General features: G+C 73.9%; 48 protein-coding genes and 1 riboswitch (2 of these 49 running past the window's edge). Of the genes, 23 read left to right on the forward strand and 25 right to left on the reverse strand.

Annotated features, from left to right (window positions below; translation table 11 throughout):
• The 8 genes from ACFZBD_RS20090 to ACFZBD_RS20125 form a co-directional block, all read right to left on the reverse strand.
• Positions 1–41, reverse strand: the start of a protein-coding gene (locus tag ACFZBD_RS20090) for a 3-oxoacyl-ACP reductase (RefSeq protein ID WP_391140972.1). The gene continues 901 nt to the left of window position 1, outside the view; 41 of the gene's 942 nt are visible here — the first part of the coding sequence; it begins with the start codon at positions 39–41; its stop codon lies off the left edge, out of view.
• A 15-nt stretch (positions 42–56) separates the two neighbouring features.
• Positions 57–1,133 carry an alcohol dehydrogenase catalytic domain-containing protein gene (locus tag ACFZBD_RS20095; protein ID WP_391140973.1) on the reverse strand — a complete coding sequence of 359 codons (1,077 nt, stop codon included), beginning with the start codon at positions 1,131–1,133 and terminating at the stop codon, positions 57–59.
• Positions 1,134–1,157: 24 nt separating this feature from the next.
• Complete coding sequence (locus ACFZBD_RS20100; protein WP_391140975.1) at positions 1,158–2,012, reverse strand: MaoC/PaaZ C-terminal domain-containing protein; 855 nt, start codon at positions 2,010–2,012, stop codon at positions 1,158–1,160.
• Positions 2,013–2,289: 277 nt separating this feature from the next.
• Complete coding sequence (locus ACFZBD_RS20105; protein WP_391140976.1) at positions 2,290–3,750, reverse strand: DHA2 family efflux MFS transporter permease subunit; 1,461 nt, start codon at positions 3,748–3,750, stop codon at positions 2,290–2,292.
• Positions 3,751–3,908: 158 nt separating this feature from the next.
• On the reverse strand, positions 3,909–5,105 hold the full coding sequence (locus ACFZBD_RS20110; RefSeq protein ID WP_391140977.1) for a beta-ketoacyl synthase N-terminal-like domain-containing protein: 1,197 nt from the start codon (positions 5,103–5,105) through the stop codon (positions 3,909–3,911).
• Between the two features lie 19 nt (positions 5,106–5,124).
• On the reverse strand, positions 5,125–7,389 hold the full coding sequence (locus tag ACFZBD_RS20115) for an acyl-CoA dehydrogenase family protein (protein WP_391140979.1): 2,265 nt from the start codon (positions 7,387–7,389) through the stop codon (positions 5,125–5,127).
• Between the two features lie 102 nt (positions 7,390–7,491).
• Complete coding sequence (locus ACFZBD_RS20120; protein WP_391140981.1) at positions 7,492–9,789, reverse strand: DPP IV N-terminal domain-containing protein; 2,298 nt, start codon at positions 9,787–9,789, stop codon at positions 7,492–7,494.
• Between the two features lie 185 nt (positions 9,790–9,974).
• Positions 9,975–10,646, reverse strand: coding sequence for a DUF4097 family beta strand repeat-containing protein (locus ACFZBD_RS20125; protein ID WP_391140983.1), 672 nt, complete (start codon positions 10,644–10,646; stop codon positions 9,975–9,977).
• Positions 10,647–10,900: 254 nt separating this feature from the next.
• On the opposite strand from ACFZBD_RS20125, the gene ACFZBD_RS20130 reads away from it, so the two are divergent.
• Complete coding sequence (locus tag ACFZBD_RS20130; protein ID WP_391140985.1) at positions 10,901–11,635, forward strand: helix-turn-helix domain-containing protein; 735 nt, start codon at positions 10,901–10,903, stop codon at positions 11,633–11,635.
• 79 nt (positions 11,636–11,714) lie between these two features.
• Here ACFZBD_RS20130 and ACFZBD_RS20135 read toward each other — a convergent pair whose 3' ends face one another.
• Positions 11,715–13,034 (reverse strand): phytase, encoded by a 1,320-nt coding sequence (locus ACFZBD_RS20135; protein WP_391140987.1) that lies wholly within the window; start codon positions 13,032–13,034, stop codon positions 11,715–11,717.
• 311 nt (positions 13,035–13,345) lie between these two features.
• Between ACFZBD_RS20135 and ACFZBD_RS20140 the strand changes: the two genes are divergently transcribed.
• Positions 13,346–13,987 carry a class I SAM-dependent methyltransferase gene (locus ACFZBD_RS20140; RefSeq protein ID WP_391140988.1) on the forward strand — a complete coding sequence of 214 codons (642 nt, stop codon included), beginning with the start codon at positions 13,346–13,348 and terminating at the stop codon, positions 13,985–13,987.
• 27 nt (positions 13,988–14,014) lie between these two features.
• On the opposite strand, the gene ACFZBD_RS20145 is transcribed toward ACFZBD_RS20140, so the two are convergent.
• Positions 14,015–15,610, reverse strand: a complete 1,596-nt coding sequence (locus ACFZBD_RS20145) for a hypothetical protein (protein WP_391140990.1) — start codon at positions 15,608–15,610, stop codon at positions 14,015–14,017.
• Between the two features lie 537 nt (positions 15,611–16,147).
• Between ACFZBD_RS20145 and ACFZBD_RS20150 the strand changes: the two genes are divergently transcribed.
• From ACFZBD_RS20150 to ACFZBD_RS20160, 3 genes are all read left to right on the forward strand, one after another.
• Entirely contained in the window at positions 16,148–17,029 is an 882-nt protein-coding gene (locus ACFZBD_RS20150) for an N-acetylmuramoyl-L-alanine amidase (protein ID WP_391140991.1), read from the forward strand.
• Positions 17,030–17,119: 90 nt separating this feature from the next.
• Positions 17,120–18,016, forward strand: coding sequence for a DUF5336 domain-containing protein (locus tag ACFZBD_RS20155; protein ID WP_391140993.1), 897 nt, complete (start codon positions 17,120–17,122; stop codon positions 18,014–18,016).
• A 141-nt stretch (positions 18,017–18,157) separates the two neighbouring features.
• The gene (locus tag ACFZBD_RS20160; protein ID WP_391140995.1) at positions 18,158–19,168 is read left to right on the forward strand and encodes an LLM class F420-dependent oxidoreductase; all 1,011 of its coding nucleotides are present in this window, start codon (positions 18,158–18,160) and stop codon (positions 19,166–19,168) included.
• Between the two features lie 18 nt (positions 19,169–19,186).
• Here ACFZBD_RS20160 and ACFZBD_RS20165 read toward each other — a convergent pair whose 3' ends face one another.
• Positions 19,187–19,735: a hypothetical protein gene (locus ACFZBD_RS20165; RefSeq protein WP_391140997.1), complete on the reverse strand. Its 549-nt coding sequence runs from the start codon at positions 19,733–19,735 to the stop codon at positions 19,187–19,189.
• Between the two features lie 429 nt (positions 19,736–20,164).
• On the opposite strand from ACFZBD_RS20165, the gene ACFZBD_RS20170 reads away from it, so the two are divergent.
• On the forward strand, positions 20,165–21,385 hold the full coding sequence (locus ACFZBD_RS20170) for a transposase (RefSeq protein ID WP_391140998.1): 1,221 nt from the start codon (positions 20,165–20,167) through the stop codon (positions 21,383–21,385).
• A 182-nt stretch (positions 21,386–21,567) separates the two neighbouring features.
• Here the strand turns inward: ACFZBD_RS20170 and ACFZBD_RS20175 are convergent, their stop codons facing one another.
• Positions 21,568–23,499: a helix-turn-helix domain-containing protein gene (locus ACFZBD_RS20175; RefSeq protein WP_391141000.1), complete on the reverse strand. Its 1,932-nt coding sequence runs from the start codon at positions 23,497–23,499 to the stop codon at positions 21,568–21,570.
• A gap of 208 nt (positions 23,500–23,707) precedes the next feature.
• Between ACFZBD_RS20175 and ACFZBD_RS20180 the strand changes: the two genes are divergently transcribed.
• Together ACFZBD_RS20180 and ACFZBD_RS20185 are read left to right on the forward strand one after the other, a co-directional pair.
• The gene (locus ACFZBD_RS20180; RefSeq protein ID WP_391141002.1) at positions 23,708–24,463 is read left to right on the forward strand and encodes a methyltransferase domain-containing protein; all 756 of its coding nucleotides are present in this window, start codon (positions 23,708–23,710) and stop codon (positions 24,461–24,463) included.
• A gap of 114 nt (positions 24,464–24,577) precedes the next feature.
• Positions 24,578–26,137 carry an AMP-binding protein gene (locus ACFZBD_RS20185; protein WP_391141005.1) on the forward strand — a complete coding sequence of 520 codons (1,560 nt, stop codon included), beginning with the start codon at positions 24,578–24,580 and terminating at the stop codon, positions 26,135–26,137.
• 69 nt (positions 26,138–26,206) lie between these two features.
• Here the strand turns inward: ACFZBD_RS20185 and ACFZBD_RS20190 are convergent, their stop codons facing one another.
• The 7 genes from ACFZBD_RS20190 to ACFZBD_RS20220 all read right to left on the reverse strand — a co-directional run bounded on the left by ACFZBD_RS20190 (position 26,207) and on the right by ACFZBD_RS20220 (position 33,266).
• Positions 26,207–27,415: a thiamine pyrophosphate-binding protein gene (locus ACFZBD_RS20190; protein WP_391141006.1), complete on the reverse strand. Its 1,209-nt coding sequence runs from the start codon at positions 27,413–27,415 to the stop codon at positions 26,207–26,209.
• A gap of 14 nt (positions 27,416–27,429) precedes the next feature.
• Entirely contained in the window at positions 27,430–28,638 is a 1,209-nt protein-coding gene (locus tag ACFZBD_RS20195; RefSeq protein WP_391141009.1) for an MFS transporter, read from the reverse strand.
• A 94-nt stretch (positions 28,639–28,732) separates the two neighbouring features.
• Complete coding sequence (locus ACFZBD_RS20200) at positions 28,733–29,215, reverse strand: Rrf2 family transcriptional regulator (RefSeq protein ID WP_391141011.1); 483 nt, start codon at positions 29,213–29,215, stop codon at positions 28,733–28,735.
• A gap of 14 nt (positions 29,216–29,229) precedes the next feature.
• Entirely contained in the window at positions 29,230–29,796 is a 567-nt protein-coding gene (locus ACFZBD_RS20205; RefSeq protein WP_391141013.1) for an SRPBCC family protein, read from the reverse strand.
• 122 nt (positions 29,797–29,918) lie between these two features.
• The gene (locus tag ACFZBD_RS20210) at positions 29,919–30,995 is read right to left on the reverse strand and encodes a prenyltransferase (RefSeq protein WP_391141015.1); all 1,077 of its coding nucleotides are present in this window, start codon (positions 30,993–30,995) and stop codon (positions 29,919–29,921) included.
• Positions 30,992–31,747 (reverse strand): methyltransferase domain-containing protein, encoded by a 756-nt coding sequence (locus ACFZBD_RS20215; protein ID WP_391141018.1) that lies wholly within the window; start codon positions 31,745–31,747, stop codon positions 30,992–30,994. The genes ACFZBD_RS20210 and ACFZBD_RS20215 overlap by 4 nt, the downstream gene beginning before the upstream one ends.
• Before the next feature lie 190 nt (positions 31,748–31,937).
• Positions 31,938–33,266 (reverse strand): glycosyltransferase, encoded by a 1,329-nt coding sequence (locus ACFZBD_RS20220; protein WP_391141021.1) that lies wholly within the window; start codon positions 33,264–33,266, stop codon positions 31,938–31,940.
• A 207-nt stretch (positions 33,267–33,473) separates the two neighbouring features.
• Between ACFZBD_RS20220 and ACFZBD_RS20225 the strand changes: the two genes are divergently transcribed.
• Complete coding sequence (locus ACFZBD_RS20225; protein ID WP_391141023.1) at positions 33,474–34,130, forward strand: TetR family transcriptional regulator; 657 nt, start codon at positions 33,474–33,476, stop codon at positions 34,128–34,130.
• Between the two features lie 90 nt (positions 34,131–34,220).
• Here the strand turns inward: ACFZBD_RS20225 and ACFZBD_RS20230 are convergent, their stop codons facing one another.
• Positions 34,221–34,454 (reverse strand): 4Fe-4S domain-containing protein, encoded by a 234-nt coding sequence (locus ACFZBD_RS20230; RefSeq protein ID WP_391141227.1) that lies wholly within the window; start codon positions 34,452–34,454, stop codon positions 34,221–34,223.
• Positions 34,454–35,923, reverse strand: coding sequence for an aldehyde dehydrogenase family protein (locus tag ACFZBD_RS20235; RefSeq protein ID WP_391141025.1), 1,470 nt, complete (start codon positions 35,921–35,923; stop codon positions 34,454–34,456). Before ACFZBD_RS20235 ends, ACFZBD_RS20230 begins: the two co-directional genes overlap by 1 nt.
• Before the next feature lie 152 nt (positions 35,924–36,075).
• Between ACFZBD_RS20235 and ACFZBD_RS20240 the strand changes: the two genes are divergently transcribed.
• From ACFZBD_RS20240 to ACFZBD_RS20270, 7 genes are all read left to right on the forward strand, one after another.
• Complete coding sequence (locus ACFZBD_RS20240; RefSeq protein ID WP_391141028.1) at positions 36,076–37,113, forward strand: MBL fold metallo-hydrolase; 1,038 nt, start codon at positions 36,076–36,078, stop codon at positions 37,111–37,113.
• A 192-nt stretch (positions 37,114–37,305) separates the two neighbouring features.
• A riboswitch (cobalamin riboswitch) is annotated at positions 37,306–37,375 on the forward strand.
• 97 nt (positions 37,376–37,472) lie between these two features.
• The gene (locus tag ACFZBD_RS20245) at positions 37,473–38,735 is read left to right on the forward strand and encodes a prenyltransferase/squalene oxidase repeat-containing protein (protein WP_391141029.1); all 1,263 of its coding nucleotides are present in this window, start codon (positions 37,473–37,475) and stop codon (positions 38,733–38,735) included.
• The gene (locus ACFZBD_RS20250) at positions 38,732–39,457 is read left to right on the forward strand and encodes an SCO2322 family protein (RefSeq protein ID WP_391141032.1); all 726 of its coding nucleotides are present in this window, start codon (positions 38,732–38,734) and stop codon (positions 39,455–39,457) included. Before ACFZBD_RS20245 ends, ACFZBD_RS20250 begins: the two co-directional genes overlap by 4 nt.
• Positions 39,454–40,701 carry an energy-coupling factor transporter transmembrane component T gene (locus ACFZBD_RS20255; protein WP_391141035.1) on the forward strand — a complete coding sequence of 416 codons (1,248 nt, stop codon included), beginning with the start codon at positions 39,454–39,456 and terminating at the stop codon, positions 40,699–40,701. Before ACFZBD_RS20250 ends, ACFZBD_RS20255 begins: the two co-directional genes overlap by 4 nt.
• Positions 40,698–42,476: an ATP-binding cassette domain-containing protein gene (locus ACFZBD_RS20260; RefSeq protein ID WP_391141037.1), complete on the forward strand. Its 1,779-nt coding sequence runs from the start codon at positions 40,698–40,700 to the stop codon at positions 42,474–42,476. The genes ACFZBD_RS20255 and ACFZBD_RS20260 overlap by 4 nt, the downstream gene beginning before the upstream one ends.
• Complete coding sequence (locus ACFZBD_RS20265; protein ID WP_391141040.1) at positions 42,473–43,327, forward strand: ECF transporter S component; 855 nt, start codon at positions 42,473–42,475, stop codon at positions 43,325–43,327. The genes ACFZBD_RS20260 and ACFZBD_RS20265 overlap by 4 nt, the downstream gene beginning before the upstream one ends.
• Before the next feature lie 308 nt (positions 43,328–43,635).
• Positions 43,636–44,037 carry a transglycosylase SLT domain-containing protein gene (locus tag ACFZBD_RS20270; protein ID WP_391141043.1) on the forward strand — a complete coding sequence of 134 codons (402 nt, stop codon included), beginning with the start codon at positions 43,636–43,638 and terminating at the stop codon, positions 44,035–44,037.
• Between the two features lie 189 nt (positions 44,038–44,226).
• On the opposite strand, the gene ACFZBD_RS20275 is transcribed toward ACFZBD_RS20270, so the two are convergent.
• Positions 44,227–45,396: a steroid 3-ketoacyl-CoA thiolase gene (locus tag ACFZBD_RS20275; RefSeq protein WP_391141045.1), complete on the reverse strand. Its 1,170-nt coding sequence runs from the start codon at positions 45,394–45,396 to the stop codon at positions 44,227–44,229.
• A gap of 253 nt (positions 45,397–45,649) precedes the next feature.
• On the opposite strand from ACFZBD_RS20275, the gene ACFZBD_RS20280 reads away from it, so the two are divergent.
• The 3 genes from ACFZBD_RS20280 to ACFZBD_RS20290 all read left to right on the forward strand — a co-directional run bounded on the left by ACFZBD_RS20280 (position 45,650) and on the right by ACFZBD_RS20290 (position 48,829).
• On the forward strand, positions 45,650–46,897 hold the full coding sequence (locus ACFZBD_RS20280; RefSeq protein WP_391141048.1) for a cytochrome P450: 1,248 nt from the start codon (positions 45,650–45,652) through the stop codon (positions 46,895–46,897).
• Between the two features lie 208 nt (positions 46,898–47,105).
• Entirely contained in the window at positions 47,106–48,164 is a 1,059-nt protein-coding gene (locus ACFZBD_RS20285; RefSeq protein WP_391141051.1) for a DUF2330 domain-containing protein, read from the forward strand.
• Positions 48,161–48,829, forward strand: coding sequence for a class I SAM-dependent methyltransferase (locus ACFZBD_RS20290; RefSeq protein WP_391141054.1), 669 nt, complete (start codon positions 48,161–48,163; stop codon positions 48,827–48,829). The genes ACFZBD_RS20285 and ACFZBD_RS20290 overlap by 4 nt, the downstream gene beginning before the upstream one ends.
• Positions 48,830–48,877: 48 nt before the next feature.
• On the opposite strand, the gene ACFZBD_RS20295 is transcribed toward ACFZBD_RS20290, so the two are convergent.
• Positions 48,878–50,113, reverse strand: coding sequence for a serpin family protein (locus tag ACFZBD_RS20295; protein WP_391141055.1), 1,236 nt, complete (start codon positions 50,111–50,113; stop codon positions 48,878–48,880).
• Positions 50,114–50,325: 212 nt separating this feature from the next.
• On the opposite strand from ACFZBD_RS20295, the gene ACFZBD_RS20300 reads away from it, so the two are divergent.
• Entirely contained in the window at positions 50,326–50,664 is a 339-nt protein-coding gene (locus ACFZBD_RS20300) for an antibiotic biosynthesis monooxygenase (RefSeq protein WP_391141059.1), read from the forward strand.
• A gap of 65 nt (positions 50,665–50,729) precedes the next feature.
• Entirely contained in the window at positions 50,730–51,218 is a 489-nt protein-coding gene (locus ACFZBD_RS20305) for a GNAT family N-acetyltransferase (protein WP_391141061.1), read from the forward strand.
• Between the two features lie 120 nt (positions 51,219–51,338).
• Here ACFZBD_RS20305 and ACFZBD_RS20310 read toward each other — a convergent pair whose 3' ends face one another.
• Complete coding sequence (locus tag ACFZBD_RS20310) at positions 51,339–53,393, reverse strand: DHA2 family efflux MFS transporter permease subunit (protein WP_391141062.1); 2,055 nt, start codon at positions 53,391–53,393, stop codon at positions 51,339–51,341.
• Positions 53,394–53,771: 378 nt separating this feature from the next.
• Here ACFZBD_RS20310 and ACFZBD_RS20315 point away from each other — a divergent pair, with 378 nt between their 5' ends.
• Together ACFZBD_RS20315 and ACFZBD_RS20320 are read left to right on the forward strand one after the other, a co-directional pair.
• Positions 53,772–54,581 (forward strand): peptidoglycan-binding protein, encoded by an 810-nt coding sequence (locus tag ACFZBD_RS20315; RefSeq protein WP_391141065.1) that lies wholly within the window; start codon positions 53,772–53,774, stop codon positions 54,579–54,581.
• 135 nt (positions 54,582–54,716) lie between these two features.
• Positions 54,717–55,382, forward strand: a complete 666-nt coding sequence (locus ACFZBD_RS20320; protein ID WP_391141067.1) for an HAD-IA family hydrolase — start codon at positions 54,717–54,719, stop codon at positions 55,380–55,382.
• A gap of 142 nt (positions 55,383–55,524) precedes the next feature.
• On the opposite strand, the gene ACFZBD_RS20325 is transcribed toward ACFZBD_RS20320, so the two are convergent.
• Positions 55,525–56,199: the 3' portion of an ABC transporter permease gene (locus tag ACFZBD_RS20325; RefSeq protein WP_391141068.1), read on the reverse strand. It continues 72 nt past the right edge of the window; 675 of the gene's 747 nt are visible here — the last part of the coding sequence; its start codon lies beyond the right edge, outside the window — the gene reads right to left on this strand; the stop codon is at positions 55,525–55,527.

Here is a 56,199-nt window from a genome sequence, read left to right on the forward strand (position 1 = left end):
CCGGTGACGATCGCGGACAGGCCCTCAAGAGGGAGTGACATCGCGTGGCGGTCCTCTCAGATCTCGATGCAGGTTCGCAGGGCCACACCCGTGCGCATCTGCTCCAGCGCCTCGTTGATCCCGGACAGCGGCACGCGGTGGGTGATCAGCGACTCCAGGTCGATCCGGCCGGCCCGCCAGAGCGCGATGGCCCGTTCGTACGAGCGCAGGACGTCGCCGCCGCCGTACATCGACGGCAGGATCCGCTTCTCGTCGAAGAACAGCTCGAACATGTTGAGCTGCAGGAAGTCGTCGAGGGCGCCCGCGCCGACCACGCACAGGGTGCCGCCGCGGCGGGTGGTGTCGTACGCCGTGCGGGCGGTGGCGGACTTGCCGACGACCTCGAAGACGTAGTCGAAGCCCTCGCCCGCCGTGATCCGCTGCTTCGCGTCGGCGAGGGCGTCGGGGGCGACCGCCTCCGTCGCGCCGAACCGCAGGGCGGCCTCGCGGCGGGACTCCACCGGGTCCACGGCGACGATCTGGGCGGCGCCCTGGAGCCGGGCGCCCTGGATGGCGGAGATGCCGACCCCGCCGCAGCCGATGACCGCGACCGAGGAACCGGCCTCCACCTTCGCGGTGTTGACGGCCGCGCCGAGCCCGGTGGTCACTCCGCAGCCGATGAGGGCGGCGATGTCGAAGGGCACGTCGTCGGGGATCGGGACGGCGCAGCCCGCGTCGACGACGACCTCCTCCGCGAAGGTGCCGGTCCCGGCGAAGCCGAAGACGTCCCCGCCCGGGCGCTTGAAGTTGGGGGTGCCCGCGTTCATGAACCCGGCCAGGCACAGCTGGGTCTGGCCGCGCTTGCAGGCGGGGCAGCTCCCGCAGGCGGGGAGCCAGCAGATCAGCACCCGGTCGCCCGGGGCGAGTCCGGTGACGCCGTCGCCGACGTCGAGGATCTCGCCCGCGCCCTCGTGGCCGGGGACGAAGGGGGCGGGCTGGGGAAGGACGCCGCTCATGGCGGAGACGTCGGAGTGGCACAGGCCGGTGGCCCGGACCCGGATCCGCACCCTGCCGGGGCCGAAGCCCACCGCCTCGACGTCGTCGTGGACCTCGAGCTTGTCCTGGCCGATCTCGTGCAGCACGGCTGCGCGCATGGTGCGGCTCCCTTCGGGATGGGTCTACGAGTGTTCGACGAGCGTGTCGGCGAGGACGGGCGCGTCGTCCCGCTCCACCGCCGTCACCGACACCTGGACGCGGCCGTCCCCGGCCCACATCCGCAGGCGCAGCGTCTCGCCGGGGAAGACGACTCCGGCGAAGCGCGTGCGGTACGAGCGGACCCGGGTGACGTCCCCGTCGAGGAGGGTGTCGACGACCGCCTTGAGGGTCATGCCGTACGAGCAGAGTCCGTGCAGGATCGGCCGGTCGAAGCCGGCCAGCTTGGCGAACTCGGGGTCGGCGTGGAGGGGGTTCCAGTCGCCCGAGAGCCGGTAGAGCAGCGCCTGGTCCTCGCGGACGGCGCGCTCCACGGTCCGGTCGGGCGCCCGGTCGGGGGTGGCGAGGCGCTCGGAGGGGCCGCGGTCGCCGCCCCAGCCGCCCTCCCCGCGGACGAAGATGTGGGCGTCGCTGGTCCACAGCGGGCCGTCGTCGTCGGCCGCCTCGGAGCGCAGGACGAGGACGGCGGCCTTGCCCTTGTCGTGGACGGCGGCGACGCGCGAGGTGCTGACCGCCCGGCCCTTGACGGGGAGCGGGCGGTGGAGGGTGAGGGCCTGTCCGCCGTGCAGGACGGCGGCGAGGTCGACGTCGATGCCGGGGGCGGAGAGGCCGCCGACGACGCCCATGCCCGCGCCGGCGACGGTGGCGAAGCTGGGCAGGACGTGGAGCTTCGACTCGAGGGTGTAGCGGAGCTCGTCGGGGTCGGTCGCCGGGGTGCCGGCTCCCAGGCCCAGGTGGTAAAGCTGGACGTCCTTGTGGTCCCAGGCGATCTCGGCGCTGCGGGGCTCGGCGGCGACGGCCTTGGCGGCGTCAATGGGCATCGGCTTGCTGCTCCTTGGAGATCCGGGCGGGTCCGTGGGGACCGGTGGACAGGAGAAGACCTCGGCACGACCGTCCGCACCGTCGGCCGCACCGAGGCCGTGCGGGGACCGTCCCGTACGCGCCCGCCGTTCTAGAACGCGTTCTAGGTCGGTGATGCACATGTATAGCCGAGCGGGTGGGAGTTGTGAACCCTCCTGACGGCGCGTCAGATGAACCGGTGTGGACCGGCGGCGCACCGGGGTCACGCCCGGGACCGCGGTCCGGGCGAGACACGACCTAGACCTTGGTGCGCTCCGGCCTCGGGAGCCACAGCAGCATCAGGACCGCAGCCGCCACGAGGACGACTCCCGCCGTGCGGAAGGCGAGGGCGTAGCCCGCCGTCAGGGCCTCCGGGGTGTGGCCGCCCGCCGTCCTCGCGGCCGCGACGGTGGAGAGGACCGCGAGGCCCAGCGCGCCGCCCATCGTGCGGGAGGTGTTGACCAGCCCGGAGACGAGACCGGCCTCGCCGGGCTCGGCGCCGGCCGTGGCGAGGGTGGCCAGGGGCGGCATCAGCAGACCCATGCCGGCCATCATCAGGACGCCCGGGCCCAGGATGATCGACAGGAAGGTCCCGTCCGTCGTCATCGTCGACTGCCAGCCGAAGCCCGTCGCGGCGACCAGGGCGCCGATGACGGCGAGGTTCCGCGCGCCGGTCACGGGCATCAGACGGGGCGCCAGCTTGGAGCCGATGATGACGCTGACCGAGCTGGGGACCAGGGCGAGTCCGGCCTGGAGCGGGGTGTAGCCGAGGACGTTCTGGGCGTACACGGTCATGAAGAACCACATGCCGAACGAGGTCGAGGCGCACAGCAGCAGCGCCGCGTTGGCCGAGGTGACGGCGCGCGAGCGGAAGACCCGCAGCGGCATCAGCGGGGCGGCCGTCCGCGCCTCCACCGCGACGAAGGCGCCGAGGAGCGCGAGCCCGCCGAGCAGCGGGGCCAGGGTGACGGGGTCGCCCCAGCCCGCCTCCTCCGTCTGCACGATGCCGTACGCGACGGAGGCGAGGCCGCCGGTGACGAGGACCGCGCCGGGCAGGTCGAGCCGCCGGCCGCCGTGGGCCCGGCTCTCGGTCAGCCACACCAGGGCGCCCATGAGCACCAGGACCCCGACCGGGACGTTGATGAGGAGGACCCAGCGCCAGGAGAGCAGGTCGACCAGGAGCCCGCCGACGAACCCGCCCGCCGCGCCGCCGGCCGCGCCGACCGCCGTCCAGGTCCCGATGGCCCGGGTCCGGGCCGGCCCGGCGGGGACGGCGGCGGTGACGATGGTGAGCGTGGCGGGCGCCAGGACGGCGGCGCCGAGGCCCTGGACGGCACGGGCGGCGACCAGTTGCCAGCCCTCCTGGGCGAGGCCGCCGGCTATGGAGGCGGCGGTGAAGAGACCGAGGCCGAGAAGGAACATCCGCTTCCGGCCGAAGAGATCGGCCGCCCGTCCCCCGAGCAGCATGAAACCGGCGAAGGCGATCGAGTACGCATTGAGGACCCACTGCAGGCCGGTGGCCGACAGTCCGAGGTCGGCCCGCATCGACGGCAGGGCCACGTTCACCACCGACACGTCGAGGACGACGAGGAACTGCCCCGCGCAGGCGGCCAGGACGACGAGCCAGGCGCGGCGGTCGGATCGTAGGGAGGCGGGCTTGGCGGCGGACTGGGGCGCGGACCGTTCGGCGGCCGAGTCGGTGTGAACCATGCATGTCATGGTCGCAGAGCACGAATGGTCCGTACATGCTGCGAGGGATGTACCGGCCCCCGGCCCAGGGTCCTACGACCTCCCCGCCTCACGGCCTCGCGGCTCCCGACCTCCCGGCCTCATGACCTCATGACCTCATGGCCTCATGACCTCATGGCCTCATGGCCTCATGGCCTCCGGAGCATCGTCACCACCGCCGCGCCGCCCAGGCCGATGTTGTGCGCCAGTCCGACCCGCGCGCCCGCCACCTGGCGCGGCCCGGCCTCGCCCCGCAACTGCCAGACCAGTTCGGCGGCCTGGGCGAGGCCGGTGGCGCCCAGCGGGTGGCCCTTCGAGATCAGCCCTCCTGAGGGGTTGACGACCCAGCGGCCGCCGTACGTCGTCGCCCCCGACTCGACGAGCTTGCCGCTCGCACCCTCCTCGCACATGCCGAGGGCCTCGTAGGTGAGCAGTTCGTTGATGGAGAAGCAGTCGTGCAGCTCGACCACGTCCACGTCCTCGATGCCGAGGCCGGAGCGCTCGTAGACCTGCCGGGCCGCCGCCCGGGACATGGGGCGGCCGACCGCGTCGATGCAGGAGCCGGAGGTGAAGGAGTCCTCGGTGTCGGTCGTCATCGCCTGCCCGGCGATCTCCACGGCCTTGTCGTGCAGGCCGTGTTCGACGACGAACCGCTCCGAGACGACCACGGCCGCCGCCGAGCCGTCCGAGGTCGGCGAGCACTGGAGCCGGGTCAGCGGGCGGTGGACGGTCTTAGCGGCGAGGACCTCCTCGACCGAGTACACGTCCCGGAACTGGGCGTAGGGGTTGTCCGCCGAGTGCCGGTGGTTCTTGGCGCCGACGGCGGCGAGCTGCGCCTCGGTGGTCCCGTATCGCTCCATGTGCTCGCGGGCCGCGTTGCCGAAGATCTGCGCGGTGGGCGGGGACGTCTCGAAGCCGTGGGCGGCGGCCATGATGCCGTAGTGCCGGGCCACCGGGGAGGTGCTGAAGTCGGCCGCACCGCCGGAGCCGCCGCCCAGCGAACCGCGCGCCATCTTCTCGAAGCCGAGGGCGAGGACGCAGTCGGAGACGCCGCCCGCCACGAACTGCCGGGCCATCATCAGGGCCGTGGACGCCGTGGCGCAGTTGTTGTTGACGTTGTAGACGGGGACGCCCGTCAGGCCGAGTTCGTAGGCGGCGCGCTGGCCGGCCGTGGAGGTCTGGAAGCAGTAGCCGACGGGCACCTGTTCCACCCGTTCGTAGGGGATCCCCGCGTCGGCGAGGGCGGCCGTCCCCGCCTCCCTGGCCATGTCCCAGTACTGCCAGTCGCGTGTCTCCGGCTTCTCGAACCGCGTCATCCCGACGCCGACGATGTACGCCTTCCCCATGGTCGCGTTCCCCTTCCGTTCAGTCTCGCGGCAGGCCGAGCAGGCGCTCGGCGACGACATTGAGCTGGACCTGTGTGGTGCCTCCGGCGATCGTCAGGCAGCGGGACATCAGCAGGTCGTGGACGGCCCGCTCCCCCGGCCCCTCGCGGACCGCGCCCGCCGGGCCGAGCAGTTCGAGGGTCAGCTCGGCGACCTTCTGCTGGTGGAGGGTCTGGACGAGCTTGCGGACGCTGGCTCCCGCACCCGGTTCGAGCCCGGAGACCTGGAGCATCGTCGTCCGCAGGCCGATGCAGGCGAGGGCGTGCGCCTCGGCGGCGAGCGCCCCGATCCGGACGCGTACGGCGCTGTCGGCGTCGGCGGCCCGGCCGATCAGGGCTTCGAGGCCGCTGTCGAAGGCGACCTGGTCGGCCATGTGGACGCGTTCGTTGCCGAGGGTGTTGCGGGCGACCCGCCAGCCGTCGTTCACCTCGCCCACGACGGCGTCGGCGGGGAGCGGCACGTCGTCGAAGTACACCTCGTTGAAGAGCGCGTCTCCGGTGATCTCCTTCAGGGGCCGGATGTCGATGCCCGGGGTGTTCCTCATGTCGACGACGAAGTAGGTGAGCCCCTGGTGCTTGGGGGCATCGGGGTCGGTGCGGGCGAGGAGGATGCCGAAGTCGGCCCACTGGGCGGCGCTGGTCCACACCTTCTGTCCGTTGATCCGCCAGCCGCCGTCGGCGGCGCGTTCGGCACGGGTGCGCAGGGAGGCGAGGTCGGAGCCCGCGTCGGGCTCGGAGAACAGTTGGCACCAGAGCAGGTCGCCGCGGAGGGTGGGGCCGAGGAAACGGGTCTGCTGCTCGGGGGTGCCGTACGCGAGGAGGGAGGGGACGACCCAGGTGGCGATGCCGAGTCCGGCGACCCGCACCCCCGCGTCGGCGGTCTCCCGCTGGACGGCGAGCTGCTGGAGCGGCCCGGCGCCGAGTCCGTAGGGCGGCGGGAGGTGCGGGGCGGCGTAGCCGGTGGGGGCGAGGAGACGGCGGGCGGCGGCGGGGTCGAGCCCGGCGGCGGGGGCGACGGCCTCCCGGGCGCGCGTGCGGTGCTCGTCCGCCTCCGGGGGGAGTTCGAGGCGGAGTTCGCGGCGGGTGCCGCCGACGGCGAGGCGGACGGCGTGGGCGCGGTGCCGGTCGCCGGGGCCGAGGAGCTGGCGGGCGACGAGGGCGCGGCGCAGGTACAGATGGGCGTCGTGCTCCCAGGTGAAGCCGATGCCGCCGAGGATCTGGACGCAGTCCTTGGCGCAGCCGTACGCGGCGTCGAGGGCGGTGGCGGCGGCGAGCGCGGCGGACAGGGACCGGACGTCGGCGGGCTCGGCGGGTGCGGCCGCCGAGACGCGGGCGGCGTCCCAGGTGAGGGCGCGCGCCTGCTCGACGCGGACGAGCATGTCGGCGCAGAGGTGCTTGACGCCCTGGAACCTGCCGATGGGCCGGCCGAACTGTTCGCGGGTCCTGGCGTGTTCGGTCGCCGTCCGCAGGGCGCGGGCGGCGGTTCCGCAGGCGTCGGCGGCGAAGAGGACGGCGGCGAGGTCCTGGACGAGGGCGGAGTCGATGCCGAGGATCCGGTCGGCGGGGACGCGGGTGCCGGTGGCGGTGACCTCGGCGGTGGGCCGGGTGGGGTCGGCGCTCTCGTGGGGCCGGAGGGCGAGGGTGTCGGCGTCGACGGCGGCCCAGACGGTCCCGCGCGCGGTGGTGGCGGCCAGGACCAGGAGCCCGGCCTGTGCGCCGCAGAGGACGGGCGGGGCGCTGCCGTCGAGGAGGAGCCCGTCGGGGGTCTCGACGGCGGTCAGTTCACCGGGCCCGAGGGCGACGGCGGCGATGCGGCGGCCTTCGGCGATCTCCGCGACGAGCCGGCCGAGGCGCCTCCGCCGGGCTCGGCGGGAGTCCCCCGCCTCCCCCGTCTCCCCCGCGCCTCCCGTCTCCCGCCGTTCACCGGCCGGGGGCCGGGCGGCGCGGGTGAGGAGTTCGGCGGCGAGGACGGTCGGGAGGTACGGCCCCGGCAGCGACGCCTCCGCCGCCTCCTCCAGTACGACCGCGAGGTCGACGAGGTCGCCGCCCCCACCGCCGTACTCCTCGGGGAGGTGCACCCCGAGGAGGCCCTGCTCGGCGAAGGCGTCCCAGTAGACGGGACGGCCGGTGGCGGTGGCGGGGACGTCCAGGTGCTTGCGGACCTCCTCGGCCGGTACGACGCGGGCGAGCCGGCCGCGGACGGATCGGGCCAGCTCCCGCTGTTCCTGCGTGATGGCGATGCCCATGGCACGGCAGACTAGAACACGTTCCAATCTGACGGAAGGTCAGATACGCGCCGAGTAGGAGACGACGGCGGGCCGGGGGTTCCCGGCCCGCCGTTCGCGGTCTCAGGCGAACAGTTCGGCGAGCAGCTCCGGGCCGAGGGGCAGGGGGGCAGGCCGGTAGGCCGGCGGCTCCGTGCCCATCAGTGCGCGTACCAGGAAGTCCCAGGAGCGCTTGCGGACATAGGTCAGGCAATCGATGAAGGTGTGCTCGGCGCCGGGCACGACGAGCAGCTCGAAGTCCTTGTCGGCCGCTATCAGCCGGTCGGCCAGTCGCAGCGTCAGGTCCGGGTGGACCTGGTCGTCCATCTCGCCGTGGACGAGCAGGAGCTTGCCGGCCAGCCGGTCCGCGAGGTCCACGTTGGAGGCGCGCTCCCAGGCCTCGGGCGCGTCCGCGCCGTCGTAGGACTCGGCGAAGCCGGCGTTGAAGTAGCGGAGGTCGTGCGAGCCGGAGAGGGCGGCTCCGGCCTTGTACACCTCGGGGAAGTCCAGCATCGCGCGCACCGCGGCGAAGCCGCCCCCGGAGTGGCCGAACACGCCCACCCGGTCCAGGTCCATCCACGGCCGGGTCTCGGCCAGCTGCCGCAGCGCGGCGACGTGGTCCGCCAGGCCGCCCGCGTCGGCGACACGGCCGTAGGAGGCGTCGTGGAAGGCCTTGCTCCGGCCGGGCGTGCCCCGCCCGTCCAGCGCCACGACCACGAAGCCGAGCGCCGCGAGGGGTTCCGCGTCCATGCCCATGCCGCCGGGGTCGAAGCACGGGGCGACCCGGTTGACCTGCGGGCCGGGGTAGAGGTTGTCCACCACGGGGTAGCGGTGGGCGGGGTCGAACCCGCGCGGCCGGTAGAGCACGCCGTAGATGTCCGTGACCCCGTCGGCCGCCGTGACGCGGAAGCGTTCCGGGGCGGTCCAGCCGGTGGCGGCGAGCGCGCCGACGTCGGCGCGCTCCAGCTCGACCAGCACCCGGCCGGTCCAGTCGCGGACGCGGGTCACGGGCGGGGTGTCGACGGTCGACGCGGAGTCGAGGAAGTACTCCTGCCGGCCCGGCAGGGTGTCCGCGTGGTCCGGCAGGGTGACGACATGGTCCTGGTCGTCGTCCGTGACCCTGGCGAAGCCGGAGCCGTCCAGCCCGACCCGGCAGACGGTGCGGCGGTACGGATCCCCGTCGACCAGCCCGGAGGCGGTGAAGTACACCACCCGCCCGGCCTCGTCGACACGCAGGATCCGCCGCACCGCCCACGGCCCGGAGGTGACCTGCCCGAGCAACTCACCGGTGCGCAGGTCGTAGCGGTACAGATGGCCCCAGCCGTCGCGCTGCGAGTACCACAGCACCTCGTCGGCGAGGACCCGCACGATCGGCTGCTCGTACGCCCACTGGTTGGGCTCCACGCGGGTGTCGCCGGTCTCGCGGATCACCGTGGTGACCGCGCCGGTGTCCGGATCCAGCCGGTGCAGGGTGAGCGTGCGTACGTCGCGCGGCCGGTCGAGGTAGTACACGGCCGAACCGTCCGGGGCCCACCACGCCCAGGAGATCGCGATCGGCGACATCACCGGCATGAGGAGCGGCTCCGTCCGCGCACGGACCACCGCGCCGGTGGCGACGTCCAGGACGACGAGCTCGGCCTTCGGCACGTGCTCGTCACCGGGGTAGGCGTACCGCTGGGTGTGCGTGCGGGGCGCGCCGCCGTCGGCGGGCCGGCTCTCCCGGAGGTGGGTCTGCCGGACGCGGCGCTCGTCGGTCCGGTGGGCGAGGACCTTCGTGGAGTCGGGCGACCAGGCCACCGCGGGCGGCAGGTGGGGCAGGCCGATCTTGCGGAGCAGGGTGGGGTTGGCGGTGGACTCGGGGCCGTAGCCGTAGCCGTGGCCGGGCTCGCCGTCGGTGGTCAGCGGCCACTCCCTCCCGTCGGAGAGCGAGCGCGCCCACAGGTCGTGGCCCCGTCGGGAGACCGCCGTCTTCCCGTCCGGCGAGAGCACCTCCAGCGGGTTGCCGGGCGGCGCGGGCTCGGCCCGCTCGCAGGCGTAGTCGTCCAGGCGGCAGCGCCAGTGCTCGCCGAAGGCGTCGAACTCGACGGCGTCCTCGGCCGGTTCGACGGCCGCGAACGGCAGGGCCTCGGCGTCGACCGGCCTGCCGGAGGCGGCGGCCAGCGCGGCGGCGAGCCGGCCGTGGTCGAAGGCCGGGAGGCGGGTGCCGGCCGCCGGGTCGACCCGCACGAACCGCCGGCCGGGCCCGTCCTCGACCGCGTACCAGAAGCGGGCCCCGCCGTCGGTCCACTGGGGCCTGACCTTGGCGCCGACGACCAGCTCGCCGGGCCGGAGCGGGCGGCGCAGGAGTCGTTCCGCGGCCTGGTAGTTCTCAAGGGTGCTCATCGGGTGGGGCCTTCCTCGGGTGTCGGTCATGGCAGCGGGTCGGTTCCGTGGGCCGCGAGCCCCGTGTCCGTCGGGGGGGGGCTCGCGGCTCTGGCGGCGGGAGCCCGGCCTCCGCGCGGGGGCTCGCGGCTCTGGGGGCCGGTCTCCGTTCCGGGATCCGGACCGGGATCCGGACCGGGATCCGCTCAGAGGCTTCGGGCGGTGATGTCGCCGTAGCCCGTGGTGGCCTGGATGGTGAGGCCGGCGGCGGCGCCGTCGGCGTTCTTGAGGGAGTTGCGGATGCGGCCAAGCGAGGTGCCGGCGTCCAGGGTGGCGGAGACCCCGCGGGCGACGTCGACCGACACCTCGCCCGACGCGGCGCGCAGGACGACCGCGCCGCGCACGGCCTCGGCGACGCGGATGTCGCCCTTCTGGACGCTGATCTCCGCGGGGCCGCCGAGGCGGCCGACCGAGATGTCGCCGGCGAGGAGGGTGATGCGGGCACTCGCGACCTCGTCGATCTTGACCGGGCCCTGCGCGCTGTCGAGGACGACCTCGCCGAGGCGTCCGACGCCGCGGAACTCGACGCCCGCGCCCTTCGCCTCGACGTGGGAGCCGGCGGGCAGCTGGACCGTCACCTCGACGGAACCGGAGTTGCAGAGGACCGCGCTCTTCGGCCGTGCGGCCGCGATCCGCAGGACCCCGTCGCCGTACGTGACGCCGGTCTGCTCGGCCGCCTTCACGTCGCGGCTCTTGGCGGCGTCCGCGGGGAGGATCTCGACCGTGGTGTCCGCCCGGTCGGCGGCGATGAACCGGACGCGGCCGGCGGGGATGTCGAGGACGACGGAGACGGGGGCGGTGGTGGCGAACTTCTGCATGACGCTCTCCTTCTGCTTCAGCGTCCGCTCTCTGCGGCCGCTGTTTCCGATGAAGGAAAAGCTACGTTGCGTTCACCAAACCGACAATGGCGTTGTCGAGCATCGACGCCATAACTGCTGGTCAAACAAGGGAAATTGTTGCACTGATGCTGCAGCTTAATGCAACGATGCCACCATGGCGCGTTGCAATGGAATGGAAGCGAACGCTACTCTGGCCGTGCGAAGGAACCAGGGACCACGAAGGAGACCCCGACATGCCCGGAGGCAGGCTCACCCAGCAGGAACGCCAGCAGATCGCGCTGGGAGTGGCCGACGGCCTCGCGTACGCCGAGATCGCCCGGCGTCTCGACCGGCCCACCTCCACGGTCACGCGCGAGGTGATGCGCAACGGCGGCCCCACCGCCTACCGCGCCGATCTGGCCCATCGCTCCACCGAGCACCGCGCCAGGCGGCGCGGACAGACCCCGCCCCGGGAGGCGCAGGCCCCGCCGCAGGCCCACGGGCGCGACGCCGAGGCGGTGCGGGCGTACGAGGAGGTCTTCGGCGCCGTCCTCATGCAGGCGGGCACGCCCAGGATGATGGCCCGGGTGATGGCCTGTCTCTACCTCACCGACGAAGGCAGCCTGACCGCCTCCGCACTCGTCCAGCGGCTCCAGGTCAGCCCGGCGTCCGTCTCCAAGGCCGTCGCGTTCCTCGAGAGCCAGGGCCTGGTCCGCCGGGAACGCGACGAACGCCGCCGCGAGCGCTATGTCGTCGACGACGACGTCTGGTACCAGGCGATGATGGCCAGTGTGCGGTCCAACGCCCTGATCATCGAGACCGCGCGGGAGGGCGTCGGGGTCCTCGGCTCCGGCACTCCGGCCGCGACCCGGCTGGAGAACATCGCCCGCTTCCTCGACTTCGTCTCCGAGGGCATCACGCGCGCGGCGGAGCAGTCCCGCGCGATCCTCCACACGAAGGCCGACACGGCCCCGGACGCTTCCGTCTGAGGCCGTGTCGGCTCCCGCGTACGCGGTTCGGCCCGCCCGACCGGTGGGCCGGGGCGGGGCGGGCCGAACCGGGTGCCCGTCAGTCCGTGTCGCGCGGGTCGAACGACCGGGTGTCGACCGTGAGCGGCTTCGGGAAGGCGTGGGCCACCGCGTCCCACGGCGTCAGCTTGAAGTTGGTGCCCTCGCGGTCCCCGTCGGCCGGGGTCGCCTCGCCGTCGTGGGTGACCAGCAGCCCCTTCGGGAAGGCGCCGCCGAGGGGGACGTTGACCACGGTGGAGCCGTCGGAGTGCTGCACCCCGTCGACGGAGGGTCCGTCGGCGAGGGTGAAGGAGCCGAGGTGGTCGTTGTCGCCCTTCCGCCCGTAGACCGCGAAGACGTTGTCACCCTGGCTGGAGGCGAGCACGTAACCGGCGCCGTTCGCCGCGTGGTAGACGGTGACGCCCTCGGCGTCGGCGCTCAGGTGCTCACCGCCGAAGCCGGGGTCGGCGGCGGTGTCGAGGACGCACTCCTCCTCGACCGGGTCGTACGTCCACGGCGTGCCGTACTCACGGACCCGGTCGATCATCTCGGGCCGCTCGAACTCCTCGTCGTCGAGGTCGATGCGCCACAGCCCCACGGCCTCCTGGGCCGCGTAGAGGACGTGCTCCTCCTGGTCGACGGCCATGCCCTCGACCTGCGGGCGCTCCCCGGGGTCGGCGCACGGCTTCCACGCGGTCCCGTCGGGCAGGGTGAAGCCGCCGGGCAGGTCGAGGGTGTCCTTGGTCCGGTACCCCACCTTCCCGCCCCGGTCGACCAGTTCGAGGAGCCGCAGACGGGTCTCCGCCCGCTGCGACACCACGACGTACGTGTCGTCGTCGTCGCGGAACGCGGCGAGTCCGTACGCCGTGCGCTGCTCGTCGACCTCGGCCTCGTCGGCGGCGAAGACCGGCCGCACGTCGGCCGCCGTCACGTCCCTCAGGGGCGGCTTGCCGGCCGCGACGGCGGCGGGGTCGATCGCGTAGGCGCGGACCCGGTCGCGGCCCCGGTCGCTCACGAGCGCCAGGTCCGTCTTCCTGCCGCGCAGGGTGAAGCCGTAGACGACGTCGACGTTGTTGAACCGGCCCGGTGCGGCGTCCTCGCCGGGCGCCGCGGGCGCGGCTATGTGCTGCAGGCGCCGCCCGTCGAGACCGTAGACGTCGAGGCCGGCCTCCTTCAGCGTGCCGATCACGATGCTGCGCCCCGGTCGCTTCGGGTCGACCCAGACCGCGGGGTCGTCGGCGTCGGCGTTGCCGCCCGCCTCGTCGTCGTAAACGGCGGGTGTCTCGACGGGCGCGGTCAAGTACACCGGGGCGGGGTGCGCGGGGGCTCCGGAAACCAGCAGGAACGCGGCGGCCAGGGCCGACACAGCGGAAGCGCTCACGATACTCCTCGGTAAGGAAGCGGACGGGCGAGAGGCTAGGGGGTGTCTGACGATTCCCCGGCGACGCCGCGGGGAATTGTCAGACACCCCCTAGGGCCGCCGGGTGAGCGGGGGCGGTCGTCGCCGTGAACATCCGATGACCCGTCAGCTCCGGCCCCACACGGCTGGGGAGAGGCGGCCGGCGAGGACGGTCCGGCGCCCGGCGGGGCGGCCGGTCCGGCGCGGGCCCACCCGGACGGTGTGGTTGGGACGGGGCGGGTAGGGCACGATGGCGCTCGCACGAACGTACCCGCCAGTAGGAGGACCCGCCCATGCCCGCCGAGCCCGCCCCCGAGATCCTTGCCGCCTTCGAGGCCGCCAAGGGCTTCATGCCCGCCGAGGAAGGGCTCGCGCTGTACGGGGCCGCCGCCGAGGCCGCCGGTCTCGGCCTGCCGCTCCTGGAGGTCGGGACGTACTGCGGCCGGTCGACGATCCTGCTCGCGGACGCGGCCCGGGCGGCCGGGACCGTCGTCGTCACCGTGGACCACCACCGGGGCAGCGAGGAGCAGCAGCCGGGGTGGGAGTACCACGACCCGACGGTCGTCGACCCGGAGGTCGGCCGTATGGACACGCTGCCGACGTTCCGCCGGACGCTGCACGCCGCCGGCCTCGAGGACCACGTGATCGCGGTGGTCGGGCGCTCGCCGCAGGTCGCGAAGGTGTGGGCGGGCCCGCTCGGTCTGGTCTTCATCGACGGCGGCCACACCGACGAGCACGCGACGGCCGACTTCGAGGGCTGGGCCCCGAAGGTCGCCGCCGGCGGCGTGCTCGTCATCCACGACGTCTTCCCGGACCCGCGGGACGGCGGCCAGGCTCCGTACCGCGTCTATCTCCGGGCCCTGGAGTCCGGTGACTTCGAGGAGGTCTCCGTCACCGGCTCCCTGCGGGTCCTGCGCCGCCGTCCGGGCGCCTGAGGCGGACGGCACTACGTTCCAGCCCCCCTAGAAGCCGAATCCCGTGGTGACGTAGAGGCAGTTCGTGTAGCTGTAGCCGGGTTCGATCGTGGCCGTGCTCGACTTGTTCACGGGAGAGGTCGTGCCCGTCGCGTCCCGCTTCTGCAGGAGGTGGTAGCTGCCGGCGGGGAGCGTGATCGTCGTCTTGGGGTACTTCGACGAGGGTCCTGAGCACGCCTTGATCTTCGGCGCGTTGCGGGCGAGGCTCCCTTGGTACGCCTTGCAGGTGCCACAGGCCTTGATCGTGACGCGTCCCGTCACGGGCCCGGTGTAGAGGAGTTCGACCTCGCCCGGGCCGTCGTTCGAGACGACCATCACCATCCGCGCGCCGCCCGGGGCCGTGGCCGGGGGCAGCCGCTTGCCCGCCGCCGCGTCCTCGGCGGCGATCTCGGCGGCGATCGCGATGGACCGGGCGTGCGCGGCCTGGGGGCTGCCCGGGTGCTGCTTGGTGTACTCCGTCATCGTCCCGATGGCGTCGGTGTACTTCTTGTCCCTGAACTGCCGGACCCCGCAGGCGAAGTCGCCCTTGCCGACCGCTTCGCCGTTCGCCCGGGAGAGGGCGGCGAAGGCGGGCCGGGGCAGCAGGTCGACGGTGGTGCCGACGCGGCGCAGTTCGGTCACGGTGTCGCAGGGGTCGGCGGCGGAGCCGTTCAGCGTGGCCTCGCGGCTGCGGATGCTCTCCCGGACCGCGGTCTCCACCTTCGTGGCGTGCGGCGACTGGGGGAACGTCGACAGCAGGGCGTTGAGCTGCTCGGCGGCCGTCGCCTCGGCGCCGGCGACGCCGATGCGGCTGGTTCCGCACGCGTACCACGAGTGGGCCAGCGGCTCGTCGGCCTTGCCGGCCAGGTCGCCGAGGAGGGCGCGGTCCACGGTCGACGGCAGGCCCCGCAGGTGTTGGAGGCGGGGGACGGCCTCGCAGTAGTTCTTCGAGCCGTACGGCGCGGAGACGGCGGCGTAGTAGGCGTCGAGGCGGTCGGGGACGAGGCGGCCCGCGCGGGAGCCGGCCCGCCGGGTGCCGAGGTCCTGGTAGGTGAGGAGCGCCTCGCGGTAGTCGGCCTGGACGCTGCTGAAGCTCTGGCCCTCCGCCGACTTCACCAGGGCGTCGGCGGCGGCGAGGCGGTCGAGCAGGGACTGCTCCACGGCCTCGTCGCGGGCCGCGCCGTAGGCGAGGGTGCCGCCGACGGGCACGACCAGGAGGGCCAGGGCGAGGGCGATCGGGAGCGCGGCCGGGAGGGCGAGGGAGCGGGCGGGGGCGCGCAGCCCGCGCCGGGCGCCGTCCGCGGCGGCGGCCAGCAGGAAGAGGCCGTAGCCGACGAGGACTCCGGTGGGGACGCCGTCCACGTCGGCCGGGAGGGCGAGGAGGAGCAGGACGGCCGTGGCGGCCCAGCAGACGGCGGCCAGGGCCCACTGTCTGAGCAGCACATAGCCGAGGCCCAGGCAGGAGAGGTTCAGCAGGCCCGCCAGCGCGGCCTGGGCCGGGCGCGCCTCGCCGGGCGGCGGCGGCACCCGCGGCGGCCCCACGGGCGGCGGCGGCACCGCCCCGCCGCCCCAGGCGTCGTAGGGGTGCGCGGGAGCGCCGTACACGGGTGTGCCGCCACCGGCCCCCGGGCCGTAACCGCCGCTGGACGCACCATCCGAGACCGGCGGAGCGCCAAGCCCCGCCGCCGACCCACCGTCCGAGGCCGACGGACCGCCGTGCCCCGCCGCCGACCCACCGTCCGAGACCGGCGGAGCGCCGTGCCCCGCCGCCGACCCACCGGCCGTACCGTCCGCACGGGGACCTCCCGGACCACTGGACCCTCCGGCCCCGTCCGGCCCTCCGGCCCCGTCCGGTCTTCCGGCCGTCCCCGGCCCGTCCGTCGTCCCCGGAGCCGGCCCCCACCCGCCGGCCGGACCCGCCGTCCGGGGGTCGTGGCCGCGTGCGCCGTTCGGGTCGTTGTCGTCGTGCGCCCCGTGCGGCGCGTCGTTCGGTTCCAAGCCCGCCACAGTGCCCCCCGTGGTCCCGCGCGGTGTCGGATCACCGGCGCGCCCTACCCCTACCCGCCACAGTCCCTCCACAGACTCCTCGCGTCAACGGACTATTCGGCCTGTCGCGGGGCCGCCTCGCATTAGAGTCGCGACGTGCCGTACGACCACCGGAAGACCTTCGCCCCCGTCCTCGCGCCCGCCCTCGCCCTGCTCGGATGCGTCACGCTCGCGGGGTGCGGCGCCACGGCGGGTGGCGGGACGCCGCCCACGCGGCCCGGACAGGCCGCTCCGCCCGCGTCGGCACGGCCGGGGGGCGGGACCGGTGCCACCTCGTCGGTCCCGGCGACGGACACCGGCGCGCTCCCCCTCTCCGGTCGAACCGTCGTCATCGACCCCGGGCACAACCCCGGCAACTTCCGTCACACCCGTGAGATCAACCAGAAGGTCGACATCGGGACGAACCGCAAGGAATGCGACACCACCGGTACGTCCACCGACGCCGGATACACCGAGGCCGCGTTCACCCTCGATGTTTCACACCGTCTCCGCGATCTCCTCAAAGCCCAGGGCGCCCGCGTCGTGCTCACCCACGACGCCGACCGCCCCTTCGGCCCCTGTATCGACGAGCGCGCGAGGACCGGCAACGCGGCCCGCGCGGACGCCGTCGTCTCCGTGCACGCCGACGGCTCGGCGACCGGCAACCGCGGGTTCCATGTGATCCTGCCCGCCCGGGTGACCTCCGGCGGCGCCGACACCACGAAGATCGTCGGCCCCTCCCGTACCCTCGGCGAGGGCATCGCCCGGCACTTCGCCCGCTCGACCGGGACCGCGCCCGCCAACTACCTGGGCGCGGGCACGGGGTTGGACGTCCGCGACGATCTCGGCGGACTCAATCTCTCGACCGTGCCCAAGGTCTTCGTCGAATGCGGCAATATGCGTGACCCGAAGGACGCCGCGCTGCTGACCGACGCGGCGTGGCGAGAGAAAGCGGCGCGCGGAATCGCCGACGGCATCAGGACCTACCTCAAGGGGTAGAACCCGCGGGCGATAGATTCGCTCCGTACGATGGGGCCGCCCCCGTGCTCCGCGCCATCCCTACGAGACGACCCGACGAAGGACTCTTACGTGAATATCCGCTCCCTCACTCGAGGCGATGGCGTGGTGATCGGTGCAGCGGTGGTGCTGTTCATCGCCTCGTTCCTCGGCATCGCCGGCTGTGAAGGCGACTTCTGCGACAACATCGAATCCGCGAACGCGTGGGAGATCTCGCCCCTGGGCTGGGGCGCGTTCCTCCTCGGTATCGCGGGTGCCGCGCTCGTCGTCCTCTCCCACGCGCTTCCGCAGCCGCGGAAGGTCGCCGGGCTGGAGCTGGGGCAGGTCGGTGCCGCGTTCGCCATCGCCTCCGCCTGGACCCTGCTGATGTGGATGTTCGAGTCCAACAACGCCGGTGCGGGCCTCATCCTCGGCCTGATCGCCGCGCTGGTCCTCGCCGGTGCCGCCGTCGCCGCCCCGCTGGTCCCGGCCCTCAAGGCCCCGCTCCTGAGCGCACCCAAGCCGCAGACCGCGCAGCCGTACGGCGTGCAGCCCGGCCAGCACGGCCAGCCGGGCGTCCCCGGGGGCTACGGCTACCCGGGCGCCCAGCAGGGGTACGGCGCCCAGCCGCACCAGCCGTTCGGTGGCCAGCCGCAGCAGCACGAGGCCCAGCCCGCCGCGCACACCCCGCAGCCCGGACCGGCCCAGGGCCCGTCGCAGGGTCAGGGCCAGGCGCCGGCTCCGGCCGCGGGTCAGGGACAGCCCCAGGCCCAGGCGCAGCAGCCCGCGGGCGACTTCGCCCCGTTCTGGTTCGCGGTCCCGGTCGCCCGTCCGCTGTACGCCGAGGACGGCTCCCCGACCCCGATCGCCGAGCTGGCCCCGGGGACCTGGTACCTCGCGGTCGAGCAGCGCGGCCCCGGCCTCGTCGCCCAGACGCAGGACGGCCGCCGCGGTGTCCTGCAGGACACCACCGGTATCCAGCGCGGCTGACTGGCCGCCCCGCGCGCCGGGTCCGCCCGCGCGCGGTGCACCTCGCCGACGGCCCCTCCCCCGGACCTCTTCCGGGCGAGGGGCCGTCGGCGTACAGTCCCCCTCCGGAACTGACGTACCGTCAGAAAGGTTGGTGGGGACATGCGGCTCGGACTCGCCCTCGGCTACTGGGGCCGCGGCCCCTCCCCCGCCCACCTCGACCTCGCCCGTGAGGCCGAGCGGCTCGGCTACGACTCCGTGTGGACCGCCGAGGCCTGGGGCTCCGACGCGTTCACCGCGCTGACCTGGATCGCCGCGCACACCCGCCGGATCCGGCTCGGCACCGCCGTCGCCCAGATGGCGGCGCGGAGCCCGACCGCCACCGCCATGCACGCGCTCACGCTCGACCACCTCTCCGGCGGCCGGATGATGCTCGGCCTCGGCCTTTCCGGACCGCAGGTCGTCGAGGGCTGGTACGGCCGGCCCTTCCCGCGCAGCCCGCTGACGGCGACCCGCGAATACGTGGACGTGATCCGGCAGGTCCTGCGCCGTGAGGGGCCGGTGGCGCTCTCGGGACGGTTCCACTCCCACCCGTACGCCGGAGCCGACGGCACCGGGCTCGGGAAGGCGCTCAAGCCGATCACCCATCCCCTCCGCCCCGACCTGCCGGTGCTCCTCGGCGCCGAGGGGCCCAAGAACATCGCCCAGACGCTCCGGATCGCCGACGGCTGGCTGCCGCTCTACTGGTCGCCGACGCGGTACGCGGAGGTGTACGCGCTCCCGGAGCGGCTGCCGGAGAACTTCCTCGTCGCCCCCATGGTGCGCGCCGCGCTCTGCGACGACCCGGCCGAGGGGCTGCTGCCCGTGAAGGCGATGCTCGGCTTCTACATCGGCGGCATGGGGCACGCGGCCCGCAATTTCCACGCCGACCTGATGGGGCGGATGGGGTACGCGTCCGAGGCCCGGCGCATCCAGGAGCTGTTCGCCGCCGGCCGTCGCCAGGAGGCCGTGCTCGCCGTCCCGGACGCGTTCGCCGACGAGATCTCGCTGGTCGGGCCGAGGGAGCGGATCGCCGAGCGGCTCGAACTGTGGCGCAAGGGGCCGGTCACGGACCTCCTGGTCACGGCGCCGGACGTGGCGACCCTCCGCGTCCTCGCGGAGCTCACCGGCTGACGCCGAGCGACCGGAGCCTCAGCCGCCGAGCTGGGAGGTGCTCGGCACCCGGTCGGTGACCTCGGCGCCCGCGCTCTTCCCGGCGTCCTTCACGCTGTTGATGACGTTCTCGAACGCGCCGACGTCCGCGTCGCTCGCCTCGCCCTTCCGCAGCTTCGTGCCGAGTTCCTTCAGCGAGTCGATCCCGGCCGTCAGCGGGGCCACCGCCTTCGACAGCAGCGGGTCGCCCTTGGCGTTGTTCACCGCGGCCTTGAGCCGGTTGTAGGCGAAGGTGCCCGCGAGGCCCGCCTTCACCAGGGCGAACGTCCGTCCTTCCGTACCCTTCTTGAACTTTCCCGCGCGGTACGGCTTGACGATCCACTGGTACGTGGCACCGGCCGCCAGGCCCGCGTTGGCGACGAACCGGGTCTTGGCGAGCCGCTGCTGCTCGAAGGTGCCGCTGCTCGTCGGGCTCGCGCCGGCGCTCGCGCTCCCGTCGTCACCGCCGCAGGCGGCGGTCGTCAGGAGCAGGGCGCAGGACAGGACGAACGCCACGACCGCACGGCGTAGCGGAACGGGACCGGGCACGGCAGGACCTCCCTGGGGGGTTTCGGCCCCAGCCTCCCGTCGGCTCCACGCCTCCGCCACTCGGGCGACTCCGTCCGGGCGGTGGGCCCCGTCCCGGGGCCCGGGCCGGTGGAGAGGTCACCCCTCGGCCGCCGTCCGGGCGGCGGGGGCCGGCCCCCGCCGGACCCCGGGGAGCCCGGCCACCACCTTCCAGGGCCGCCGCACGGTGGTCCCGGCACACTGCCCGGAGCCCGTGCCGGGGGAATGTGCCGGGGACATCCGGGCCCACGACGGGGTCACCCTGAGAGACCGTCGGTCGTGTGACCGGCGCTCCTTGTGCCGGATCGCCGCCAGCCGGGAGCGTCTGAGGTGCGAAAACTCATTCGACGAGCGGCAGGAGGCAGGACCGGCATGTATCCCATCGCTACGCACAGTGATGAGGACCTTTTCATGGATCTGAGCCGCGAGGTGTTCGCCTCGCTGCGAAGGAGCGACCAGCGGCGCACCGCGGACCAGTACCTGCGCGGCATGCTCACGGCGCCGGGGCGGAAGACGGCGCGGAACCTCGCGACGCATTCCGGGCAGCCGGCGGCCGAGCAGCGCTTCCACCACTTCATCGCCAGCTCCGGCTGGGACTGGCGGCCCGTCCGCGAGGCGCTGGCCCACTTCCTGGAGCGGACCGCCCCACCGGCGGCGTGGGTGGTGCGGCCGTTCACCCTCCCCAAGACCGGGGAGCGGCTGGTGGGGATCGACCGGCGCTGGGTGCCGGAGCTCGGGCGGACCGTGAACGGCCAGTTCGGTTACGGGTTGTGGCAGACCTCGTCGAGCGGTGAGATCCCGGTCAACTGGCACCTCGACCTGCCCGAGAGCCTCCTCGGCGACCCGGCCGAACGGGCCCGGGCCGGAGTACCGGCGGAGTACGCGGCGCCGGTGTCACCGGAGGACTCGACGGTGACCACCGCCCTGGAGCTGCCGCTCCGGCGCGCCTCGGCGTACCGCCCCGTCGTCGTCGACGCGCGGCGCGCCGCGCTGGGGACGCTGCTGCACCGGTTCGAGGCGGCGCGGGTGCCGCTGCTGGCCCGGATCAGCGGGACCACCCGGGTGCCGGCCGACGGCAGCGGGCAGTCAGGGGTGCGCCAGGAGTCCGTCATGGCGCGGCAGTTGCTCTCCTCGGCGGGGGTGCGGCGACCGGTGACACGGGCCGACGGGTGCCGGATGGCCGTGACGCTGCGGGTGGGTCTGCCGACGGGAGCGGGTGAACCGGGAGGCCACCGGCGCCCCGGCAAGTCGGGCGAACGGCTCCTGCTCGGGGAGTGGTTCGGGCCGCAGGCGGCGCCGGACCGGTTGTGGCTGACGGACCTGACGACGGCGCCGCTCTCCGCGCTGCTGCGACTGACCGAGCTGGCGGGCCGCCACGCGTCGGCAGCCGCGTCGGAGGACTCGCCGGAGAGCGGGTCGGTCGGCCGGTCGGGGCTGCACGACTACGGCGGCCGGTCCTTCGCCGGCTGGCACCGGCACATGACGATGGTGTCGGTGGCCCGGGCGGTGCGGACGCTCGCGCCACGGGAGCCGGCCGGGCCCGACGTGGGCGGCCCGCTGGCACAGGGGCGGCCCCCGGGGCCGTGGGTCCACCCGCGACCGCACCGGCGGACCGCCGCCGTGCCGGTCTGAGCCGTGCCGGCTCGAGGCGTGCCGGTTCAAGGCGTGGCGGCGCCCCGAAGCGGACCGAGCCGAAGCGGACCGAGCCGAAGCGGTCCGAGCCGAAGCGGTGCGAGCCGTCGCCGTCCGAGCCGTCGCGGACCGCCGTCGGCGCCGACATCCGCGCCGGCGGTCGGCTCCGGCCGGCGGTCGGCTCAGCCTTCCGCCGCAACCGGGCAGGGGGCGAGGGACTCCCGGGTCCGGTGGAGGCGCAGGGCGAGTTGGATGTCGAGGCCCGCGGTGAGGTCCTGCCACTGAGGGCCGAGGAGTTCGGTGATCCGGTCGAGCCGCCGGGAGACGGTGTTGGGGTGGAGGTAGAGGCGGCGCGCCGCCCGGGTGGGGCTGCCACCCGCCGCGTAGTACGCCTCGAGGGTGACCGCGAGGTCGGCCGAGCGCCGGGCGTCGAAATCCAGGACCGGGCCGATCGTCGCCCTGATGAAGCCGTCGACGTCACGCTCGTGGGAGAGCAGGGTCATCACCGGGCCGAGCTGCCCCGCGGACGCCGCCTTGCCGGTGGCGCCGAGCGCGATGAGGGTGCCCAGGCACCGTACGGACCGGTCGTACGCGGCGGGCAGGGCGCCCGGGCCGTCCGTCACCGGGCCCGCGGCGCCCACGGTGGCCGGGCCGCCCATGCCGCGGGCGAACGCCTCGACCGTGCGCGCCGCCTCGGCCGGGTCCTCGCCCGGCAGCAGCAGGACGAGGTGGTCGTCGATCCGGACCCGCAGGCCCCCGTTGTCGCGGGTGTAGGCGGCGGCCCAGGCGAGGGCCCGGTCGGTGAGTCCCGCCACGGGCCGGGCGGCCACCACGACGAACGGCGCCGTGAAGTCGAGGCCCACGGTCCGGCCGTGGGCGAGCAGCCGCTGCCCGATCCATTCGCCGCCGACCAGCAGGGCCTCGGCGAGTTCCTCGCGCAGGACGGTCTCTTCGGTGGCCGCGCCCGGTCGCACCAGCAGCGCCACGGACTGGCCGCAGAGCCGCAGCAGGCCGGCGTCCTCGGGGGTCGGCGGCTTCGCCCGGTGCAGCACCAGGTGGCCGAGCCGGTCGTCCGCGCCGCGGACCGGTGCGATCCACACCCCGGGTGCCGACTCGACCGGTGTGTCCGTCGCCCCGGCCGCCCGGGCCGCCGCCGTGAACACCTCGGGCGCCACCCGTGCTTCGGCGGCCCCGTTCCCCACCACCGTACGGCCGGCCGCGTCCGCGAGCAGGACGCTTCCGCCCAGCAGATCCCCGGCGGTGGCCAGGAGCTGGGGCAGCGAACTGCCGTCCAGGGCACGCTCCATCAGCGCGGCCTGTGCCTCGGCGAGCCGGCGCACGGAGCGCAGCTCCTCGCCGACCCGCACGGCCTCGGTGGCCCGCGCGGTGGTCTCGGCGCTCAGCTCGTCCAGGAGTCCGGCGTTCTCCAGGGCCGCCCCCGCCATCTCGCTCAGGGTCCCGAGCAGCGCCACCTCCTCCGGGGAGAAGTGGCGGACCGTGCGGTGTCCGGCGTACAGGACCCCGGCGGAGGTGCCCTTGGCGCCGAGCGGGACGGCAATGATCGCGCGCAGCCCCTCCGCCCGCACCACCTCGTCGATGGAGGCGGAGTGGTTGATGCGGGCGTCGGCGAGGTAGTCCTGGGTCCACACGGGCGCCGCCCGCCGGGTGGCGGGGTTGGCGAGTCCCGCGCCGGGCGGCACCACGAAGCCCGGTGTCAGGTCGGAGGAATGGCCGTCGACGGCCTCGACGACATGGCTGTCGGTCTTCTGGTCGTACAGGCAGAGGTACGCGATGTCGAGGCTCAGCAGTGTCCGGGCGCGGCGGCAGGTCAGCCGCAGCAGCTCCTCGACGCCGTGGCCGGCGAGGAACTCGCGGGCCGCGTCGAGGAGGGCCGTGCTGCCCATGTCCCGGCGCTGCTGCCGTTCGAACATCCCCCGTATCTCGCGGGCGAGCTGCCGCGCCCGGTCGGAGGTGGCGCCGTCGCCCGGGGCGTCGGGGTCGGCCCCCGGGACGTGGAGGAGCGGGTCGTCGAAGTGGGCGGCGGGCGCCTCGCGCGCGAGCAGCTCAAGGTAGGCAAAGGCGTCGCGGGTGGCGGCGGCCGGCCCCTCGTCCACGGTTCCCCCCGACGACTGCGGATCTCTCCGTCATGACTGGTCAGCGCCTCATCGTAGGGAAGTTCGACCGAGGTCACGAATGCGTCTCAACAGGCGTGCAACGACGGTTCCCGGAAATGGCCTGAACATTTCGGCGGGCCCGGTGGGCGGGAGAGAGTGGCGTCCTCCGCCGCCTTCGGCGGCACCGTTCCTTCCAGCCGAGGTTTCCGTGCGAGAGACGCAGAGTTACGAACGATCGCTGGCCCGTAGCGCCGAGTCGCGCGCACGGGCCGACCGCCCCCGGGTCTTCTCGATGCGGGGGTACGAGTGGGATCTGCTGGACGAGGTGTTCGCGCCGGTCCACTCCCCCTCGACGGAGACCGCGCTCGACTTCCTGGGCCTCGGTCCTTCCGGCCCGGACGCGCCGGCCGAGCGGCTGGGCGACTTCCTGGAGATCGGCTGTGGTGCGGGGGTGATCTCCGTGCTCGCCGCGCTCGCGGGCTGCGACCGGGTCGTGGCGTCCGACATCAACCCGAAGGCCGTGCGGAACACCGAACTGAACGCGGCCCGGCACGACATGACCGGGCGGATGCGGGTCGTGCACAGCGACCTGTTCGACGCGCTGGACGCAGGGGAACGGTTCGACACCGTGTTCTGGAGTTCCAACTACGTCCTCGCGCCGGACGGCTACCACTACGGCAACGACCACGAGCGCGCCTATGTGGACCCCGGCTACGCCGCCCACCGGCGCTTCCTCGCCGAGGTGACCGGCCGTCTGACACCCGGCGGCCGGGCCCTGCTCCACTTCAGCAGCCGGGGGAACCTGCCCCTGTTGCACGGGCTCGCCGAGGAGTGCGGGCGCGAACTGCGCCAGGTGGGGTCCGTGGACGTGCCGGAGGGCGACGGGCCGGTGGAGCACCTGCTCCTGGAGATCCGGGAGGCCGGCCGCGCGCGACATGACGGACATCGGGGCCACTTGACGTGATGCCCGCGCGTGCGTTGCCGCACGCGCGGCCCTTCAGGATGCTCGACCGGGCAGCGCGGGCCAGGCGCCGACGCCGGTCCCCGCGGACGCTCCGCGACCGAAGGGTTTTCCCGCATGTTCCTGCAACGCATCGGCAACAAGGGCATCCGGCTGGGCACGGTCTTCGACCGGGCCGCCGCGCGCCACCCCGCGAACCCGGTGTACCTCGATCACGACCTGGACATCGCACCGCGCCTGGGGCGTCGGCCGACCCTCACCGAGCTCGCCGATCTCGTGGACGATTTCGCCTCCCGGCTGTGGGCCGCGCACGTGCGGCCCGGCCGGCGGGTCGCCGTGTTCAAGACGGACAACTTCGACATCTCCCTGCTCGCCTACGCCGTGGCCCGGGTCGGTGGCGTGCCGGTGCTCCTCTCCCCCAAGCTCGACGGCGAGACGGTGGCCCGGCTCCTGGAGCGGCTCGACGGGCCGGTGCTGCTGACCGACGCGGCGAAGCTGGAGGGCGAGCTGCCCCCGGAGGTGTTCACGCTCGCCGACCGTGTGGTGACGGCGGTCGGCGACTTCCCGGGCGCGGTGGGGCTCGAAGGGCTCGCGGGCGTTCCCCGGGTCGTCCCCGTGACCATGCCCCAGGATGGCCCGGCGCTGGTCACCCACACCTCGGGCACGACCGGGCTGCCGAAGCTGGCGGTGCAGACGGGGCTCACGATCCAGGCCCGCTGCCGCCCGCAGTCGGCCGTCCTGGCGGCCGTCGGCCGGCACGAACCGCTGGCCCTGCACGTCTCGTTCGCGCACTCCCGGATGATCAGCGGGGTCGCCCTGTTCGCGCTCCGGGGGCACCCCCTGATCGTGTTGCGGGACGACGACCCGGAGTCGGTCGCCGAGTTGTTCGCACGGGTGCCGCCGGGGGTGATCGAGGCCCATCCCAACACGCTGCTCGCCTGGGAGGTCCTCGCCGACCACCCGGCCCGCCCGTTGGCCCGGGTCACCTGCTTCAGCAACACGTTCGACGCCATCCATCCGAGGACCGTCCGCACCCTGCTGGCCGCCTCGCGGCGGCGGGCGCCGTACTTCGCCCAGACGTACGGGCAGAGCGAGACGGGGGCCATCGCGGCCCGCACCTACACGCGCCGGCACCGGGCGGGCGCGGAGGGCCGGTGTGTGGGGAGCACCTTCCCCGGCATGACACGGGTGCGGGTGGTCAGCCGCGACGGACGGCCGGTGAGCCGTACCTCCCCGGGGCGCATCGAGGTCCGCAGCGGAGGAAGGATCCTCACCTATCTGGGCGAGGAGGAGCGGTACGACGAGCAGGTCACGCCGGACGGCTGGTGGCGGATGGGGGACCTCGGCTACCGGACGAAGTACGGCTGTCTGCACCTGCTCGACCGCGAGGTGGACGAGATCCCGGGCATCCCCAGCACGTTGGAGATCGAGGACCGGCTCTTCACCCGTCTCCCCTCGCTCGTCGAGGTCATCATCGTCCCCGGTCCCGACGGCAGGGCCGTCCCGGTGGTGTGCACCCGGGACGACGAGCCGCTGGACCCGGTGGAGTGGCAGCGGGCGGTGGCCGGTCTGCCGGTGCTCGCCCGGCCGGTGCAGCGTCGGCTCGACGAACTGCCGCACACGGCGACGACCAAGGTGAAGCGGCTGGAGCTGGCCCGGCAGCTCGCGGAGAGCTGACGTCGGAAGGACGGCACGCAGCGGGGAGGGGGATCCGCAGGACGCGGATCCCCCTCCCCCGTGGCCCTTTCAGGCCGCTTCGGGTGCGACCACTTCAGGCCATGTTCGGTGCGATCCCGGATCGGTTCCGCCCGGGACGATGCACTCCACGAGCACGGGCCGGTCGTGCACGGCGTGGGCCCGCCCGACGGCGGCGGTGAGACCGTCCGGATCCGTGGGGCCGAGGGCGGAGCAGCCCATCGCCTCTGCCATGCCGCCGAAATCGGCGACGGCCCCGCCCTCGTCCCGCAGCACGAGGACCTTCAGCGGCACCTGGTTGAGCGCCGCCGTGACCAGCTCCCGACCGGTGGCCAGGAAGCAGCCGGGGTCGGTGACCACCCAGACGTCGCGGTCCGGCAGGCCCATCCGTGCGCCCAGGCCGGCCGGCAGGGCGTAGCCGGGGGTGCTCCACTGGTGGGAGGCGAGCGTCGAGTCGCCGCTTCCCCGCCACACATGGTGCAGTTCGCCGCCGAGGACGTGCAGCGAGTCCGGGCCGGTGGCGCGGGCCAGGGTGGCCAGGACGGCGCCCACGGGGGTGTCCGGGCACGCCGCATCGGTGGGGACCACCGGGGGCGCGGGCCTCGGGCGGACCGGGGCGGGCCGGTACGGGAGGGCCGGTTGCCGCACCCGCCGCTGGAGCGCGTCCTTGGTGATGTCGACGACGACCGGGCCCGGGTGCTCGCCGCCGGCGATGCGGAAGGCCCTCAGGACGCGGTCCGCGATCTCGGCGGGGTCGCTGACGAGGTAGCTGTGCCGGGTCACGGGCCGGGTGACGCCGCAGAAGTCGACCTCCTGGAAGGCGTCGGTGCCGACGAGGTCCTTCGGCACCTGACCGGTGATCACCACCAGGGGCACGTCGTTGACCTGCGCGTCCGCGATGGCGGTGACCAGGTTGGTGGCGCCGGGCCCCGAGGTCGCCATGCAGACGCCGACCCGGCCGGTGGCCTGGGCGTATCCGACGGCGGCGTGCCCGGCGCCCTGTTCGTGCCGGACGAGGACGTGCCGGATCGAGGGGGCGTCGAGGAGTGCGTCGTACGCGGGGAGGATCGCTCCGCCGGGCATGCCGAAGACGAGGTCCGCCCCGGCGGCCTCCAGGGCGCGCATCAGGCAGTCGGCGCCGGTGATCTCGGGCGCGAGGTCCGGTGCGGGATCCGGGGTGGGGTCCGGGGTGGAGTCCGGCGCGTGGTCCGGAGCGGAGTGGGGGGCGGGGCGCGGTGCGGGGTTCGGTGCGACGGTCATCGTGGTGGTCCCCTTCACGGACGCTTCATGAGGAGCGCGCCGGCGCGGAGCCAGACGAGCGAGGCGACGGCGAGGATCCCGCCGATCAGGTAGACCAGCCAGACGCCGGTGGGCAGGGCGAGACCGCCGATGACCGTGCCGATGCCGATGCCGAGGTAGATGCCGGAGGAGTTGAGCGACACCACGAGGGCGGCCTCCTGCGGGGCGGCGGAGATCAGGCGGTGCTGCTGCGGGGGCGTCTGGCACCAGCTGCTCGCTCCCCAGGTCAGGGCGAGCACTCCGACCAGGACGGGGATGTGCGCCGAGGCCCCGGCGAGCCAGGCCAGGATGCCGAAGGTGGCGGCCATGACGACATAGCCGACGGTGAGCACGCGGAAGGAGCCGACGCGGTCGGTGGCCTGTCCGGCGACGAAGTTGCCGACGACGGCGCCGACTCCGTACAGGAAGAGCATCAGCACCACGCCGGACTGCGGCACGCCGACGGCCTTCAGGGTGGGCACGCTGTAGGCGTACGCGGTGTAGCAGGCGGCCATGCCGAGGACCGTCAGCGGCAGCACGGCGATCACTCCGGGCTTGCGCAGGACGGCGAGCCGCGTGGCGAGCGGGACGCGGGGGCCGCCGGGCAGGTGGGGCATGACGAGCAGGACGCCGAGCGCGCAGATCAGGCCGAGCACCGCGACGGCTCCCAGGGCGACGCGCCAACTCGTCCACTGCGAAGCCGCGTTGCCGAGCGGCACGCCGAGCGCCGTGGCGATGGTGAGGCCGCCGATGACGACGGCGAGGGCGCGGGCGCGCAGTTCGGGGCGGACCAGGGCGGCGCTGACGGCGCCGGCGTTGGGGGTGTACGCGGCGGCGCCGGCGGCCGCGAGGACCCGGCTGATCAGCAGGGTGGGGTAGTCCTGGGCGAGCGCGGAGAGCAGGTTGGCCAGGGCGAGGACGACCAGCGCCGACACGAGCAGGGTGCGTCGCGGGACGCGCGCGGTGAACGTGGCGAGGACGGGCGAGAGGACCGCGTAGGCGGCGGCGAAGAGGGTGACGGACTGGCCCGCCGCGGACGTGGAGACGTCCAGCGACTCGGCCATGGAGGGCAGGAAGCCGGCCACGACGAAGGCGTCGGTGCCGACGGCGAAGGTGCCGAGCGCGAGGACGAAGGTGGGGCCGAGTCCCCGGCTTCCCACTTCCTGGTCCGCCGCCTTCGGTTCCTTATTCTGGATAGTTTTCATCTCGAATCTCCCGCTGGGAGGGTCAGGTCAAGGTCGGGGGTGCGTCGGGGTCAGGGGCAGCCCGCTGAGCCCGCGCCTGATGTGCTCGCGAGGCTCAGGTGGAGACGCGGTCGTAACTCCTGCGGATCCTGCGCGGCGTCGTGGCCGGGGCGGATGTCATCAGATCGGCAAGGGTCTGGCCGGCGAGTTCACGTCGCCACGCCATCTCGGCCCGGCGCATCACGGTGGCGATGCCGCACGGCTGCAGGGACTCGGATGCGGGGATCTCCGCTCCGCCCGCCCCCCGCTGCCGCAACTCCGAGCAGCGGAAGAGTTCGTCCCGGCCCTCCAGGGCCGAGACGATGTCCATGACAGTGATGGCTGCGGGGGCCTTCGCCAGGCGAACGCCCCCGCGGGGCCCGGAGGTGGAGGTCAGAATCCCCGCCCGGACCAGTCGTTGCAGGCACTTGTTGAGGTACGAGGGCGACAGGTCGAACAGCGCCGCCAGCTTCGCCGACGGTGCCGGCTGCTTCTCGTCGAGCCAGGCCAGGGTCAGACAGCAGTGCAGACCCCACTCGACGACTTCACCCGTACGCATAATCCGGAGTCTAACTATCCAGGATGTGTCGCGCCAGCCACCTCGCGCTCGACGACGTCCTTGACGCGCCGCACCGTGGCCTCGAGGTCGCCGGCCACCTTGGCCTGCCATTCCGCGAAGAAGCGCGCCCGGGTGGGGCCGTCCATTTCCGCGGTGATTCCCCGGATTCCCTCGGTGGGATTCCCCATACGGAAATGATGCGTCAGGAGGCTGCCGGATCCGTACGGTTCGACGTCGAATCCCCAGACGCTGTCCTGACGTTCTCCGGAACTGTTCCGCATCGACCAGCGAAACGTCACCCCGAACTCGGCGGCGACGACTTCGGCCTCCGTGTGCCAGGTGCCCCGGACCACGGGAGCCCAGGCCACGACCTCGGGGCTGCGCTCGTTCTCCCCTCGGAAGACCGATCCGACCGCACCCGGTTCACCGGACACCCATGCACCCCCGAGGCATTCGGGGCTCCATTCCCCGCTGCGGGGGAGATCACTGACGACGGAATAGACGACATGCGGCTCGGCGGAGATCACGACGGCCGACCGCGCTTCCAGCAGCACACTCCGGGAGTTCTCTGTCTGAGGCATGTCCCGAGCGTCCTCCGGGCGACGGGCACGGGTCAAAAAACCCGCGCCCCGATGTGTCACGTCACGCCGCGCCGCCGCCGCCCCGGCTGGGTGGACCGGCCGGGAGCCGTTCCGGACAACCCCTAGCCGCAGCAGTCCGGTTCCAGGCCCGCCGGAAGCCGTTCGCCGCCGAAGACCGCGACCGTCGCCTCGTCGCCGCCCAGGGCCGCGACCGCGAGCAGCAGCGAGCCGGCCGTCCACGAGGTCAGCTCCTCGGGCCAGACGGCCCGGTCGCCCTCGAAGACGTACCCCGTCCAGTACATGCCGCCCTCGGCGCGCAGGTGCTGGATGGACTGGAGGATCTCCAGGGCCCGGTCGGACTCGCCGATCGCCCAGAGGGCGAGGGCGAGTTCGCAGCTCTCGCCGCCGGTCACCCACGGGTTGGGCAGGACGCAGCGGACACCGAGGCCGGGGACGACGAAGTCGTCCCAGCGCGCGTCGATCCGGTCCCTGGCCGCTTCGCCCGTCACCGCGCCGCCGAGGACCGGGTAGTACCAGTCCATGGAGTAACGGGACTTGTCGAGGAAGCGCTCGGGGTGGGCGCGCAGGGCGTGGCCGAGGGCGCCCGCCGCCAGCTCCCAGTCGGGCTGCGGCTCCTCGCGGGCCTCGGCGATGGCGAGCGCGCAGCGCAGCGCCTGGTGGATGGAGGAGCTGCCGGTGAGCAGTGCGTCCTCGACGGCGGTGCCGTCGGCCTCCCGCTTCCAGCCGATCTGGCCGCCCGGCCGCTGGAGGGCGAGGACGAACTCGACGGCGGCGTAGACGACGGGCCACATCCGGTCGAGGAAGGCGTCGTCGCCGGTGGCGAGGTGGTGGTGCCAGACACCGACGGCGATGTAGGCGACGAAGTTGGACTCCCGGCCGCGGTCGGTGACCTCCCGCGGGTCGCCGTCGTGGTAGGCGGCGTACCAGGAGCCGTCGGCGTTCTGGTGCCGGGCGAGCCATTCGTACGCCCGGGCGGCGGCGGCGTGTTCGCCGGCCGTGTCCAGGGCCATGGCGGCCTCGGTGTGGTCCCAGGGGTCGAGGTGGTGGCCGCGGAACCAGGGGATCGCCCCGTCCTCGCGCTGGACGGCGAGGATCCCGGCGACGGTCTCGGCGGCCTGCTCGGCGGTGAGGACCCCGGGCAGCAGAAGGTGCTCGGCGATGCGCTCGGGAGAGGTCACCGGGCGACGTCCGCGACGGTCCCGGCGTCGGCGGCGGGCAGGTGCGGCTTGGTCGCGTACACCACGAAGCTCTTGCCCACGACCGGGTTGAGGAGCTGCTCGGCGACCCGGGTCAGCGCGGGCTTCTTCATGATGTCCCAGACCAGGAGCTTGTGGTACGCGCGGACCGGGAGCGCCTTGTCGTTGTCCACGCCGAAGGCGCACTTCAGCCACCAGTACGGCGAGTGCAGCGCGTGCGCGTGGTGGGTGCCGTACGGCTTGAGGCCGGCCTGCCGGATCTTGCCGAGCAGTTCGTCGGCCTTGTAGATGCGGATGTGGCCGCCCTCGACCTCGTGGTAGGCGTCCGACAGGGACCAGCAGACCTTCTCGGGGCCGTAGCGGGGGACGGTGACGGCGATCCGGCCGCCGGGCTTGAGGACGCGGACCATCTCGGCGAGCACGCCCTTGTCGTCCGGGATGTGCTCCATGACCTCGGAGATGATCACGACGTCGAAGGACTCGTCGGGGAAGGGCAGGTTGAGCGCGTCGCCCTCCATCGCGGTGGCGGTCGCGCCGGCGGGGGCCTCGCCGGCCTCCTTCATCGCGGCGAACCAGGTGGCGACCTCGCGGATCTCCTCGGCGTTCTGGTCGAGGGCCACGACCTGGGCGCCGCGCCGGTAGCACTCGAAGGCGTGCCGGCCCGCACCGCAGCCCAGGTCGAGCACGCGGTCGCCGGGGGCGAGCGGGAAGCGGGTGAAGTCGACGGTCAGCACGAGGGCCTGCCTTCGCGGTCGGGGTGGTCCACGGATGGGGCCGCTGGGCGGCCGTGAGTCGTGCCCGGGGCCGGCGAGCGGCCGTGGGGCGTGCCCGCGCTGCGGGCGCGGGGGTGCGCCTCGGGACGGGCGGGGGGCTGCGCCACCCCTCCGGCGCGGGGGTGCGCCGGGGGGTGACGGAAGGGTGCGGTCACCTGCGGGCCACCCGGCCCTGACGGGCGATCGCCTCGCGGTACAGGTCGGCGGTGCCCTGCGCGGCCCGGGCCCAGGTGAAGCGGTCCAGGACGCGGGCGCGTCCGGCGGCGCCGAGGCGGGCCCGCAGCTCGGCGTCGCCGAGGACCAGGCGGAGGGCCTCGGCCAGCGCGTCGGGGTCGGCCGGGGGCACGGCGAGGCAGGTCTCGCCGTCGCGGCCGGCGACTTCGGGGATCGCGCCGCCGGTGGTGGCGACGAGCGGAGTACCGGTGGCCATGGCCTCGGCGGCCGGCAGCGAGAACCCCTCGTACAGCGACGGGACGCAGGAGACCTGGGCGGAGCGGACGAGGTCGACGAGCTCGGCGTCGGTGATGCCCTTGACGAACCGGACGGCGTCCTGGAGTCCGTACCGCTCGATGGCCTGGGCGACCGGCCCGTCCTCGGCGCGCTTGCCGACGACGACCAGGTGGGCGGCGGGGTGGTCGGTACGGAGCTTGGCGAGGGCCTCGACCAGGTGGACGAGTCCCTTGAGGGGTACGTCCGCGCTGGAGGTGGTGACGATCCGGCCGGGGACCTCGGCGACGGAGGGGTCCGGGGACCACAGGGCGGTGTCGGCGCCGATGTGGACGACCCGGATGCGGTCGTCGCGGACGCCCAGGTGCTCGACGATCTCGCGGCGGGAGGTGCCCGAGACGGTCAGCACGGACGGCAGCCGGCGGGCGACCCGCTTCTGCATCCGGGTGAAGCCGTACCAGCGGCGGACGGAGGCGCGCCGCTTCCAGTCGGTGGCGGCGTCGAGGTCGAGCCGCCGGTCGACGGTGATGGGGTGGTGGATCGTGGTGACGAGCGGTGCGCCGATCGCGCCCGGGCCGCCGAGGAGTCCGTAGCCGAGGGTCTGGTTGTCGTGGACGACGTCGAAGTCGCCGCGCCGGGCGGCGAGCATGCGCCGGGCCCGCAGGGAGAACGTGAGCGGCTCGGGGAAGCCGCCGGTCCACATGGTGGCGACCTCGAGGGCGTCGATCCAGTCCCGGTACTCGTCGCGTCCGGGCGTGCGGAAGGGGTCCGGCGAGCGGTACAGGTCCAGGCTCGCCAGCTCGGTGAGGGTGAGCCCGGGCAGCCCCTCGTCCAGGACGGGGTACGGCTGCGAGCCGATGACCTCCACGCTGTGGCCCAGCCGGGCGAGTTCGCGGGAGAGGTGGCGGACGTAGACGCCCTGGCCTCCGCAGAACGGGTTGCCCTTGTACGTGAGGAGAGCGATCCGCAGCGGACGGTCGCCCTCGTCGGTGACGCCCTGGCGGGGGCCTGACTCTATGGCCTCAGCGGTCACTCGCTGCCCCCTTCGAGCGTACGTTTCGCCGGAGCGTAACCGCTCGCGCTAATCTAGAACAAGTTACAGACTTGATCGCTCTTGATCGTTCAAGGTGCACTGAATCTACCGGCAGGTAGCCCCCGCTGTAGGAACCGGATCAGGTGATTCGCGCCACGGCGGAACCCCCGCCATACTGTCGCTCCCCACCGCACGGAACGGGACTCCATGACCGCGGAAGACAGACCCGCCTCGCCGCCCCTGACAGAGCGCCAGGAGGCGCGCCGCCGGCGCATCCTGCACGCCAGCGCGCAGCTGGCCGGGCGGGGCGGGTTCGACGCCGTGCAGATGCGCGAGGTCGCCGAGGCCGCCGGGGTGGCCCTGGGCACGCTGTACCGCTACTTCCCTTCCAAGATCCACCTGCTGGTCGCGACCATGCAGGACCAGCTCCAGCACATGCACACGACCCTGCGGAAGCGGCCCCCGGCGGGCGACAGCTCGGCGGAGCGGGTGGCGGAGACGCTGATGCGCGCGTTCCGGGCGCTCCAGCGGGAGCCGCAGCTCGCGGACGCGATGGTGCGGGCACTGACGTTCGCGGACCGGAGCGTGAGCCCGGAGGTGGACACGGTGTCGCGGCTGACGACGGCGATCATCCTGGACGCGATGGAGCTGGAGCACCCGACTCCGGAACAGCTCTCGGCGGTCCGGGTCATCGAGCACACCTGGCACTCCGCGCTGATCACCTGGCTGTCGGGGCGCGCCTCGATCGCCCAGGTGAAGATCGACATCGAGACGGTCTGCCGGCTGATCGACCTGACTGTCCCCGGCGACCCGGCCGCGCCCACGACGGCGCGCCCGCGCGGACGGGCCGGATCCACCGCGTAAGTCGTGTCCGGGGCTCGGAGCCGCCAAGGCCGCCCGTCGGCCACCGCGTCCGGACGCCGGGCCGCCGGGCCGCTCCCCGTCGCCCGCCGGCTACTCCTCGGGCGGAAAGACCGGTTCCCCGCCGTCGAGGAGCGTGATCAGGATCGCCTCCACCGGGCAGCCCTCGGCCGCCGCGAGCACGCCCTCGTTCGCGTCCGCCTCCGGGCGCGTCGGATGCGACTGACGGGCCGAGTCCAGCCGGAAACCGTCCGGCGCGTGGTTCACGCACATGCCGGAGCCGATGCACACCCCCCGGTCGACCTCGACGTGCCAGCGGTCGCCCATCACGCCCCACCCGGCCCCTCGTACCCGGCCGGCAGGTGGATCATCTTGTGCTCCAGGTACTCGCCGAAGCCCTCGGGCCCGAACTCCCGGCCCAGGCCGGAGTTCTTGTAGCCCCCGAACGGGCCGAGCATGTCGAGACTGAAGGTGTTCACGTTGAAGGTGCCGGTCCGCACACGCCGGGCGAAGTCGATGCCGTGCTCCACGTCCCCGGTCCAGACGCTGCCGCTGAGGCCGTAGTCGGAGTCGTCGGCGATCCGGAGCGCCTCCTCCTCGTCGCCGTACGGCAGGAGGCAGATGACCGGCCCGAAGATCTCCTCACGCGCGATGCGCATGGAGTTGTCGACGTCGCCGAAGAGCGTCGGCTCGACGTACCAGCCGCGCTCCAGGCCGGCGGGGCGGCCGCCGCCCGCGAGGACCTTGGCGCCCTCCTCCTGGCCGATGCCGATGTAGTCGAGGGAGCGCTGCTGCTGACGGCGGGCGACGAGCGGGCCGACCTGGGTGGCCGGATCGAGCGGGTCGCCCACCACCAGCGCGCCCGCGGCGGCGGCGAGCGCCTCGGCGATCTCGTCGTAGCGGTTGCGCGGTGCGAGGATCCGGGTCTGGGCGACGCACGCCTGGCCGTTGTTCATCCAGGCCGCCGGGACGATCCCGGCGACGGCGGTCGCCACGTCGGCGTCGGGCAGGATGACGGCGGCCGACTTGCCGCCCAGTTCGAGGGTGACGCGGGTGAGGTTGCGGGAGGCGACCTCCATCACGCGCTTTCCGGCCGCGACCGACCCGGTGAAGGAGACCTTGTCGACCCCGGGGTGCCCGACCAGGTACTCGCTGACCTCGCGGTCGGCCGGCAGGATGCTCAGGACCCCGTCGGGGAGTCCGGCCTCGGCCGCGATCTCGCCCAGGATGTACGAGTCGAGGGGGGATTCCGGCGACGGCTTCAGGACCACCGTGCAGCCGGCCAGCAGCGCCGGGCCGAGCTTCGCCGCCGCCGTGAACTGCGGAACGTTCCACGGCACCACGGCCGCGACCACGCCCACCGGTTCGCGCCGCACCATGATCGGCCCGAGGACCCCGGCGCGCCGCGACTCGTAGGTGAACTCCCGGGCGACGGTGATCGCGGAGTCCCACACCATCATCGCGCCGAGCGCCTGGGCGAGCACGCTCCAGGAGTACGGGGAGCCGTTCTGCGCGCTGATCGAGCGGGCGATCTCCTCGTGGCGTACGGCGATGGCGTCCTTGATCCGGGTGACGACCTCGATCCGCTCCTCCAGCGTCGCCCGGGGCCAGGGGCCGTGGTCGAAGGCCTCCCGGGCGGCGGCGACGGCCCGGTCGACATCGGCCCGCGAGGCGTGCGGCACGCGGCCGACGACCTCCTCGGTGTGGGGCGAGATCACCTCGATGACCTCGCTGCCCAGGGGATCGGTCAACCGCCCGCCGACGAAAAGCCTTCCGTGCTCCACAAGCTCGGTCATGACCGACTGCCTCCCGGAACCCGCGACGTTATCTGACTGTGTTTCAGAACTGATACCAGTTCTAGTTATGATGGGCAATGCTCGAACGGATGCCGTCGGAAGCCGTCGGATGCCGTGCCGTCGCGGCGCAAGCCGCGGAGAGATGAGGGCCCATGAGCCAGGTGACCGAGCACGGCGGAGGCGTCTGGTCCCTCCGCGTCCCCATCCCGGACAACCCGCTCGGCCACACCCTGGTCCACGTCGTCGACACGGACCGCGGCCCCGTCCTGATCGACACCGGCTGGGACGACCCCGCCTCCTGGGACGAACTGGCTGCCGGGCTCGCCGCCCTGGGCACCTCCGTGGGGGACGTCCACGGCGTCGTCATCACCCACCACCACCCCGACCACCACGGCCTGTCCGGCCGGGTACGGGAGGCGTCCGGCGCGTGGATCGCGATGCACGCCGCCGACACCGCCGTCGTCCGGCGCACCCGCGAGTCGGAGCCCGAGGTCTGGCTCGACTACCTCGCCCGCAAACTCGCCGCCGTCGGCGCCCCCGAGGAGCACACCGCTCCGCTCCTCGCCGCCCGCGGGAGCGGCCGGATGCGGACCCTGCCCGGGCTGCGCTCGGCCCTGCCCGACCGCGAGATCGTCCCCGGCGAGCTCCTGGACCTCGCCGGGCGGCGGCTGCGCGCCGTGTGGACCCCGGGCCACACCCCCGGCCACGTCTGCCTGCACCTGGAGGAGGCCCACCCGGCGGGGCTGCCCGGCCACGGCCGTCTCTTCTCCGGTGACCACCTGCTCCCCGGGATCTCGCCGCACATCGGCCTCTACGAGGACCCGGACGACGACACCGTCACCGACCCCCTCGGCGACTACCTCGACTCGCTGGAGCGGATCGGCCGCCTCGGCGTCGCCGAGGTGCTCCCGGCCCACCAGTACGCCTTCGCCGACGCGGCCGGCCGGGTCCGCGAACTCCTCGTCCACCACGAGGAGCGGCTGACCGGCCTCCTCGGCCTGCTCGCCGCCCCCCTCACCCCGTGGCAGCTCGCCGAGCGGATGGAGTGGAACCGCCCCTGGGAGCAGATCCCCTACGGCTCCCGGACCATCGCGGTCAGCGAGGCCGAGGCGCATCTGCGGCGGCTGGTGAAGCTGGGCCGCGCGGAACCGGTGCCCGGCTCGGACCCGGTGACGTACGTCGCCGTCTGAGGCGGCGAGCCGACGGGCCGGGGCGGACGGGGCGGCCGGGGCGCGCCGACGGGGCCGGCTTGGGCACGGGCGCGTCGCCGACGGGCCGGACCGCGGGCTCCGGCGCCGCCCCCGGTGTGAGGCACCTCGCACTCCCCGGCCGCCCCCGCTACGGGCCGGTAGAGTGGGCCCGTCGTCATCATGCCCGTACGGGGGGAAGCCGGTGGAAATCCGGCACTGACCCGCAACCGTGAGCCACCCCGCGTGGTGAGTCGGAATGCCCCGCCCGGGACGTGAACGCCGGCACCGTCGAGGAATACGGAGCCGAGCCTGGTGCCCTTGCGCGTGCCGGTCCTCGGCCGCAGGAGAGGCCAGCACCCATGACCACCGTCCGCCGCGGCGCCGCCGCGTTCGCAGCCGCCGCGCTGCTCTGCACCGGAACGGCTGCCGTCGCGTCCGCCGCGCCCTCCCCGACCCCGGCTCCCGCGATCCCCTCCGGGCTGTACGGCACGAAGGACCCGACGTACGACGGCGTCTGGCGCCAGTCGCTCGCCTTCATCGCCCAGCGGACCAACGGCGTCCAGCCCGCCGAGCAGGCCGTGAGCTGGCTCCAGCGGCAGCAGTGCGACAGCGGCGCCTTCTCCTCGTACCGCCCCGACCCCACCAAGCCGTGCGCCCCGGCCACCATGCTGGACACCAACGCCACCGCCGTCGCCGTGCAGGCGCTCTCCGGCGTCAAGCGCGACAGCGCCGACCCCGAGGCCCTCGCCAAGGCCGCCACCGCGGGCGCGGGCTGGCTGAAGGGCGTGCAGAACAAGGACGGCGGCTGGGGCTACAACCCCGGGAGCCCCAGTGACGCCAACTCCACCTCGATCGTGATCGGCGCCCTCGCCGCCCTCGGCGAGAAGCCGGGCGAGGTCGAGTCCGCCGACGGGAAGACGCCGTACGACGCGCTGCTCGGCTTCGCCCTCCCCTGCACCGACAAGGACGGCCCGGGCGCCTTCGCCTACCAGCCGGACAAGGCCGGCAAGCTCCTCGCGAACGCCGACGCCACCGCGGCCGCCACGCTCGCCGGGCTCGGCAAGGGCGTCACCGCCCGCGGCGTGAAGCCCGCCCAGGCCCCCGCCTGCGTCGGCCAGCCCCGGCAGACGGTCGAGCGGGCCGCCCGCAACGGCGCCTCCTACCTGGCCGGCGCGCTGGCGAAGACCGGGCACCTGAACACGCCGCCGATGCCGGGCGCCGCCGAGTCGGCCCCGCTCCCGGACTACGGCAACACCGCCGACGCCGTCGTCGCGCTCGCCGCGACCGGCGCCACCGAGCAGGCCACCGGGGCGCTGACCTGGCTGGAGAAGAACTCCGCCGCCTGGGCCAAGGAGAACGGCCCGGCCGCCTACGCCCAGCTGGTCTTCGCCGCCAACGCGATGGGCGCCGACCCGCGCGCCTTCGGCTCGGCCGACCTCCTCGCGCAGCTCGCCGCCACCGGCCCGGCGCCGCAGTCCTCGCCGTCCGCCTCCGCCTCCGCGGACGACCGGAAGGCCGCGGAGGACGGGGACTCCGGCTCCTTCAACATCTGGTGGATCGTCGGCATCGGCACGGTGGTCGGCGTCGGCATCGGCTTCCTGCTGAGCGGCCGCAAGAAGTGAGGTCCCGGCGCTCCTCCGCCGCCGCGGCCGTCACGGCCGCGGCGGTAGCCGTCCTGGCCGCGTCCGTCGCCACCCCCGCCCACGCCGGGACCGGATACCGCTACTGGTCCTTCTGGGAAGGCGACGGCGCCGGACGGTGGACGTACGCCACCCTCGGCCCGGCGAGCGCACGGCCCGCCGACGGTGCGGCGATCGGCTTCCGCTTCGCGGTCAGCCAGGACACGAAGGACGCCACCCGGCCGTCCGCGGCCGCCGACTTCACGCGGATCTGCGCCGGTACGGAGGAGAAGCCGGACACCAAGCGGATCGCGGTCGTCGTCGACTTCGGCACCGCGGCCGACGCCCCCGGGGGCGAGACGCCCCCGTCCCCGGCGCTCAAGACCGGCTGCGCGCGGCTCCACGAGGACGCGACGGGCGCGGAGGCGCTGGCGGCAGTGGCGAAGCCGCTGCGGTACGACAGCGCGGCGATGCTCTGCGGGATCGAGGGCTACCCCGCGAAGGGCTGCGGCGAGCAGGTCGCCGGGACGCCGACGTCCTCCGGGACCGGCTCGGAGACGGCCGGGACCGCGAAGCCCGAACGGACCGGCCCGACGTCCTCGGCCACCGCCGCCGACGGCGGCGCGGGGAACGACGGCGGGCCCGCCCTCGGGATCGCCGCCGGTGGGGCGGCCGTCCTCGTCCTCGGCGGCGCGGCGGTCTGGAAGGCCCGCCGCCGCGCATGATCCGTGCCCCCGAGGCGAACCGTTCCAACGCCCTGCACGCGGGCGCCTGGTGGCTCTGGGCGCTCGGTCTCGCCGTGGCCGCCTCCCGTACCACCAACCCGCTGCTCCTCGGTCTGATCGTCGGGGTCGCGGGCTATGTCGTCGCGGCGCGCCGCACCGACGCGCCCTGGGCCCGTTCGTACGGCGCGTTCGTGAAGCTCGGCCTGTTCGTGGTGGGCCTGCGCGTGGCCTTCTCGATCGTCCTCGGCTCGCCGATCCCCGGCACCCACGAGCTGTTCACGCTGCCCGAACTTCCCTTGCCCGACTGGGCCCAGGGCGTCCGGATCGGGGGCCGGGTCACCGCCGAGCAGATCGTCTTCGCGGTGTACGACGGGGCGAAGCTGGCGACCCTGCTCATCTGCGTCGGCGCGGCGAACGCGCTCGCCAACCCGGCCCGGCTCCTCAAGTCGCTGCCGGGCGCGCTGTACGAGGCCGGGGTCGCCGTCGTCGTGGCGATGACGTTCGCGCCGAACATGGTCGCCGACGTGGTCCGCCTCCGCACGGCCCGGCGACTGCGCGGCCGCCCGACGGGCGGGGTGCGGGCGGTGCTCCAGATCGGGCTGCCCGTCCTCGAAGGCGCGCTGGAACGGTCGGTCGCGGTGGCGGCGTCCATGGACGCGCGGGGGTACGGGCGGACCGCGCGGGTCCCGGCGGCGGTGCGGCGGACCACGAACGTGCTGACGCTGGGCGGCCTGCTCGGGGTGTGCGCCGGTTCGTACGGGCTGCTGGCGGCGGAGGGCGCCGGCTACGGCCTCCCGCTGGTCGGCGCCGGTCTCGCCGCCGCCGTGGCCGGTCTGTGGCTCGGCGGCCGGCGGACGGTGCGCACCCGCTACCGCCCCGACCGCTGGGGCCTGCGGGCCTGGGTGGTCGCGGGCTCGGGAATGGCGGTGGCGGCGTTGCTGATCGCGGCGGACGCCTCCGCGCCCGAGGCGCTCCGGCCGGGGGTCGTGCCGCTCGTACCGCCGACGCTGCCGGTGTGGCCGGCGCTCTCGGTGCTGGTGGGCCTGGTGCCCGCGTTCGTGGCCCCGGTGCCCGCCCCCGCCTCCGCTTCCCTTCCCGCTGCCGCGCCCGGGCCCGGGCCCGCTTCCGGGTCTTCGCCCGGGTCCGCTTCCGGGTCTTCGCCCGGGTCCGCTTCCGGGTCTTCGCCCGGACCCGCTTCCGGGTCCGCTTCCGTCGCCGCGTCCAAGGAGTCCCGAACCCCGTGATCCGCTTCGAGAACGTCTCGGTGACGTACGGGGACGCCGACGCGCCCACCCTGCGGAACCTGGACGTGACCGTCCCCGAGGGCGAGCTGGTGCTGCTCGTCGGCCCGTCCGGTGTCGGCAAGTCGACACTGCTCGGCGCGGTGTCGGGTCTCGTCCCGCACTTCACCGGCGGGACGCTGAGCGGCCGGGTCACGGTCGCGGGCCGGGACACCCGGACGCACAAGCCGCGCGAACTGGCCGACGTGGTGGGCACGGTGGGCCAGGACCCGCTGGCGCATTTCGTCACGGACACGGTCGAGGACGAGCTGGCGTACGGGATGGAGTCGCTGGGCCTGGCTCCGGCGGTGATGCGGCGACGGGTGGAGGAGACGCTGGACCTGCTGGGCCTGGCGGAGCTGCGCGACCGGCCGATCGCCACCCTGTCGGGGGGCCAGCGGCAACGGGTGGCGATCGGCTCGGTGCTGACCCCGCACCCGAAGGTGCTGGTCCTGGACGAGCCGACGTCGGCGCTGGACCCGGCGGCGGCCGAGGACGTCCTTGCGGTGCTGCAGCGCCTGGTCCACGACCTGGGCACGACGGTCCTGATGGCCGAGCACCGCCTGGAACGGGTGGTGCAGTACGCGGACCGGGTCCTGCTCCTGCCGGAGGGCGTGATGGGCCCGCCCGCCGACATCATGGCCGTCTCCCCGGTCCACCCGCCGGTGGTCGCCCTGGGCCGCCTCGCGGGCTGGTCGCCCCTCCCGCTGACGGTCCGCGACGCCCGCCGCCGCGCGACCGGCCTGCGCGCGCGCCTGGAGGGCCTGACCCCCACGACGCCCGCCGCCGCGGCCACCGCCCCGACCACGACCGAACCGATCACAACCACGACCACGACCGGCCCGACCACGACCGAACGGCTCACGACCGAACCGCCCGAGGCCGGACCGGAGCCGCGCACCGGGCTCGCCTTCCTGCGGCGGCGCCGGACCCGGGCTGCCTCCCCGCCCGGCGAGAGCCCGGACACGCGCCCGGGCACGCCCCTGGTCGAGGCCGACGGGCTCGGGGTCCGGCGCGGCCGGATCGAGGCGCTGCGCCGCGTCGACCTGCGGGTGACCGCCGGGGAGACCGTCGCCCTGATGGGCCGCAACGGCGCCGGCAAGTCCACCCTCCTCGGGAGCCTCGTCGGGATGGTCCCGCCGACCTCCGGGAGCGTGCGCGTCGGCGGTCTGGTCCCGCACAGGACCGAGCCCCGCGAGCTGATCCGCCGCGTGGGTCTCGTACCGCAGGAGCCGCGCGACCTGCTGTACGCCGACACGGTCGCCGCCGAGTGCGCCGCCGCCGACACGGACGCGGGCGCCCGCCCGGGGTCCTGCCGCGCGCTGGTGTCCGAACTGCTGCCGGGCGTGGCGGACGGCACGCACCCCCGTGACCTGTCCGAGGGGCAGCGCCTGGCGCTCGCCCTGGCCGTGGTCCTCACCGGGCGGCCCCCGCTGCTGCTGCTCGACGAGCCGACCCGCGGTCTCGACTACGCCGCCAAGGCGCGTCTCGTCGCCCACCTGCGGACGCTGACCGCCGAGGGGCACGCCCTCGTCCTGGCCACCCACGACGTGGAGCTGGCCGCCGAGCTGGCGCACCGGGTGGTGATCCTGGCGGGCGGCGAGGTCGTCGCGGACGGCCCGACCGCCGAGGTCGTCGTCTCCTCCCCCGCGTTCTCCCCGCAGGTGGCGAAGATCCTCGCCCCCGAGCCGTGGCTCACGGTCGAGCAGGTCGCCCCGCACCTGCGGGAGGTCCGGTGACCTCCCGCCGGGGGGTGGCCCGCCCGCTGCGCCTGGGCCCCCGGGCGGTCACCGCGCTGGTCCTGATCTCGGTCGTGGGCGTCCTGGCGTTCGGCTGGCCGCTGCTCGCCGACTCCTCGGCGGCCGTGACCTCGCACGCGGCCGACGCCCCCTGGCTCTTCGCCGCCCTGCTGCCGCTCCTGGTGGCGGTGGTCGTCGCCACCATCTCCGACGACGGGATGGACGCGAAGGCGGTCGCGATGCTGGGGGTGCTCGCCGCCGTGGGGGCGGCCCTGCGGCCGCTGGGCGCGGGGACGGCCGGTCTGGAGCCGATGTTCTTCCTGATGGTGCTGAGCGGCCGGGTCCTCGGCCCCGGCTTCGGCTTCGTCCTCGGCTCGGTGACCATGTTCGCGTCCGCCCTGCTCACGGGCGGGGTGGGGCCCTGGATGCCGTTCCAGATGCTGTCGATGGGCTGGTTCGCGATGGGGGCGGGGCTGCTGCCGGGCCCCGACCGGCTCAGGGGCCGCGCGGAGCTGCTGATGCTCTCGGCGTACGGCTTCCTGGCGGCGTTCGCGTACGGCACCGTCATGAACCTGTACGGCTGGCCGATCGTGGCCGGGCCGACCGGTGCCTCCTTCGTGCCCGGCGATCCGGTGCACGAGAACCTGGTGCGGTTCGCCGCCTACGTCCTGGCCACCTCCCTCGGCTGGGACCTCGGCAGGGCGTCGCTGACCGTCGTCCTCACCCTCACCGTCGGCGGGACCCTCCTGAAGGCGCTCCGGCGGGCGACGCGGCGGGCGAACTTCGAGGCCCAGGTCACATTCGAGGCCCCCGCGGGGTCCCGTGACGGTGAGGCGCCCCACAGGACCTAGGTCACGTACGGTCCGGGTTAGGAGACGGAGGGAACGGGCCGAATGCCCTCCCTTCACCCGGCTGACCTGCGCGGACGCGGGGACCGCCGGGCCGGGGCCGTTCGCGGGCGGTGCGATCGGGGGTAGTACCGGGGGTCGTTGCCGACGCGCTCCCGCTTTGCTTCTCTGGTGGACGTCGCCAGGCAGTCGGCGCTCAGCGCAGCTCCTCGGACGGGCCGATTCCGCACGTTCCCGGTCATCCCGGGCTCTGGTTCCGGCTTGCCTGAAACGCCCGGCGCAGTCCACGTCCCCGACGACAGGTGCCTGCCTTGTTCCGCTCCCTCGCCACTCGTGTCTCCCCCCGCAAGAAGACGCTCGCCGCCTCCGCGGCCGTACTGCTGAGCGCCTCGGGCGCGGTGCTGGGCACGACGTCCACGGCCTCGGCCGCGACGCCGCAGGAGATCGCCAAGAAGATCGTGCCCGCCTCGCAGTACCAGGCGTTCAGCAAGATCGTCGAGCACGAGTCCGGCTGGAACTTCACCGCCACCAACTCCTCCAGCGGTGCCTACGGCCTGGTCCAGGCCCTGCCGGCCTCGAAGATGTCCTCGGCCGGCTCCGACTGGAAGACGAACCCCGCCACGCAGATCAAGTGGGGTCTGAACTACATGAACGAGCGCTACGGCAGCCCGAACGCCGCCTGGTCGTTCTGGCAGGCCAACGGCTGGTACTGACCGGCCCGCCGGCCCCGGCCTTCCGCACGACCCCACGGCCTTCCGCACGGCCCCGCCCTCCCCACCGGAGGTGCGGGGCCCGTCGCGTTCCCGGGGCCCCGCACCGTCCGGCCACCGGCCGGCACCGGCCTCCCGCCCGCCGTGCCCGCCCGCTCCGGCCGTTCCGCCCGCTCCGGCCGTTCCGCCCCGCTACAGCCGTTGGATGATCGTGCCGGTGGCCAGCGCCCCGCCCGCGCACATCGTGATCAGCGCGAACTCCTTGTCCGTCCGCTCCAGCTCGTGCAGCGCGGTGGTGATGAGCCGGGCCCCGGTCGCGCCGACCGGGTGGCCGAGCGCGATCGCTCCCCCGTTCACGTTCACCTTCGCCAGGTCCTGGTCGAAGACCTGCGCCCAGCTCAGCACCACCGAGGCGAAGGCCTCGTTGATCTCGACGAGGTCGATGTCCCGGAGCGACATCCCGGCCTTGCCGAGCACGGCGCGGGTGGCGTCGATGGGCCCGTCGAGGTGGAAGTGCGGGTCCGAGCCGACGAGGGCCTGGGCGACGATCCGGGCGCGGGGCCGGAGCTTGAGCGCGCGGGCCATCCGCTTGGAGGCCCACATCAGCGCGCAGGCGCCGTCGGAGATCTGCGAGGAGTTCCCCGCGGTGTGGACGGCGGTCGGCATGACCGGCTTGAGCCGGGCGAGGGCCTCCATGCTGGTGTCGCGCAGCCCCTCGTCACGGTCCACCAGCCGCCACATGCCCTGTCCGGCGGCCTGTTCCTCCTCCGTGGTGGGCACCTGGACGGCGAAGGTCTCGCGCTTGAAGCGCTCCTCGGACCAGGCGACGGCCGCCCGTTCCTGGGAGAGCAGCCCGAGCGCGTCGACGCGTTCGCGGGTGAGTCCGCGCTTGCGGGCGATGCGCTCGGCGGCCTCGAACTGGTTGGGCAGGTCGACGTTCCACTCGTCCGGCCACGGCTTTCCCGGCCCGTGCTTCGAACCGGAGCCCAGGGGGACGCGGGACATGGCCTCCACCCCGCAGCTGATGCCGATGTCGACGACCCCGGAGGAGATCATGTTGGCGACCATGTGGCTCGCCTGCTGGGAGGAGCCGCACTGACAGTCGACGGTGGTGGCGGCGGTCTCGTAGGGCAGCCCCATGGCGAGCCAGGCGTTGCGCGCCGGGTTCATGGACTGCTCGCCGGCGTGGGTGACCGTACCGCCGACGATCTGCTCGACGCAGTCGGCGTGGATGCCGGTGCGGCCGAGGAGTTCGCGGTAGGTCTCGCCCAGGAGGTAGGCGGGGTGCAGATTGGCGAGCGCGCCTCCGCGCTTGCCGATGGGGGTGCGTACGGCTTCGACGATGACGGGTTCCGCGGCCATGAGCTCGTCCTCTCCTCGCCCCGGCGGGGTGTCCCGGCACTCCGCCCCAGGGAACTAGTACGCGTTCTAGTTCTGTGTGCAGTCTTATGACTGCTACCGCCGGTACGCAAGGGTCGTGCACGTACCCTCTGCACCCTTTCCCCGCAACAGTTCCCGCCGCGGCCCTTGCCACTTGTAGAACTCGTTACTACCTTTCCGGGAACTTCTGATGGACCGTCAGACGAACGCGTCTCAGACATGGAGTGTGTTGCCGATGCCCTGCCCTCACCTCCCCGAAGGGTTCGACGCCACCGACCCCGACCTGCTCCAGGCCCGCATCCCCTTCCCGGAGTTCGCGCGGCTGCGGCAGACCGCGCCGGTGTGGTGGTGCCCGCAGCCACGGGGCATCACGGGGTTCGACGACGAGGGCTACTGGGCCGTCACCCGCCACGCGGACGTCAAATACGTGTCCACGCGCCCGGAGTTGTTCTCCTCCACCGAGAACACCGCCGTCATCCGCTTCAACGAGCACATCACCCGGGACCAGATCGAGGTCCAGAAGCTGATCATGCTCAACATGGACCCGCCCGAGCACACCCGCGTCCGTCAGATCGTCCAGCGCGGCTTCACCCCGCGCGCGATCCGGACGCTGGAGGCGGCGCTGCGCGCCCGCGCCCGCGCGATCGTCGAGGAGGCGAGGCGGAACGCCGGCACGGACGGCACCTTCGACTTCGTCACCCAGGTCGCCGTCGAACTGCCGCTCCAGGCGATCGCCGAACTCATCGGCGTACCGCAGGAGGACCGCTCCCGGATCTTCGACTGGTCGAACAAGATGGTCGCGTACGACGACCCGGAGTACGCCATCACCGAGGAGATCGGCGCCGAGGCAGCGATGGAGCTCATCGGGTACTCGATGAACCTGGCCGCGGCCCGCAAGGAGTGTCCGGCCCAGGACATCGTCACCCAGCTGGTCGCCGCCGAGGGGCAGGGCAACCTCTCCTCGGACGAGTTCGGCTTCTTCGTCCTGCTGCTCGCGGTGGCCGGAAACGAGACCACCCGCAACGCCATCAGCCACGGCATGCACGCCTTCCTCACCCACCCCGACCAGTGGGAGCTCTTCAAGCGGGAGCGGCCCGCGACCGCCGCCGAGGAGATCGTGCGGTGGGCGACCCCGGTCGTCTCCTTCCAGCGGACGGCCACGCAGGACACCGAGCTGGGCGGGCAGAAGATCCGCAAGGGCGACCGGCTGGGACTCTTCTACTCCTCCGCCAACAACGATCCCGACGTCTTCGAGCACCCCGAGGCCTTCGACATCACCCGCGACCCCAACCCCCACCTCGGCTTCGGGGGCGGAGGACCGCACTTCTGCCTGGGCAAGTCCCTCGCCATCAACGAGATCGAGCTGATCTTCAACGCCCTCGCCGACGAACTGCCCGACCTGACCCTGGCGGGCGAACCCCGCCGGCTGCGGGCGGCCTGGCTGAACGGCATCAAGGAACTGCGGGTCCGCGTGGCCGGCTGACGTGGGAGGCGGGGGCCCATCCCCCCTGCGCCCGGCCCCCGCCTCTCTCGCCTCGCCCTCGCCTTCCCGGCCCCGCCTCTCCCGGCCTTCTCTTCTCCCGCTCGGGGCGTCCGGGACGCTCGGGACACCCGGGAGCAGCCGCGCACGGAACCGGACGCGCGGGCCGCGCGTCTGAGCCCGCATGCGGGGGAGACAGAGAATTCTGGCCATGATCATCGCGCTGTTCGCGCTCCAGCTCGGCTCGCTGGTCGCCCCGGCGTACGCGTGCGGCTGCGGCGCCATGGTGACCGACCGCGCCCAGGCGATCGGCGTGGACCGGGAGACCTCGGCCGTGCGCTGGGACGGCCGCACGGAAGAGATCGTCATGCGGTTCACCGTGCGCGGGAACGCCGAGCGGGCCGCCTGGATCATGCCCGTACCGAGCCGGGCCGACGTCCGGCTCGGCGACGCGGCGCTCTTCGACGCACTCGACCGGCTCACCCGGCCCGCCCACGTCGACCGGCACTACTTCTGGCCGCGCGGGGGCGACTGGCCCTTCACCGACGGCGACACCGACGGCGCCGGGGCCGCCCCGCCCGGCAGCGCCGCCGGGGACGTCGGGGTCGTCGGACGCGAGCGGCTCGGCCCCTTCGACGTGGCCCGGCTGACCGCCGCCGACCCCGAGGCGCTGAGCGGCTGGCTGGAACGGAACGGCTTCGAGCTGTCCGACCGGCTGGCGACCGAACTCAGGCCGTACACCGACCGGAAGTGGGAGTACGTCGCCGTGCGCCTCGCGCCCGACGACGAGGGGGCGGTGCTGCGCGGGGAGCTCGACCCGCTGCGGATCCGTTTCGCCAGCGACCGGCCGGTCTATCCGATGCGGCTCTCCCGGCTGGCGAAGACCCCCCAGTCGCTCCACCTGTACGTCCTCGCCGACCACCGCATGGAACCGCGCGACACCATCGGAGGGGCACGGCCCGAGGTCCGCTTCGCCGGTCCGGTACAGCCCGAGGGCGCGGTCGCGGACCTCACCGGCGGGCAGCGGGTCTATCTCACGGCGCTGCGGCAGGAGTTCCCGCAGCCCGCGCGCATCGACGGCGACCACGAACTGAAGGCGGTGGCCGACACCCCCTACCGGGAGACCCTCTACTCCGACCGGCTGCTCACGGTCGGCGACGGCGTCCCGGTGTGGCTCCTGACCGTCGCCGGAGCCCTGGTCTCCGGGGTCGCGGCGGTCGTGGCGATCCGCGGACGGCGACGGAGCCCCACGGTAGGTTCGGCCGTATGAATCAGGAGCAATGGACCGCTGTCGACCACTACTTCACCGATCGGCTCGTCCCCGCCGACGAGGCGCTGGACGCCGCGCTCAGGGACTCCACGGCGGCCGGGCTGCCCGAGATCGCCGTCGCGCCCAACCAGGGCAAGCTGCTCCACCTGCTCGCGGCAACGGCGGGCGCGCGGTCGGTCCTGGAGATCGGCACGCTCGGCGGCTACAGCACGATCTGGCTGGCCCGCGCCCTGCCCGCCGACGGCCGGCTGATCACACTGGAGTACGACCCCGCGCACGCCGACGTGGCCCGTGCCAACGTCGCCCGCGCCGGGCTCGACAAGGTCGTCGAGGTCCGCACGGGCGCGGCGCTCGACACCCTCCCCCGGCTGGAGGCGGAGGGGGCGGGCCCGTTCGACCTGGTCTTCATCGACGCCGACAAGGTGAACAACCCGCACTACGTGTCCTGGGCGTTAAAGCTCGCCCGCCCCGGAACGCTGATCATCGTCGACAACGTGGGGCGGGCCGGCAAGGTCGCCGAGGAGCACCCCGACGACCCGGCGATCACCGGCACGCGCGAGATGTTCGACCTGGTCGCCCGGGAGCCCCGCCTGGACGCCACGGCGTTCCAGACGGTGGGGACGAAGGGGTACGACGGGCTGCTGCTGGCCCGCGTGGTGAGCTGACGCCCGGGGCGCCCGGTGGCGGCGGGGACGGGACGCCCGGAGCGGGGACTACGCCTCGCCGTCGGCGCCGGTGCGGGGCCGGGGCGCGCTCGACCGCCAGCCGGTGAAGAGCGGCGTCCCGCCCGAGGCGTCCAGCACGACCACGCCGAAGGGCCGGTCGAAGGCGATCTCCTCGATCACCTTCCGGCGAGCGGCACCGCTGCGGGTCATGGCGACGGCCGTGACGGCGGCGGCCTCCACGCCCTGTTCGGCGACCTCGACGAGGGCTTCCTGGACGGCCTTGGCGAGGTACAGCGGCCGGGGCGAGAGGCCGGAGAAGTCGGCCCCGGGGCGGACGGCCCGGGTGATCCCGAGGGCGGGAAGCCGGCCGTGCACATCGGTCCTGGTCCGCAGGGAGAAGCGCGGCAGGGCGAGGGCGACGCCGTCGGCCCGGAGCGCCTCGCGCCTGCCGTCCCCTGCCCAGGCGGCGGCGAGGGTCCCGGCCGGTTCGGCGCCGGCCGCCCCGAGGACGAACCGCACCCGCGCTGCGCTCCCTTCGGACTCCTCCGCCTTCTCGGTCCCTTCGGCCCTCCCCGTCCCTGCGGGTCCTTCGCAGGGCAGTTCGACGACGGTCGTCCCGCCCACCCGCCAGGCCCAGGAGGAGGGAATCCGCTGGTGCATGGTCGGTACGGAGGTGGTGTCGCCGTGCCTGTCGGTGAACGGCTCGTCCCGCGTCGCCTCGACGGGGAACGCGTGGCGCCAGGCGACCTTCAGGGCCAGGGCGTTGGCCAGGACCAGGTCCTCGGAGCCGTCGAGCGCGAGCGGGAGCCGGCCGATCCGGCCGCCGGTCGCCTCCGCCACCCATGCGTCGATCACCCCCTGCGCGCCACCCGCTCCGGCTCCCGCTCCCGCCTCGGGTCCGGCTCCCGCTCCGGCTCCGGCACCGGCACCGGCACCGGCACCGGCACCGGCCAGCGTCCCGAACCCCACGTCGGGCAGCCCACGCCGGAAGCCATCGAGGAGCGGCACCGCGCTCCACAGGCCGGTCGCCACGGCCACCCCTCCGGTCCGGCCCAGCCACCGTCCGGCCCGGGTCACGGCCCCGGCCGCCTCTCCGGCGTCGACGCCGAGCAGCTCCCCCAACTCCCGTGCGGTATCCGCCCGCGCCCCGGAGGCCACCGCCCCGAGCGCCAGCCACAGCCCGGCCGGCGAACACACGAAGTCCTGGTCGCCGAACCGCGGCAGCCACCGTTCCGCGAGCGCCCGCACGGCCTCCGCGTACGCGCCCGGATCCCTTCCGTCCATCTCCACGCCCTCCCTCTCCCGCCCCCGGCCTTCCGACGACCCGGCCTTCCCGGGACCGCTCGGTCCGCCTGTCCGCCCCGGGGGTGCCGGCCGCCTCCAGGGGTCGCCTCGCCGGTTCCCGTCATCCGTACCCGCCCACCGATGTAGCAGACTGCACGCAGGTGATCGAGGCCCGGCTCCCCGCCCGGCCCGTGTTCTCTGAGAGGTGTCGTGTGCCCAGCGTCGTAAAGATCAACGTCCTGACCGTGCCCGCCGAGCAGCGCGAGGTGCTGGAGCGGCGCTTCGCCTCGCGGGCCGGGGCCGTGGAGGGGTCCGACGGGTTCGAGTGGTTCGAGCTGCTGCGCCCGCTGGAGGGCACCGACCAGTACCTGGTGTACACCCGCTGGCGGAGCGAGGAGGACTTCCAGAACTGGATGAACGGTTCGATGAAGGCGGCCCACCAGGGCACCTCCGGTGGCGAGGCCGAGAGCGGGGCGGAGCGGCCGAAGCCCGCGGCGACCGGGTCCACCCTGTGGTCGTTCGAGGTCGTCCAGCAGGCCTCCCCGAAGTAGCCGCCCGAGGCGGGCGCGCGTAAACGGGAGGCGGCCCCGGCCCGGCACGCCTCACAATGGCGCGCATGACCTGGCACTTCTCCCCCGAGCGCGTCGACAGCCCGGCCGCCACCGCCCTGCGCCGTGACTACTACGCCGAGGTCGCGAGCCGCTACTGGAAGCGGCCCGCGACCGAGGCGGAGATCGACGAGGGACTGGCCGGTGACGGCGTGGAGCTGCTGACCCCGCCGACCGGCGAGTTCCTCGTCGGCACCTTCAAGGGCGAGCCGGCGGCCTGCGGCGGTGTCCTGCTGCTCGACGGCGGGCGCGCCGAACTGACCCGGGTGTACATCCGGCCGGCCTTCCGGGGGAACGGCGGTGCGGGGCTCCTGATGGGCGGTCTGGAGGCGGCCGCGCACGCGCTCGGCGCCCGGCGGATGGTCCTCAACACCCGTCTCGACCTCATCGAGGCCCGCACCCTCTACGTCCGCCACGGATACGCGGAGATACCGGCGTACTGCGAAGGCCCGTACATGGACATCTGGTACGGGAAGACCCTCACCCAGGCGGTGTAGCGAAGCACCCGGCGATCCCGGCGACCGCGCCTCGCGGGTCGGGGCCTCGCGGGTCGGGGGCCTCGCGGGTCGGGGCCTCGCGGGTCGGGGCCCGGCCCGTCAAGCGTCGAGCGTCGTTCGTCAGGCGTGGTGGTCGCGCGGTGGCTGGTGTCCGTGCGGCCGTTCCGCGTCCGAGCCGCACAACTCGGCCGTCAGTTGCTCCACCAGCTGGACCAGGTCCGTCGGCCGCTCCGGCCCCCACCAGTCGCCGAGCAGTTCCGCCAGGGACTCCTCGCGCGCCGTGGCCAGCCTGGCGGCCGTCTCGACGCCCGCGTCGGTCAGGATCAGCTGCAGCCCCTCCCGCCGGGCCAGCCGTCGCTCCTCGACCTGCCGGGCCGCCTCGGTGACGGCCCGCAGCGGTACGGGTGTGGTCTCGGCGAGACGGACCGGCTCGACGGTGCCGTGGCGGCGGATCCGCAGCAGCAGCCAGCTAGCGGCCGGCAGCAGGTCGAGCCCCGCCTTGTCGGTGATCTTCTCGTAGACCGCCTTGCGTCCCTCCCGGGAGCCCAGCACCGACAGGGCGCGGGCGCACTCCTCGTACGACGACCGCTGCACCGGGTTGGAGGCGAGCGTCTGGCTGGTGTCGGGGGCGGTGACGGAGCCGCGCAGCTTGTCCTCCTTGAGGAACCAGGCGACCACGAAGGCGACCAGGACGACCGGCGCCGCGTACACGAACACGTCGGTGATCGAGGTGGCGTACGCGTGCAGGACCGAGGGGCGCAGGCCGGGCGGGAGCGCATCGATGGTGCGCGGGTCGGCGGCCAACCGCCCCCCGTCGACGCCCGGCGGCACCTCCTGCCCGGCGAGGGCGTCGCCGAGGTTGTCGATGAGCCGGTTGGTGAAGAGGGTGCCGAAGATGGCGACGCCGAAGGAGGCTCCGATGGAGCGGAAGAAGGTGGCGCCCGAGGTGGCGACGCCGAGGTCCTCGTAGGAGACGGCGTTCTGCACGACGAGCACCAGGACCTGCATGACCAGGCCGAGTCCGGCGCCGAAGACGAAGAAGGTGACGCTCATCGCCCAGGTGGAGCTGGTCTCCGTCAGGCGGTGCAGGAGGAGCAGTCCGAGGGCGGTGACGGCGGTGCCGGCCAGGGGGAAGACCTTCCAGCGGCCGGTGCGGGAGACGATCTGGCCGGACGCGGTGGAGGTGAGGAGCATGCCGACGACCATCGGCAGCATGTGGACTCCGGACATGGTCGGGGTGACGCCCTGGACGACCTGGAGGAAGGTCGGCAGATAGGTCATCGCGCCGAACATCGCGAAGCCGATGACGAAGCTGATGACCGAGACGAGGGTGAAGGTCCTGATCCGGAACAGCTTCAGCGGGAGGACGGGCTCGACGGCCCGCTTCTCGACGTGCACGAAGCAGACCAGGAGGACGGCGCCGAGAACGGCGAGCCCGATGATCTGCGGTGATCCCCAGCCCCAGGTGGTGCCGCCGAGGGAGGCCACCAGGACGAGGCAGGTGGCCACGGAGGCGATGAGGAAGGTGCCGAGGTAGTCGATGGTGTGCCGGGTGCCCCGGGCCGGGATGTCCAGCACGGCGGCGATGACGAAGAGGGCGACGACACCGATCGGCAGGTTGATGTAGAAGACCCAGCGCCAGGAGAGGTGTTCGGTGAACAGCCCGCCGAGCAGTGGTCCGAGGACGCTGGTGGTGCCGAAGACGGCACCGAACAGGCCCTGGTACTTGCCGCGTTCCCGGGGCGAGACGAGGTCGCCGACGATCGCCATCGACAGGACCATCAGACCGCCGCCGCCGAGGCCCTGGATGCCGCGGAAGGCGATGAGCTGCGGCATGTTCTGGGCGATGCCGCAGAGGACGGAGCCCACGAGGAACAGGACGATGGCCGCCTGGAAGAGTTTCTTGCGGCCGTACTGGTCGCCGAGCTTGCCCCACAGGGGCGTGGCCGCCGTGGAGGCGAGCATGTAGGCGGTGACGACCCACGACAGGTGCTCCATGCCGCCGAGTTCGCTGACGATCGTCGGCAGGGCGGTGGAGACGATGGTCTGGTCGAGTGCGGCGAGCAGCATGCCGAGCAGCAGCGCACCGATCGCGACGATGACGGTCCGGTGGCTCTGCCCCTCCCCCGGAGCGGGGCCTCCGCCGACGTCCGGCGCGCGTACTTCCTGGGCCATGGGCACTCTCCTCGGGTCTCCTCCGCGGATCCTGCGTACCCCCCATATTGATCGTTATGTCCTGTTATGGCCTGCCGAAGGGAACGGCTGTTCCTGGGCCGTTCGGGTGGGCCTGCATAATCGCTCGCAATCGGAATGGGGAGGGGACCCACTGTGGCCGGACGCGTCTGTCCAGATTGCGGTGTAGAGAGACGGGGCTGCGCCTGCGCCCGGGCGGAGATCGCGGCGGCGGAGGACTTCGACCCGCTGCGGATACGGCCGTACGTGACGCTGGATCCGCCAAGAGGGGCGCCGGGTGACGCTCCCGCGCCGCCCTCACCACTCTCGCCGCCCTCACCGCTCTCGCCACTCTCGCCGCCGCCCCCGTCGTCGTCGGAGGTGACCGCGCCGCTGCCGGTGACGGCGCCCGCGCCCGGCGCGCCGACTCCCCCACACACCCCGTACATCCCGCACACGCACCCCGCCGGCGATCCGTCCGAGACGATGCCGCTGCTGCTGCGCGGGGTGGTCGGCGACCCCGGCTTCGAGACCGGCCAGGGTTCCGGGGCCCGGCGGGAGGGGCCGGCCACGCGGCGGCGCGGCGCGTTCGTGGCGCTCGCGGCGGCCGTCGCCGTGGCCGTGATCGGTACGGCGGCCCTCGCGGCCGGGATGCTCGACGGCGGGGACGACGCCGAGGACCGGGCCGCCGTGCCCACGGTCACCGCGAGCGCGTCGGAGAACGTCGCCGTGACGGAGTCCCCGAACCCCTCGCCTTCCGGGTCCACCTCGGCGAGCGCGTCGCCCTCACCCACGGCGTCGAGGACCCCGTCCGCCTCCGCCTCACCCTCCGCCCGCACGGCGAGCCCCTCGGCCTCGGCGTCCCGAAACTCGGTGGCGCCTTCTTCCCCGGCGGCCGGAGGGCCCGGGTCCCCTTCGCCGAGCCGCGCCCCCTCCGCCCCGGCCGTCGCCCCGACCGAGACCCCCGAGGGGACGACCCTGCGTCCGGGGGACACCGGGGGCGAGGTCAAGGAGCTGCAGCGACGGCTGCGCCAGGTGGGGGCGTACGACGGCCGGGCGGACGGCAGGTACGACGACGAGGTCGAGGAGGCGGTCGCGCTCTACCAGTCGTACAAGCACCTCTGGGAGGACCCGTACGGCGTCTACGGACCTCACACGCGCCGCGCGCTGGAGGCCGAGACGAGCGGGTGAGGTCCGTCATACGGAACGGGTTGGCGTGAGCGCCCCCTGTTTTGTATCGTGTAGGAACAAAGTGGCCCCGCTCGCACTCCCTGACCGGTGAGCGGGTCCACTTCGTTCTCCGCCCACCCCTTTTGGAGACCGTTCATGGCCGCCGCCACCCCGGCAACGCTCACCGCCCGCGCCCTCCTCCTCGACATGGACGGCACACTCGTCAACTCCGACGCCGTCGTGGAGCGCTGCTGGCGCCGCTGGGCCGTCCGCCACGGACTCGACCCCGAACAGGCGCTGAAGGTCGTCCACGGCCGCCAGGGGTACGCGACGATGGCCGTGCTCCTTCCCGACCGTCCGATGGAGCAGAACTACGCGGACAACCGGGTGATGCTGGCCGAGGAGACCGCCGACCTGGACGGTGTCGTGCCCGTCCCGGGCGCCCCCGCCTTCATGGACGCGATCGCCGCCCTGCCGCACGCCCTGGTGACCTCGGCGAACGCGGCCCTCGCCGCGGCCCGGATGAGCGCGGCGGGGCTGCGGATGCCGGACGTCCGGGTCACCGCCGAGTGCGTCGGGGCCAGCAAGCCGGACCCGGAGGGCTTCCTCAAGGGCGCGGTTGAGCTGGGCTTCGATCCGGCGGACTGCGTCGTCTTCGAGGACTCCGAGGCGGGCATCCAGGCGGGTCGCGCGGCGGGCATGCGCGTCGTCGGCGTGGGCCCCCGCGCGGCCGCCCTGGCACCGGACGCCCATGTGGCGGACCTGACGTCCCTCCGGGTCACCACGACGGCGGACGGCACGATCGAGCTGACGGTCCCGTAGCCCCTACGGGGCTCTCGCTCCCGCGGCTCGGTTCGCCTCCGGCGGGGGCGAGCCGCCCGTCCGCCGGCGGGTCGCCCGCGCCGGCCCGTCAGTGGGGGGCGCCCGCGCCGGCCTGTCAGGGGGTCGCCCGCGCCGTGACCCGTCAGCGAGGCGCCCGCGCCAGCCTTCCCCGCGCCACCAGTTCGAGCACCACCGCGACCGCCACCGCCTGGACCACCATCAGGGCGACCAGGACGAACAGCTGCACCGCCCCCGCCTCCCAGGGTGACGCGCCGCCGAGCAGCATCCCCACGAAGGCACCCGGCAGGGTCACCAGGCCCACGGTCCTCGTCTGGTCGAGCCCCGGCAGCAGCGCGTCCGAGGCCGCCTTCCTCGCCACCTCCAGTCGGGCCTCCCGCACGAGGAGGCCAAGGGCGAGCCCGGCCTCCACCTCGCCCCGCCGCGTCTCCAGTTCGTCCAGGGCGCGGCGCCCGCCGAGCACGGTGGCCGTCAAGGCACCGCCGATGAGGATCCCGGTCACCGGGATCAGCGCGACCCCGCGCACCGGCACCAGACCGGTCAGCACGAGCGTCCCCACCACCGGCGCGACCCCCGCCGCGATCGGCGCGGCGGCCCACCACCAGCCGCGCCCCGGCGCGGGGACGACCCGTCGCCCCGCCGTCCACACCGCGACCGCGAACATCAGCAGCAGGAACCCCAGCAGCAGCGGCACATGGCGCATCACCCAGCCGATCACCAGCGACACGGCCACGAGCTGGACGGCCGCCCGCCCGCCGGCGATCAGACTGTCGCGCGGCCGGCCCAGGCGCGCGACGGC

This window comes from Streptomyces sp. NPDC008121 (assembly GCF_042957155.1).
Lineage (GTDB): Bacteria > Actinomycetota > Actinomycetes > Streptomycetales > Streptomycetaceae > Streptomyces.

What these genes read in the sequence shown, in the direction of transcription:
- ACFZBD_RS20170 (WP_391140998.1), top strand. Translation starts at nt 20,165, where the DNA reads ATGGATCTGAGCCGCGAGGTGTTCGCCTCGCTGCGAAGGAGCGACCAG.
- ACFZBD_RS20115 (WP_391140979.1), bottom strand. Translation starts at nt 7,389, where the DNA reads ATGGGCATCGCCATCACGCAGGAACAGCGGGAGCTGGCCCGATCCGTC.
- ACFZBD_RS20160 (WP_391140995.1), top strand. Translation starts at nt 18,158, where the DNA reads ATGCGGCTCGGACTCGCCCTCGGCTACTGGGGCCGCGGCCCCTCCCCC.
- ACFZBD_RS20195 (WP_391141009.1), bottom strand. Translation starts at nt 28,638, where the DNA reads ATGAAAACTATCCAGAATAAGGAACCGAAGGCGGCGGACCAGGAAGTG.
- ACFZBD_RS20290 (WP_391141054.1), top strand. Translation starts at nt 48,161, where the DNA reads ATGAATCAGGAGCAATGGACCGCTGTCGACCACTACTTCACCGATCGG.
- ACFZBD_RS20285 (WP_391141051.1), top strand. Translation starts at nt 47,106, where the DNA reads ATGATCATCGCGCTGTTCGCGCTCCAGCTCGGCTCGCTGGTCGCCCCG.
- ACFZBD_RS20280 (WP_391141048.1), top strand. Translation starts at nt 45,650, where the DNA reads ATGCCCTGCCCTCACCTCCCCGAAGGGTTCGACGCCACCGACCCCGAC.
- ACFZBD_RS20130 (WP_391140985.1), top strand. Translation starts at nt 10,901, where the DNA reads ATGCCCGGAGGCAGGCTCACCCAGCAGGAACGCCAGCAGATCGCGCTG.
- ACFZBD_RS20185 (WP_391141005.1), top strand. Translation starts at nt 24,578, where the DNA reads ATGTTCCTGCAACGCATCGGCAACAAGGGCATCCGGCTGGGCACGGTC.
- ACFZBD_RS20230 (WP_391141227.1), bottom strand. Translation starts at nt 34,454, where the DNA reads ATGGGCGACCGCTGGCACGTCGAGGTCGACCGGGGGGTGTGCATCGGC.
- ACFZBD_RS20275 (WP_391141045.1), bottom strand. Translation starts at nt 45,396, where the DNA reads ATGGCCGCGGAACCCGTCATCGTCGAAGCCGTACGCACCCCCATCGGC.
- ACFZBD_RS20110 (WP_391140977.1), bottom strand. Translation starts at nt 5,105, where the DNA reads ATGGGGAAGGCGTACATCGTCGGCGTCGGGATGACGCGGTTCGAGAAG.
- ACFZBD_RS20120 (WP_391140981.1), bottom strand. Translation starts at nt 9,789, where the DNA reads ATGAGCACCCTTGAGAACTACCAGGCCGCGGAACGACTCCTGCGCCGC.
- ACFZBD_RS20205 (WP_391141013.1), bottom strand. Translation starts at nt 29,796, where the DNA reads ATGCCTCAGACAGAGAACTCCCGGAGTGTGCTGCTGGAAGCGCGGTCG.
- ACFZBD_RS20295 (WP_391141055.1), bottom strand. Translation starts at nt 50,113, where the DNA reads ATGGACGGAAGGGATCCGGGCGCGTACGCGGAGGCCGTGCGGGCGCTC.
- ACFZBD_RS20225 (WP_391141023.1), top strand. Translation starts at nt 33,474, where the DNA reads ATGACCGCGGAAGACAGACCCGCCTCGCCGCCCCTGACAGAGCGCCAG.
- ACFZBD_RS20310 (WP_391141062.1), bottom strand. Translation starts at nt 53,393, where the DNA reads ATGGCCCAGGAAGTACGCGCGCCGGACGTCGGCGGAGGCCCCGCTCCG.
- ACFZBD_RS20200 (WP_391141011.1), bottom strand. Translation starts at nt 29,215, where the DNA reads ATGCGTACGGGTGAAGTCGTCGAGTGGGGTCTGCACTGCTGTCTGACC.
- ACFZBD_RS20095 (WP_391140973.1), bottom strand. Translation starts at nt 1,133, where the DNA reads ATGCGCGCAGCCGTGCTGCACGAGATCGGCCAGGACAAGCTCGAGGTC.
- ACFZBD_RS20320 (WP_391141067.1), top strand. Translation starts at nt 54,717, where the DNA reads ATGGCCGCCGCCACCCCGGCAACGCTCACCGCCCGCGCCCTCCTCCTC.
- ACFZBD_RS20140 (WP_391140988.1), top strand. Translation starts at nt 13,346, where the DNA reads ATGCCCGCCGAGCCCGCCCCCGAGATCCTTGCCGCCTTCGAGGCCGCC.
- ACFZBD_RS20125 (WP_391140983.1), bottom strand. Translation starts at nt 10,646, where the DNA reads ATGCAGAAGTTCGCCACCACCGCCCCCGTCTCCGTCGTCCTCGACATC.
- ACFZBD_RS20105 (WP_391140976.1), bottom strand. Translation starts at nt 3,750, where the DNA reads ATGACATGCATGGTTCACACCGACTCGGCCGCCGAACGGTCCGCGCCC.
- ACFZBD_RS20240 (WP_391141028.1), top strand. Translation starts at nt 36,076, where the DNA reads ATGAGCCAGGTGACCGAGCACGGCGGAGGCGTCTGGTCCCTCCGCGTC.
- ACFZBD_RS20255 (WP_391141035.1), top strand. Translation starts at nt 39,454, where the DNA reads ATGATCCGTGCCCCCGAGGCGAACCGTTCCAACGCCCTGCACGCGGGC.
- ACFZBD_RS20305 (WP_391141061.1), top strand. Translation starts at nt 50,730, where the DNA reads ATGACCTGGCACTTCTCCCCCGAGCGCGTCGACAGCCCGGCCGCCACC.
- ACFZBD_RS20245 (WP_391141029.1), top strand. Translation starts at nt 37,473, where the DNA reads ATGACCACCGTCCGCCGCGGCGCCGCCGCGTTCGCAGCCGCCGCGCTG.
- ACFZBD_RS20235 (WP_391141025.1), bottom strand. Translation starts at nt 35,923, where the DNA reads ATGACCGAGCTTGTGGAGCACGGAAGGCTTTTCGTCGGCGGGCGGTTG.
- ACFZBD_RS20100 (WP_391140975.1), bottom strand. Translation starts at nt 2,012, where the DNA reads ATGCCCATTGACGCCGCCAAGGCCGTCGCCGCCGAGCCCCGCAGCGCC.
- ACFZBD_RS20190 (WP_391141006.1), bottom strand. Translation starts at nt 27,415, where the DNA reads ATGACCGTCGCACCGAACCCCGCACCGCGCCCCGCCCCCCACTCCGCT.